The organism is Bacillus sp. N6 (genome assembly GCF_052805735.1).
The window spans coordinates 4,130,479-4,186,990 of sequence record NZ_CM127843.1; the positions used below are offsets into that span (position 1 = coordinate 4,130,479).

The following is a 56,512-nucleotide window of genomic DNA, read 5'->3' on the forward strand; positions in this document are numbered from 1 at the left end:
TGACGTGATGCTTTTATTATCGGTATCATAAATCTTCGTGAGCAATTATTTTTCGTTATACGATTTTTTTATTATTACTGAATTTTTGAGAGGAGAAATTAGATGTCAGTTAAGAAGAAAACGCAAGTACGCACCGGCAAAATGGTACGTGAACTAATGTTAGCAGACGAAGATGTAAATGCTTCGCTAATCATGGTATATAGTGAAAACGGTGTAAACGCAGAAATTAAAATCGAGGGCTTAACGCCGAAATGTAACGAAGAATTATTTTTGAGCGGAAACGTGGATTGGAACAAGAGTGTTATTTATAAAATTGTTGATTTCACTGGGAACGCTGAAGTTGGTAAAGTTACATTAACAGCGATGAACAAAAACAATGTTTCTCTAGAAATCGAACGCGTTATGTGGAGTAAAGAAAATAAAGAAGCTGCGGAGCAAGAAGAAACACAAGTAGAAGCAGCACCAAAAAAAGAAGTAGTTGTAGAAGCTCCAAAAGCAATTATACCTGCTCCTAAGCCTGTTACGCGTGTGGAAACACCTGCTATGGCACCTAAGCCTACTCCGGTACCGACACCGAAGCCAGTAAGCGTAGAAGCAGCTGTAGAACTAGCTACTCCAGCGCCTGTGAAAAAAGCAGTCCCTACTCCAGTTACAAAGCAAGAGTCTGCACCGGTTGCGCCTGCAAAACCGAAGCAATCTGCTTTGACTGAAACAAATACAAAACTACAAGAAAATTATGTGAAACTCGTGAAAAAGACAATTGAAGTTTGTCAAGATTACGAGCTTGGCATCGACATAGATGATTCTATTGAAAGCTTAAAAGAAGAACTACAAAGCCAAGGTATTAGCGTTACATTCGACAAAGAAATTATGGACGTTGTAAACCGCCTTCGTTCTTTACAAGATAAAGGAATCAAAGTAGAAAAAGTACTTAATTTACTATAAAAAAATAAGAGGTGGCAATTGCCATCTCTTATTTTTTATAATTCCACTCATTACTTTCATACTTTTCTTTCGCTAACGTTTGAACTTCATGTAACTGTTCTTCTGTTAATTCATATGGAACAAGTTCTACATCCAATCCTTTTTCAAAGCCAACTTCAAACGCTTTAATTAACTGTTCTATCGTAAATGTACGGTCTGTTAATTCATTAATTGCTACCGCTTTAGAAGAGAACATACTCTTCATACGTTCCTTCACACGTTCATTTGGGAATAAAAATAGATCATATAGTTCATCTAAATCAATTTCTAATGGAATCGATCCATGCTGTAAAATAACACCTTTTTGACGTGTTTGAGCACTACCAGCAATTTTTCTTCCTTCCACTACAATTTCATACCAAGATGGTGCATCAAAACATACACCTGAACGTGGATTTTTCAAATTTTCACGATCTGCTTCTGTTTTTGGAACTGCATAATATGCTTCTAACCCTAATGCCTTAAAACCATCTAATAAGCCTTGCGAAATAACACGATATGCTTCTGTAACTGTTTTCGGCATATTCGGATGATCTTCAGACACAATAACACTATACGTTAACTCTTTGTCATGTAGTACACCCCTGCCGCCTGTTTGACGACGAACGAATCCATATTTTTTTTCGTTAACTACATCCATATTAATATCTTTCTCAACACGTTGAAAATATCCAACTGTTAATGTTGGTACTTCCCATTCATAAAAACGAATTGTTGGTGGCATTTTCTTTTCACTTTGCCAATTTAACAAACATTCATCTAACGCCATATTAAATGCCGGTGAACATTGACCAGAGTTAATATAACACCATTTTTCTTTTCCCATCCTGCACCTCATATAACCAATTATTTTTCACATTCTCTAGTCTACCAAATTCGACAAAATTTGTGAAAGAATACGAAATTTCTTCTTATATGCAAATGAATCTGTTGCATAAATACATATGGGCATTATAATATTGAAAGTAGGATAAGAAAAAAGGGAGCGATAGAATCGTGTCAACAACTTGGATTATTTTATTAGCCGTAATCGTAGCATTTATCGGCTACACTGTATGGATGTACTTCTATCAGAAAAAATTAATTAAAACTCTTACAGAAGAAGAATTTCGCGCTGGCTATCGTAAAGCACAGCTTATCGATATTCGTGAAGCAGACGAATATAACGCAGGGCATATTTTAGGTGCACGTAACATTCCGTTATCACAAATTCGCCTTCGCCATAAAGAACTTCGTCAAGATCAACCTGTTTACTTATATTGCCAAAGCGGATTCCGTACAGGTCGTGCAGCGCAATACTTAAAAAAACAAGGCTACAAAGATTTCTACCAATTACAAGGTGGATTTAAATCTTGGACAGGCAAAATTAAAAAGAAATAATAACATACAAAAAACTAGCTGAATAAATCAGCTAGTTTTTTCATTTCATCTTATTCGCAATGTATAATAAATTCTGCTTGATTACCTTTTCATCGTTCTCTTCTACATTCCGATACAGCAGCTGATATTCAATTCCTTTCTCTTTCCATATAAGCGTAGCAAATTCGTCACCACGTTCATAATCATCTTTATTTTTAAAATAAGCAGACGTTCCATTATTCAGTTTCATTTGTTCTTGAAATCGCTTCTCTTCCATAAGATCCGGAAAACTATAAGGAAAGTTCGCGACATTTAACTCAATATACTCATTTCTACCTGGCTCCTTCTGTTTATATTTAATCGTTAAGACAGCGTTCTTTTTCCCAAGCGTTCTTACTTCACCCTTCACATCACTTGTAATGTCGTACGGTAAAAACGTTGGAACTTTAAACTTCACCGGAAAATATTTTGGAAGTTCCTTTAGCGGAATAGGATCCGTAACACGATCCATAGCTCCTCCTGTTGTTCCCACAAAGTGTTTTTCTTCTTGCATCGTTTGCTGAAACGAACACGAACTAAGTACAAAACTAGAAAACACGAAACAAATGATTCTTTTTTTCAATTTGTTTCCGCCCTTTCATACCGCTCTCTTAACGAACGAAGCGTTGATATGCTCTTCATATTCGCTTTGTCATCAAACTCCACCTTTGAAAACTTTCCACGTTATTCTCACACATTTTGACAACACTTTTTGCAAACAAAAAAGACCCCTATCATTCTTACGCCCAAGTGAAAAGGTTACGCGAATAAAAAGAAGTCTTATTAATACCATAGTTTGTGAAAAGCTTTTCAGGTCAAGATTTTTTCTTTCTTATTATTTTCCCTTTATAATAAGGGAAAGAGGTGATACATATGGCCAATATAAAACAAATTGCTAAAACTGCTGGTGTATCGATATCAACTGTTTCTCGTGTTCTGAATAATCACCCTTACGTAAAAGAAGAAAAGCGTAAGCGTGTTCTAGACGCTGTTGAAGAATTAAACTACGCAAAAAATATAAATGCTGTCCATTTAATAAGAGGGAAAACATATACAATTGGCGTTATGCTTCCTTTCATTAACCTCCCCTACTTCAGTACCATTATTGAAGGAATCGGTAACGAAGCATTATTAGCTGGATATCACATTAATTTATGCCAAACAAATTACGATAGCCTTGAAGAAATTCGTGTTCTTGAAATGATGAAAATGAAACAATTTGATGGGATGATTATTTGCTCCCGAACGAGCTCTTGGGAACAAATCGAACCTTTCGCAAAATTTGCCCCTATTATTTCATGTGAAAAAATGAAGCACCCCCTCATTTCATCCATCTACTTAGATCATTATGAAGGTTTCCGTCTCGGTACTGCCTATTTACTAAGTAAAGGCCATGAAAAAATCGGAATTTGTTTAGCAAGAAAAACAAGTGTAAACTCCATGGAGCGCGAAAAAGCGTTCGCCGATACCCTTCGTAACGAAGGGAAAACGTTGCATCCTGAATGGATTTTCCACCAATGCTATACAATGCAGGACGGAGCACAAATACTCCATCGTATTTTAAATATGAAAAATCGTCCAACTGCTATTTTTACAGCGAACGATCAAGTTGCAGCTGGTTTATTAACAGAGGCTCGAAAACATGGCATTCGAGTACCTGAAGACCTTGCTATCCTTGGATTTGATAATCATGAAATTTCAAAGGCATTAGAAATTTCCACAATTGAACATCCCGGTCTCGCAATGGGCTCACATGCTTTTTCTTTATTCCATAAGCAGATCCAAAGCGAGCAAATTGTCGGCAGTGCAAAAGAACTTTCATTCCATTTAATTGAGCGAGAGACTGTCTAAAAAGAGCGTTACCTATAACGCTCTTTTTCAGCTCTTCACCTATTGACATTATATTTTTTATCTCATATAATGAACCTAACGAACGGTAGGTAGGGGATGAAAATGACAGCAAACCGCATTAAAGCTGTAGCACTTTCTCATTTCGCACGCTACGGCTATGAAGGAACTTCATTGGCAAATATTGCTCAAGAAGTTGGGATTAAAAAACCATCGATTTACGCACACTTTAAAGGAAAAGAAGAGCTATATTTCATATGCTTAGAATCTGCTCTTCAAAAAGATTTGCAGAGCTTCACAGGCGATATTGAAAGCTTTTCCAATTCGTCTACTGAAGAATTGCTTTTAAAATTATTAAAAGGCTATGCAAAACGCTTTGGTGAAAGTGAAGAATCAATGTTTTGGTTACGAACTTCTTATTTTCCGCCTGATGCATTTCGCGAACAAATTATTAATAAAGCAAATGTACACATTGAAAACGTCGGAAAACTTTTATTCCCTGTATTTAAAAGAGCAAGCGAACAAGATGAGCTGCATAACATTGAAGTAAAAGACGCCTTAGAGGCTTTTCTATGCTTACTCGACGGTCTTATGGTTGAACTACTATACGCAGGTTTAAATCGTTTTGAGACACGTTTAGACGCTTCTTGGAAAGTATTTTGGCGCGGACTTTCAAACTGACGGATTGCTCCTTTGCAATGCGTCGTTTTTAAGCCCTTTACCTAACGACTGGTAGGAAGGAGAAATGACATATGGCATGGATTTATGTAATCATCGCTGGTATTATTGAAATCTTTTGGGTGATTGGACTAAAAAAAGCGGAGGCACCACTTGAATGGGCTGGTGTCGCTCTATTAATTACAATTAGTTTCGTCTTATTATTTAGAGCTTATAAAGATTTACCTGTCGGCACTGTATACGCAGTCTTCACAGGAATTGGAGCTGGTGGAATCGTTCTTACAGAGATTTTCATCTTCGGAGAACCTTTCTCTATCGTAAAAGTTTTATTAATCGGTTTAATCTTCTTCGGAGTAATTGGTTTAAAACGAGTAACAGAAGAAAAAGACGCGAAGGAGGCCGCATAAAATGGCTTGGTTATTTTTAATTCTAGCTGGTATTTGTGAAATTATTGGTGTACTCTTTATGAAAGTAGCCACTGAAAAGAAAGGCTGGGCACCAAAAGTTATTTTAATCGCTAACTTCGGCGTAAGCTTCTTCTTCTTATCTCTTGCAATGAACACGTTACCGATGGGGACTGCTTACGCGATTTGGACTGGAATCGGAACTGCTGGAAGTGCACTTCTAGGCATTCTCATTTTCCGAGAATCAGCGGATTGGCGTCGTCTTGCTTTCTTAAGCTGCATTCTATGCGGCGCTGTTGGCTTAAAACTATTAAGCTAACGTGAGGTGAATGTCATGTGGAAAGAAAAAGGAAAGAAAATATTAGCATGGATCACACTTGGTATCGTCATTCTATTACAAATAAGTTTTCATATAATAGAATGGTTGTTTCATAAAGTAGTATCCATTCTTACCTTCCTTCCTAGCATGGCACTTGAAATTGCATCTATTGCTTGGTCAATTATTGCCTCCATTGCAATCATCATTATATGGAGTATCGCCAAGCTATGGAATAAGTTATTTAAAAAGGACAGTACTTCTGAAAAAGAGTAACTGTCCTTTTTCGTATTCATTCAGATTTTCTATAAAAGTTAGATGCAATAAGACAAAGAAGACCAACTATGACAATACTTATACCAATTCCTTTATGCAAATTAGGAAACGGTGACGGTATGTCTAAATAAAAATTTGCTAATATGAGACCGATTGAAATAAAAAGTACCCCTATTCTATATAACCATTTTCTTTTGTTCATCATTCTCCCCTCCTAAAATTTTTCATACACTCCTTTCTTTTGGACATACTACCTAAAAAAGGAGTGGATAATATGCAAAATTCTATACATAAGCAAATTCTATTTTTATTTTTCCTATTTCTTATTCTCATCATCGTTTTCAGCTTTATATTACATACTCCGAAAGATGTACCAAATAGCGTTTCTTTTTATAAACTACTGCTCTCGTATTGTCGTTATTGAAGAAGGTGCCTTTTTTAAGGCACCTTTTAAAATTCTCTTTTTTCATATATTTTTACTGAAACGAAGATAGATGCTATGAACATGCATATTGAACCAATGAATAACAAGCTGTTATATAGCTGAATTTGTTCTAGGTTGATTCCAAAGAAAATAGAAGAAACAGCCATAGGTGCTATTAGTATAAAAATCGCAATAAAAATAGTTTTCTTATACCCTAGCCAAAAGGATAGCGGTAAAACCAAACTTAAATACACTAAAATAAAACTACTACTAGCAACCATTTTCGTTTCAATAAATTCAAATAAGTTAACCCCACTCTTCATTCCCATCGTGAAACAACCAACCGTTACACTTATAAAAAGAATAATAATTGCTACTATATATTTTGCATACACAATTTGTTTTCTCAATATTGGGAAACTATTTACTATGACTTCACTTTCATTTTTACTATCTGCTTCAAATGTTTTTACTGTTGCCCCAATTGTAATAATTACTGACATAATTATGAACAGATTTTCCGTATCCGTTAAGGCCATATAAAAGAAAACAGGATACAGTATGTACCAAATTAAAAATTTCCATTGAATGATGAAATCTTTTAAAATTAGTTGCTTGATCATGTATTACACCTCCTAATATGAAAATGTCACTTCTATAACTCTGCCTCCTGAAACATTTTCATTGAGAGGAACATTGATATGAATATACTTACTAATACTCCGATACCAAGAACACTCATTGCTAGTGTAGCCTCTTGAGAGTGGAGTACTTTTAGCATAATTGTTTTATCACCAAAAATATTACACATAAGGCCAATCATACCTGTTAAAGGCAAAATCATAATAACATTCAAAACAGAAGTCGCTTTATATCCTCCAATGTAATTAGCGGGTATCGTTACAACACAATAGATTAAAGTTGCTACTATTGCTGAAAATACTGCATATCCAGGCATGACTATATCCCTGCCCAATAAAATATTTCCTAATATTAAGACTATAAAAGTTACACTCAAACCAGCCATAATAAATAATGAACTTGCAATATATTTAGCTATAACTATCTCTGTTCTCGTTATAGGCAAGCTCACTAATACTTTTTCCGCTTTACTTTTCTCTTCATAATAAAAAGAAATATATATAATCGTACTACATGTTATAAATAATCCTATTGCAATCCCCATTGGTTCGACGGAATGCTTAAAAATAGATAAAATAGGTATTAAAAAATAGAAAGGAAACATCTTCTTCTGTAAGAAAAACTCCTTCAAAATCAATTGTTGCATATAAATTCTCCTCTCTATAAATCACGCGTTTCATAAATTTTAATTGTAAGAAACATAGAAACGATATAGACACTAGCTAGTGTGATTAATCCAACTATAAATATGCCAAAATGTAATGGATTCATAATCCAATCAATGAATGATGCCGTAGCACTTTCTCCGTCACCAATAAACATTCCAACAATAACACCTATTCCAGCGGCTCCACCTGTAAATATTCCACGTACTACTTTTGATTTTGTCCCATAATAACTCGGGAATAATGCTGTAATATAAACTAAAGAATATACAGCACCTCTGACTACTACATACCAAGGAATTTCAATATACAAATTGGGATGATAAGCTCCAATATCACCAATGACAGCGATACCTCTTATAAGAAAAACAACTAGCGTAGTAGAAATCATGCCACCTACAATAAATATTACACCCGAAATATATCTAGCAATAATGATATCCTTTCGTCCAACAGGTAAACTATTTATAATAACATCACTTTTATTTTTTTCATCCATCGCTATTAGTATCATAGAAGATGATATCGTTATGAGTAAGCAACTCATTGGAAATAACAATTCACCATCTGGATCTAATCCAAAGAAAACAAGAGGCATAATAAAATACACTAACCACATAACCCGAAAAAAGAACAAATCTTTATAGATTAGCTGACGCATAGGCACCTCTCCCTTTCGCAGTGTAAACGATAATGTCATCTAATGTAGGCTTTTCTAGTACAACCTCATTTCCAAACCAATCGATAATTCCTTGTTTATCCTTCGCTAAACCTTCGAAACCGAATTTATTTTTTCGTAATCCAACAAATAGTTCTTTTCCTTCTCGATCTAATAAATCATTGCTTCCCTTAACGATTACGTAGTTCTCCATTAATTCATCTTTTTCACCAGTAAATATAATTTCTCCATCGTTGATAAACGTAATATAATCTGCAATACGTTCTAAATCCGTTGTAATGTGGGTTGAGAATAATACAGATACTTCATCTTCCATTACAATTTCTTGCAACATATCAAGTAATTCACTTCGGACAACTGGATCTAATCCTGCTGTCGGCTCATCCATAATGATAAACTCTGCATGATGTGCAAGTGCGATGGCAATCGCAAACTTCATTTTCATCCCTTTAGATAGCTCTTTAATTTTTTTATACTTTGGAACTTGCAATCTGTGCATATACGATTGGTATTGATTTTCGTCCCACTTTTTATATAACGGTGCAATAATACGTTTCATTTGTTCACACGTTAAATCTTCGTAATAATGATTTTCATCATATACAAAACCAATATTTTGTTTTATGTCCTTTTCAGCTTTCTTATTGTCTTTGCCAAAAATTTTTATATCGCCGCTATCTTTTCTAATTAAATTCATAATCATTTTGATCGTTGTACTTTTCCCAGCACCATTTGGTCCGACAAACCCCATAATATATCCTCGTGGTAATGCAAAACTTATATTTTTCACTGCAAAATCTTCATAACTTTTACAAACGTTTTTTAACTCTAACATCTCTCTCATTCCCCCTTATATAAAAACGCAATCATCTGCTGCAATTCTTCAAGTGAAAGCTGCAACACTTTACTTTCTTTTACGATTTCTTCAGCCTTACTTTCCAATAGACGTAGCCGCTGTTCTTTTAATAGTTCATTATTTTTACGTGAAACATAAGTCCCCTTCCCAGCAACAGTTTCTATATATCCTTCTTTTTCAAGCTCCTCGTACGCACGCTTCGTTGTAATTACACTAATTTGCAATTCCTTCGCTAAGCTACGAATAGACGGTAATTGGTCTCCACCCTTTAAACCACCATTTAAAATAAGCTGGCTTAATTGTTTTCTTATTTGCACATAAATAGGGTCTTGGGAAGAATTCGAAATAATAATATTCATGTTTTCCTCCAGTGTGTATATACTGTATATGCCTTATATATACAGTATATACACAGCATCCTATTTTTGGCAAGAAAAAAAGACCAACATTTTCCTGTTGGTCTTTCGTATATGTATCACTTTTCAAAGCGATCTAACATCTCGTCTCTCATTCCGAAACTTACTACTGCAATTCCTATATACATAAACAGAAGGAATGCCGGATGAACCGTGTTGTACCAGCTGCTGTCAACGATTAAGTAAATCGTTAATGCCACAACAAGAACAAACGCTAAGATAAACATATAAAAGTGTCTTGTACTACCCATGATAAACTCCTCTCTTCTCACTTCACCATTCAACAGTTTATTTTATCGAATAATTCGATATGACTCAAGGTTAACTTTCTGTTATGTAATCAAGTTCCACCTTTACAATGTCCTCACATGCTATTGAAATGATTGTTCCTTGTTTATCAATCGCCGTCACTTCTCTATTATCCATTACACGATTTGCTACTCTTTCTAACACTTTCCCTTGGTCTCGATAGCAAAATTCTTTTACATCTTTAATTGTTTCTCCATTTTCTAAATGGTATACCATTCTATAACATCGATATCCCACACTTTCACCCCCGTCTTGCTCGTTTTTTCACATATACATAAAAATGAGTAATTTTTGCCTCATCACATCTTCTTAATTTCAATAAAATTCTAACAAAAATAAATACTTTTATCAAACCGACTTTTTCAACAAAACTACCTATAAAACTACACCTTTACACCATTAGGAAACAAAAAATATAATTTTTTAACATTTTCTTCACTATTTCTGCATAAAGTGAAACTTTAATCAGTGGGGATTTTTGTTCATCCCCACTGATTATTAGTTGAACCAATCGGGCATTTACGGACAGTTTATCTCCCACCTGGCTTCTTTGCACCAGCTAAGTTTTGAGTTGGGAGTTTACTGTCCGTTAATGCGGGACAAATTCTCCATACAAAAAAAGAACCCGCCGCAGCGAGTTCTCCTTTTGTTATTCTAATCAAACTTGTACAGGAGCTGGCTTTGCATAACGTAAAACTGGTTTACGTGCAGCCATCGTTTCGTCTAAACGTTTAATGACTGTCGTATGCGGTGCTTCTTGTACAACTTCTGGATTTTCTTCTACTTCTTTAGCGATTTGAATCATCTTATCAATGAAACCATCTAATGTTTCTTTTGATTCTGTTTCTGTCGGCTCAATCATAATACATTCTTCCACATTTAATGGGAAGTAAATTGTTGGTGGATGGTAACCGAAATCAAGCAGACGTTTTGCAATATCTAATGTACGTACGCCAAGTTTCTTTTGACGACGACCTGATAATACAAATTCATGCTTACAATGTCTATCGAATGGAAGATCGTAGAATGGCGCTAATCTTCTCATCATATAGTTCGCATTTAATACAGCATACTCAGTTACTGCACGCAAGCCATCTGGACCCATAGAGCGAATATACGTGTATGCACGAACGTTAATTCCGAAGTTACCATAGAATGGCTTCACACGACCAATTGCTTCTGGACGGTCGTAGTTGAAGTGATAACCATTTTCCGTTTTTTCTAAAATCGGTTTTGGTAAGTACGGAATTAAATCAGCTTTCACACCTACTGGACCAGAACCTGGGCCACCACCGCCGTGAGGACCTGTAAATGTTTTATGAAGGTTTAAATGCACAACGTCAAATCCCATATCTCCTGGGCGTGCTTGGCTTAATACCGCATTTAAGTTTGCACCATCATAGTATAACTTACCGCCTGCATTATGGACGATTTCTGCCATTTCTAAAATATTTTCTTCGAATAGACCTAATGTATTAGGATTTGTTAACATAAGTGCTGCTGTTTCTTCGTTTACAACACGTTTTAAGTCTTCTAAGTCAACAAGGCCATTTTCATTTGATTTTACTGTAATTGTTTCAAAACCAGCTACAGTTGCAGATGCCGGGTTCGTTCCGTGAGCAGAGTCAGGTACAATTACTTTCGTACGGTTAAAGTCACCATTCGCTTCATGGTATGCACGAATTAACATTAAACCTGTCCATTCTCCGTGTGCACCAGCTGCTGGTTGTAAAGTAACAGTATCCATACCTGTAATTTCAATTAAATGCTCTTGTAAGTCATACATTAATTCCATTGCACCTTGTACTGTCTTTTCATCTTGCAGTGGATGAATATTTGCAAATCCTGCGAAACGAGCTACACTCTCATTAATTTTCGGATTATATTTCATCGTACAAGATCCAAGTGGATAGAATCCAGAATCAACACCGTGGTTACGGTTTGAAAGTGCTGTATAGTGGCGCATAATATCAAGTTCAGATACTTCTGGTAGCTCTGCATCTTCTACTCGAATATAATCGCTCTCAAACACATCTTCTAGTTTCACTTCTTCTACATCTAATTTGGGTAAGCTATATCCTATGCGTCCTTCTTTACTCACTTCAAAGATAAGTGCTTGGTCTTGGTTCTTCATTGGATAGCCCCCATTTCGTTTACAAGTGTGTCAATTTCCTCTTTTGTACGAAGCTCAGTTACTGCTACAAGCATATGGTTTTCATGCTCTTTATAATCACGGCCTAGATCGTAACCACCGATAATATTCTTTTGTAATAATGCATCGTTTACTTCTTTCACTGGACGTTTGCAATCTACAACAAACTCATTGAAGAATGGTCCAGCAAATGTTACTGTGAAGCCTTTCGCCTCAAATTGACGTTTTGCATACTGTGCTTTAGAAATGTTTTGACGTGCCATTTCTTTCACACCTTGTTTGCCAAGTGCCGTCATTGCAACAGAAGCTGCTAATGCATTTAACGCTTGGTTTGAACAAATATTAGACGTCGCTTTATCACGGCGAATATGCTGTTCACGTGCTTGTAACGTTAATACAAATCCACGTTTACCATCTGAATCTACAGTTTGTCCAACAAGACGTCCTGGAATTTTACGCATAAATGCTTTCGTTGTTGCAAAGTAACCACAGTGCGGTCCACCAAACTGCGTTGGAATACCGAATGGTTGTGCATCACCGATTACAATATCAGCACCAAATTTCCCTGGTGGTGTTAATGCGCCTAATGATAATGGATTTGAAGAAACGATAAATAATGATTTTTGTTGATGAACGATTTTTTCAATATCAGCTAATTTTTCAACTTGTCCGAAGAAGTTTGGATATTGAACGATTACACAAGCAACTGTATCATCTACTTCACTTTGTAATACGTCTAAATCTGTTACACCATCTTTATGATTAATTTCAACAACTTCAAGATTTTGACCTTTTGCATACGTTTCAAGTACTGCTCTTGATTCTGGATGAACCGCGCTAGATACAAGAATTTTCTTTTTGCGAGTATGGCCAGCTGCTAACATTGCCGCTTCAGCTAAAGCTGTACCCCCGTCATACATAGAAGAGTTTGCTACATCCATTCCTGTTAATTCACAAATCATTGTTTGGAATTCAAAGATTGCTTGTAATTCCCCTTGTGAAATTTCCGGTTGGTATGGTGTGTAAGCTGTATAAAATTCTGAGCGAGAAATAACATGATCTACAATTACTGGAGCATAATGATCGTATACGCCTGCTCCTAAGAAAGAAGCGTATTCTTTTAAGTTAGCATTTTTACTAGCCATTTGAGATAGCTCTTTTAAAAGCTCTGGCTCTGATTTTGCTTCTTTAATTTTTAAATCCCCTTTAAAACGAACACTCTCTGGAATATCAGAGAATAATTCATCGATCGTTTGAACGCCGATCGTTTGTAACATTTCTTTTTTGTCTTCTTCTGTCATTGGAAGATAACGATGCAACATGAAATCTACCCCTCTCCCCGTTACTTTGAACGTTTGTAAAATGGTGTTGGAACAACTACTGCTTTGACGCGTTTATTACGAATTTCAATTTCTACTTCTGTATCAACTGCTGCGTATTTTACATCAATTAGTGCTAAACCAATGCTTTTCTTTAACGTTGGAGATTGTGTACCACTCGTTACTTCCCCAATTTTTTCTTCACCAATAAATACAGGGTAATGCGTACGAGGAATTCCACGTTCGATTACTTCGATGCCGACTAATTTACGAGGCGCACCGTTTTCTTTTTGCTCTTTTAACGTTGCTTTTCCAAAGAAGTCTGCTTCTTTATTTGTTTTTACCGCAAAGCCAATTCCAGCCTCAATCGGTGTAATATCTTTTGATAATTCTTGTCCATAAAGTGGTAATGTTGCTTCGAATCGAAGTGTATCACGAGCACCTAAACCACATGCTTTTAAGCCCTCTTCTGCTCCAACTTCAAGAAGTTTCTCCCAAAGTTTTGCAGCATCTTCACTCTTACAGTAAATTTCGAATCCATCTTCACCTGTATAACCTGTACGAGATACAAGTGCTGGAATTCCATCTACAAGAATATCGTTTTTAAATTTAAAGAACTTAATTTCTTTCAAATCTTCTGACACAACTTTTTGTAAAATGCCTTCTGCTTTTGGTCCTTGAATTGCAAGCTGTGCAACTTCACTAGAAATATTGACTACTGTCGCATCGCCAATTACATGACTTGCTAACCATTCGTAATCTTTCTCGATATTTGATGCATTGATTACTAATAAATAGTCTTCTTCACCACGTTTGTAGATTAATAAATCATCTACTGTACCACCATTTTCGTAGCACATAGCTGTATATTGTGCGCCCCCTACCTTTAAGGTAGATACGTCATTTGTAACAACACGTTGTAAAAATGCTAAACTATCTACACCTTTTACTTCAACTTCTCCCATATGAGACACATCGAACAAACCTGCAGCTGTACGTACAGCTTCGTGTTCTTCTTTAATGCTTGAAAATTGAACTGGTAATTCCCAACCACCGAAGTCGATTGTTTTCCCACCATACTTCGCGTATACATCAAATAACGGTGTACGTTGTAATGTAATCATGCTCTCTCCCCCTTATGCTTTGACAAATCAATAAAAGTTGCTTCCCTTTTCTAAACATTTTCATTCTGAAAAGATAGGATATACGGAATCTCATTATATTTTTTTATGAAAGCGTAAATAAAAAATCACTTTCTTGGATAAAATACGAAAGATTCCACACATTTCACACCATTATCCTAACATCATTCGCTATATTTCATCAATATTCTAGCATAAAAAATAATTTAGAATTTTTTATGTTAAAACACAATAAATACAGCTTTTGAGATTTAATACTTTATTATTGTCTATCATATAGCCTTTAATAACGATAATTATGCCTTCTTTTAAGGCAAATCATCATACATTAAAAAATAATTACTTTAGTTTATAAAAGGTGGGAGAGTCGTAATGAATGTCGATATTTCCGTAGATCGGACGTGGCAAAACAATTTTTTAAATAGAATTGATGAAGATGGTCCTTGGACAAACTGGGATTTATATCACTTAGCTTATGAAACAGAAAAATCGTTACTTGTTCCTACTTTTGATGGACTACAAGCACCGAAACATTTATCCCATTTCACACCGCTTCCGCATCAATTAGAAGTCGCTCAAAATGTAATTGAACAAATGAATGGTAAAGCGATTCTAGCAGATGAAGTAGGTCTTGGAAAAACAATCGAAGCTGGACTTATTTTGAAAGAATACATGGTCCGCGGGCTTGTGAAAAAGGTACTTATACTTGTCCCAGCTTCTCTCGTATCACAATGGGCATACGAGCTGAATACAAAGTTTTTCATTCCCGCTGTAGCACAAAAGAAAAGCTACTCGTGGGAACAAGCTGACGTAATCGTATCATCAATTGATACTGCGAAACGTTCACCACATCGCGATATCGTGTTGAACTTAGAATATGACCTTATTATTATCGATGAAGCACATAAACTGAAAAATAATAAAACAAAAAACTATGAATTTGCACAACGATTAAAAAAGAAGTTTTGTTTATTACTAACCGCTACTCCTGTTCAAAATAAGATTGATGAAATTTTTAACCTTGTTTCTTTATTAAAGCCAGGACATCTAGGCAATCAATCCAACTTTGAAGAATATTACGCTTCCAAAAATCGTTCAGCCGAATCAGATGAAGACTTAAAAGCTCTCATTAACAAAGTAATGGTGCGAAATAGACGACATAATACCGGTATCGATTGGCCGAAGAGACATGTACGTACAATTTTTATTGAGTTTAATGAACAAGAACAAGCTCTATATAATGATATCGAAAATTGGCGAGGACAAGACGCCTTCACATCTGCTTTCTCATCGTTAACTTTAAAACGGGAAGCGTGCAGTAGTCGTGAGGCTGTTTACTATTCATTGAAAAAGCATGTAGAAAAAAGACAGAAAGAAAATGAACATTATATAAAAGATCCACATATCGATGTGCTAATGGACAAAATTAATCATATTCCTTTCAACTCGAAAGCAACTAAAGCTCTAGAGCTTATAAAAGAAATTGACGATAAAGTCGTCATTTTCACGGAATACCGAGCATCACAGATGTACTTACAATGGTTTTTACAACAACACGGTATTTCTTCTGTCCCATTCCGCGGCGGATTTAAACGCGGGAAGAAAGATTGGATGAAGGAACTTTTCCAAAATCGTGCCCAAGTGTTAATTGCAACGGAAGCTGGCGGAGAAGGCATTAACTTACAGTTTTGTAGCCATATGATCAATTATGATTTGCCATGGAATCCAATGCGTCTTGAGCAAAGAATCGGACGTATTCACCGTCTCGGTCAAAAGAATGATGTTCATATTTATAACTTAGCTACAAAGCATACTGTTGAAGAACATATTCTGAAACTGTTATATGAAAAAATCAACTTATTCGAGCGTGTTATCGGTGAACTCGATGAAATTTTAACGAGAATTAATATGAAAAACATCGACGCGCACATTCAAGAAATTTTCGCGCAATCAAAAAGCGAAGGTGAAATTAGAATTAAGATGGAAAACTTAACATCTATTATCGACTTTGCGAAACGAAATGAAGCTGAGGTGCAAGGCTATGCAGCAACATGAAATTCATAATTACTTATACAATTTCTTTGAGGCGAATAACTGTGAAATTTTAGAACGTTCTCCTCATTTATTAGATGTACAGTTAACAATTGAGATGGATAAATTATTAATGAATCGCCCTTTTTATTGGCACTATCTTGAGAAAACAGGAGGCGTACCGAATCCGATGCGCCTTACTCTTATTACAAATCCAGAAAATGAAGAAAATGATGGTGAGCTTATTCACTACGGTTCACCACGTCTACATCAAATTTTCCAAACGACAAAAGAATTAGGCTCTTACATACGTTTATATGAGGATGTAAGACATAATGGGGCAACACATACACCGCTCCACCCTTGGCTCGGTATTAATATAAAAGTTTCCTATCAATGTGATCGAAAAAAAGACATCCTTCACTCGATTGGCATTCATCTCATTTCTGGAACAATGATGGCAAACTTTCATGAAACATTAACAAACATTAAACTTACACCAAAAATACCTGATTTTTGTTTTACGCTCTCGCCCATCATTAAACCTCAAAGTGGTTTACAACGCATAGAAGACGCTTTAAAAAATATAATTGCAGAAGATGACCATACGTGGGCAAAAGAAGCAAGAGTGCGTTGGAATCATGATCTAGACCTTTTAAACCGTTTTTATGAAGAAAGTGACGAACTTCCTGAGAGCTATGAAATTGAAAAACAAGCTCTGCAAGAACAGTATGAACCACATATTACAGTGCAAATTATTAACGGTGGCCTTTTTTATGTTACCGCGAATCATTTTCTATCTTGAAGAAGCTCCTTCTGCTTTAGAAGGAGCCTCTTTTGAGCTATTTTCTACCCTACTCGCTATCGCCACTACGCTCTTGCTGTTTTTTCTGTGCCATACGTTTCTGGTGTGCACGATCCTTTGCACTCACATGATTTGCATCAGTTGGAAGATTTTCTTTCGAACGTCCAATTCCATTGCTCATCTTTCCCACTCCTTTTTACGTTTTTCAAAATACATGTTTATTTTCAGCTAGAGTTACAATCCTTATACAAAAAATAAGAGCAGCCATTGGCTACTCTTACTCGCTCACATATTTTTGAAACATATCATGGATGCCTTTATTTACTAGGTTCGAGATCTGCTCGTCAGATTTATTCGGATAACGATCACGCAATCTGATAGATGCCTTCACCATTAAATTTTCTAATACAGAACGGCCACCTTCTCCATAAATAATTTCAGCATATTTAACAAGCCTTCCATCCTCTACTGTTGCTGGATTATGATTGAAGAAAAATTTACTCATTGTCTCCACCTCTCTCTTTTGATAACGTTTACATTTATATAGATTATTTATGTTATTTATTTCACAATATTGTATGCATGTATATTTAATTAGTTTCATTATAAAGCAACATATCGATAGTAAATATGTGATTTTCCGTCCATTTTGTGAACAAACTAAAAATGAAAGCGTTTCCTTTATTATATACTAAAAAAACTTACTACGCTAGGGGCAATTTTTTTCAATCTACTAATCCCTCAAAAATTGATATATTTTTTCTTTTCCCATTAAACCTTATACAATTTTCAGAAATTATATTATAAAATATATGTATGACTTAAGGAGGCTTTGTATGAATCAAAATAAAAAAGCTATATTAGATCTTGTCTTTTATCTTGTAATCCCATTCCTCATTTGGAAATTTGCAAAACCTTATATCGATCCTTATTACGCGATGTTACTTTCCTCTGTTCCGGGGATTATTTATACACTGTATACCTTTAAAAAAGAAAAACAGTTTAACGTGACAGGGTTCTTTATTTTAATTACACTCATTTCTAATACAACGGTAGATCTATTATCTGGGTCAGCTGAACGAATGTTGTGGAATGATGCATATTATCACATCGTACTCGGTATTATCGTCATCTGTACAATTTTCATAAAAAAACCACTCATGTTATATTTCGCTGCGGATATTGCAGCGCTGCAAGGACATGACCGCGATAAAAGTCGTGAACTGTATCGTGATAGTCGTATCTATCCAGCACTACAATACTTAACGTTATTTTTCGGCCTACAATTCATATTAAAAAGCTTCTTAAAAATTTATTTCATCTCTGTTTTTGGTGTAGATGGCTACGGTGAAATGAGAGCGATTATGACCGCTGTCGGCTGGGGCATTTCTATTTGTATCGGAATAGGGTTCGTATGGGTGAACAATAAAATACATGCCGTTACGGAAGAACAAGAATCCGTGCAGTAAATAAAAATCCCCTAGTGTATTACGACACTAGGGGATCTTTATTTTGCTAGACATATGACTAAAATTTAACTTGATTTTTTTCTTTTACTTTTTACATTTCGATAAAACAAAGCAGCACTCAGCGGCATAACACCAAACCACTTATTCATAAATGGCTCTTTTTCAGCACGGCGTTGTTCTTTCTTTTGTTTTCGATCTTCTTTTGGAGCATCCATATACGACACAAACTGCTGCGTCACAAAGCGAACATAATCATTAGTAGACATATTATCATCACCTCTACTTGATTAGTATGTCCACTTTTTTATACATTAATCTTTTCCTTTAATTCATTCATAATTTGCTTTACAGACTTATTTGTCGTATCGATATGAATATGAGCCTCTTCATAATAAGCTCGGCGTAATTCAAATTTCGTTACAAATGCATCTATATCTTTCTTTTGAAATAGTGGACGTGTCTTATCTTCACGAAGCCTCTCTGCAATTACATGCGGATCACAATATAAATACACGACAGTTCCGTTCTCTTTCATCCACTTGCGATTTTCCGCTCGTTCAATAATTCCCCCACCAGTTGTAATAATGACATTATGGACTGGTAGCGAACGTAACATTTCGCTTTCATATTCCCGAAAAGCCGTTTCGCCTTCTTCGGCAAAAATATCACGAATTGCCTTCTCTTGCTTCTCTTCGATTTTTTGATCAGTATCTACAACATCCATTTGAAGTTCTTGACTTAATGCTTTTCCAATTGTTGTTTTCCCTGCTCCCATATAGCCGGTTATGTATATAGATTTCATTTTCTGTCCTCTCAATCGTCATTTATTAATTGTTATTATAACGAAAGATGCTACTTTGTTTAATAAAAAAACGTTTTGTTCTTATACTATGAAGAACAAAACGTAACACTCGCTTTTACTTATAAGTACCTCTTCTCACCCACTGCGTTGCAATCCATTTCTCGCCTTTCGTTACAGGTGCCCCTCCGTGTAACGTAAGCTCATTTAGTGATTGATCTTGATAAAAATACTCAAAGTATACTGCCATTCCCTTTCTAGGGTGTACAGAAAGATTTAATTTCGGGAAGTACGTTTCCCCGCCTTCTTCTACATCATTTAAGTACATTACAAGCGTACTAATACGATTGTTAGCAGCTGATCTACTATGTTCCGCAAAATAATCATAGTGTGCTTTATATTGTTGATCCACTTCATAATTTAAAATGTGCAATCCTTCACCATGCGACGCAGGAACATTCATGATAGATGAAATTCGTTTTTCAATCTTTGAAGTAAGTTCATTGTCTTCCAAAAATGCACCGCTACTTGTTCGAATATCATTTACATCACGTGATGAACCAACTTTAGAACGCTTCATTTTATTTTTAGACATTTCAATCAATTCATCACACTCTTCATCACTTAGTACATTTGCTAATACGACAATAAGAGGTTCTTCGAATTTTGAAATAATGTGTATTTCTCTATCTTCTGTCATAATCGTATTTCCTTTATGATCAAAAATAGTTTGTTCCTTATTTTCACCTATTTGATTGTTGTTTGTCATTTCCCTATTCTCCCTAAAAATAATGATTGGATAGCATGAATATATCACATTCTTTCTACCTTTCTCTTTTTTGAGAAAATTTAAACTTTTAATCATTATATTTATCCATTTCTTCTAAAAAATCAATTCAATTTACAATAGAAATCCCTGGTTTTTCTTCGTATTTTTTACATACTATTCTTCTATCCAATCGACTATTTTTCCATCCTTTTTTCTATACCGAAAGCTCACCGTATAGAAAGCTTCCTGTTTGAGTGTACACTGCAACGCAACGAGAATTAAATCATTTTCAAAGATATAATTTCCACTCACTTCTCCCTTTTCATACTGAAAGAAAAATGCACCTTCTTTTTCTTTTTGCTGTAAGTCTTTTTTTATATCTGTAATAGATCGGTTAAGTAGTTCATCCAGTAAAAACTTTTGTTCTATTTCTATATAAAAATTTTTATCTGTAAACAACATATTTGTTTCGTATATAAAAAAAGAAGTTAATAAAATAAGAAAGATGAGTGTTCCAGGCATTGTAAACCCATTTTGCCCTCTCATACATTCATTTCCATTTCACTATATCGCATAACTACACCTTCATATATTTTTCCGCTAGTATCTTTCACATTTATAATGAGTACATGAGGTGTTAGTTTGTAAGAAACCGTTCCAATATTTTGTAAAACAACTTCCCTCCCGCGCCTATTTACCTTTCTTATAAGACGACTATTCTCTTTTTCATACGATACTTCACTCCCATTACGCGATCGAAATCGTAAAATACTTTCTCCATTTTCAAATGCTAGCTGTTCTCCAGATGATACTTCACGAAACTCCAATTGCATTTGCCCTAAATACACATCCCACTCCCAATCATTTAACCCTTTCGACTGTTTATTTTCCATTTCAATGAAATGTAGGCGGGGAAAGAGCAAAAAAAATATTGATAATAGAAACAGACATACAATCATTTCTATTAATGAAAAACCAAATTCTAATTTATTTTTTCTCCTACATAAAAGCATTGTTCCATCACTCTGTCTTTCACATCTCTCCACATGGTACAAACTTCATTGCCTCCCCAATATGTGTAATACACAATTCCATTCATATTCTTTTCTATTATTCGCTTTTCTTCATTTCCATACATATATATAATTGCTTCCTTTTTTAATAATCCAGATGCCTTATAACGAATTTGTATATTTTTTCTTTCTTGCATAACTAATACTGTTTGCGGTAGTAGTAACGATACAGCCATCATTAAAATACTTAACGATACAATCATTTCAGCCATTATGGATCCTTTTTGACATTTCACGATACGTAAATCTCCCTCTTCCAAGCTGAAATACAATTTCATATTTATAATTTCGATATGAAATTATAATCGTACCACCTCTATTAATATTTCCACTTGGATTATATGTCATCGGATTTGGAAACGTATGCAAATCAATTTGTATATCTTCTTCATACTCCCGCTTGACGATATAATACTTTGTACCTGACTCTTTTATAGCATACATATTTCTATCTTTATGCCAACGTAATGTATAGTGCTTTTGACGATTTATCGCTAATTGCTGCATATACAAAATATCATTTGAAAACTGTCTCAAAAATTGTTCAACTTTTTGTCGCTCGTATAAGGAATGAACACTAAAATACGTAACTACACTTAATACAGAAATAGCAAATAAAACGAGTAACATTTCTAAAAAAGTAAACCCCTGTTGTTTCACAATGCCCTAATTGATACTGAGCCATCATCTGAAATATGAATAGATTCGCCATTCGGGCACTTATCAGTTGTAATATACTTTTCATCTGTCAGTTCTTTTAACGATGGAATTTTATTATGTTGTAATTGATATACTTGTATTTGCGCTTCTATAGATTTCACGTAAGCTGCACACCCTTTTCCTTGGACCGATGAACGCTGTGTAACTACATTCGGAATAATTAATAGTAATAATATAGTTATGACAACCATTACTAATAGCATCTCTAACAGAGTAAATCCTTCCTCATTCTGCATACAAATGCCCCCTAAATAGAATTCATCATTTGAAACATTGGCATAATCATCGCTAAATACATAAGGACAACGATTCCTCCAATACATGTAAATAAAATAGGCTGAATGATAACTAACATATGTTTAATTTTCCGTTCCATCTTTTCCATAATAAGATCGCTATAGTCACCTAATTCAATCGCTAAATTGCCGTTTGCTTGTCCATGCGTAATAACATAAGAAAGTTCTTTCTCGTAATACCCACTTTTAGCAATGATAGATTGTAACTGTTCTCCTCCAATTAATTGTCTTTCAATCCGGCTCGCTTCATATTGAAAGAACGGATGATATCTTTGCTCCATCATTATTGTTAAAGCTTCGCATACTGATAGTCCACCATTTAATAAACCACTCAACTGAGTAGCAAAATAATGTGAATGCTTTAAAATAAGAAATGTTTTGATGAGGGGCATACGAAGCATGATTTTTACCTGGCTAATATGTGGAAGTTTCCTAAAATACAACATATACCAACTACATCCAATAATAACAGTTAAAATAGCGGTTAAAATAATGTAAGGTAGCAGTTTTATTGCACTTAAAATTTGTTCTGTAAGTAGTGGTGTATTAGAACCGAACGAACTATAAACCATTTCAACCTGAGGTAATAAAATGAGGTTGAAAATAAAAAGCATGATTAGTAGAAAAAACATTAAAAACATAGGATACTGCATGATTTTCATCATATCTCTCCTATACTTATCTTTTTTATAAAGAAGTGCACTTCCTTGTTGCAAAGCAAAAGAAATATCACCATGTTGCTCGGCATAAAATAAATAACTTAACATGTCCTGATGAAACTTTAACTGATGAAAAGAATCGTGTAGACTTTTCCCATCTTTTAACCCCTCAATCATGTGCTGCAATTGTACTTTCTTTTCTACAGGTAATTGAAACTGTAAAAATTCTAATGCTTGTAAAAGAGAGTAGCCTTTTTCTAGTAATTCTCCTAAACGTTTCAACAATACTACTTGATCACTTAAACTCCAAGTTTTCTTAAACATAAACATCATCTTCTAAAAAACCTAAAGCATATCCTTTTCTTATTGACGATTCTAAAGTCTCATGTTTGTAAGTAACACATTCTCCATCTGCTTCTTTAAGCGCTTGTTTTAACTCATATCCATATAGCAGCTCATAAATGCTTGCTTGCCTTACTTGCCTCATTGATTTACATAAAGTTGAGCACTTTCCTCTGCAAAACGGACACTTCAATTCGACAAGTCGCTGTGCAGCTACAGCCAATAAAGACTGTTCAATCTCTTGCCTCGTTATACCATAATCCATGAAACGAATGATTGCTCCTTTCGCATCATTCGTATGCAGCGTTGTCATGACTAAATGTCCTGTCAAACTTGCTCTTATAGCTATTTTTGCTGTTTCTTCATCACGGATTTCACCGACTAAAATAATATCTGGATCATGACGTAAAATAGCCTTTAATCCTGTTTCATATGTGAGACCCGCTTTTTCATTTATTTGAATTTGTAATACATCGTCACTTCTTTTTTCAACCGGATCTTCAAGTGTAATGATGCGACGTGTTTTCTTTTTTCTAATTACCTCTAATAATGCATACATTGTCGTTGTCTTCCCAGAACCAGTCGGTCCAGTAAACACGAGTAGCCCCTGTGAATAGCGTAAAAACGAGAGTAGTTTTGCTGCCGTACTTGGAAATAACGAAAGATGTGATAAGGGCTGAACAGATGCTTGTAAATGAAGGCGAATAACGAGACTTTCTTGATATACTGTTGGAAGTGTTGAAAGGCGTAAATACACTTCTTGTCCATCAATTTGCAAATACAACGAACCATTCTGTGGCTTCCGTTTCTCTCCTATGTCCATAGATGCTAAAAATTTAAAATGTGAGACAAGTTTTTCTCCAAACTCCTTTTCAATACAATGTCTCGTCATTAAATCTTTTCCTACACGTAGTTGCACCGCTACATCCTTCTGCCGGGGCACAATATGTAAATCTGACGCTTGTACCCTACACGCTTCTTTTAAAATTGTATTCGCAAAAATTTCAATCCCATTCATCACTTTTCCCTCCTCACTATGTATATAGCATGAAAACATGCACAATAAAAATTTGGAATTTTGTATTTTCACTAGAACAAAAAGGAAAAATATGTTTGTGAAATTATGAACAATTTCTGAATTATTGTCTGAAATTACCTATACTCATGTTTATCTGTATTATAATGTTATTATCTTGGATAAAGTGATAAAGGTGGAGATCCTCATGGAACAAGCTTTAAAAATTACAGGTGTTTTAGCTGACCCAACTCGTTATTACATTTATAAATATATTTCGCAAAAACATAGTTATGTAACTGTACAAGAAATTGCAGATGAATTCGATATTCATCCAAACGTAGCGCGTTTACATTTATCTAAATTAGAAGATGTTCATATGCTTAAATCGGAAACGAAGAAAACTGGAAAAGGCGGAAGACCAAGCAGATTATATGTCTTATCTGAAGATGTTATTCAATTGCAATTTCCATTCCGTGATTATCAATTGTTAGCAAGAATAGCATTTAATTCTTTACTTAACCTTGGCGCTGCTGGTGAAAAAGCGCTATACGAAACAGGAAAACAATTCGGGGCCGAATTAATGCAACAACATATGCAACGTTTAAATGTGAGTGAAGATGCTTTAACAGTAGAGCAAAAAGTTCAAATTGCAAAAGAAGCTTTCTCAACAGCCGGCTTATCACCTGCATTTGAATTAAGTGCAGATGGAACAAAAATTTTCTATGATGTACACAATTGTCCATTTAAAGAAGTTGCTGTTCATCATCCAACTGAAATTTGTAACATGCACGGAGATATGATGAAAGGCATTTTTGAAATCCTATTCCCTAACATGGAATTAACTCGACATGATAGTCTATTAGATGGATGTAAATCTTGTAATTATAAACTAACAATTTAATTTATCATATAAAAAGAAGCCAATAATAATTGGCTTCTTTTTATATGAACGAATATTTACAATAGTAAGAAAAATAAACTATAATGAAAAGAGGTTTTACTTTTTCTAGAAAAGGAGGGAAATAGCATGGATCGCATGTTTCGCGTTCTCGGCTTTTGGACTGGAATTTTCTCGGTTATGTTTTACGTAGGAGATATGCAACAGGCTGCACTACTATTTTTAGGACAAACAGGTTTCTTCGTACTTTTAAGCTATTTAAAATTAACAGAGCGTATGTATATATACGTATTCGGGGCATATTTAACTGTTTTCTTCATAGGATTTACATACTACACGACATTTTTACTTGTCCCTGGGGCTGGACATTAAAAGATGGCATTTTGCCATCTTTTTTTTAATCCCGGAATTTCCTAGTTGACTTATAGGTTTTATTACCTTATATTCTATATAACAGATTGGAATTAGGGGGAATCAACATGAATACACTGCTTGTCGGAATTAACGTTGCAGTCATGCTCATCTTAGTTGGCGTATTATATTATATGCAACGTAAGCATGTATCTTTTAATAAACGTGTATTTACCGCTTTAGGAGTCGGAATTTTATTCGGTCTTATATTACAATTCATTTATGAGCCAACTTCTAAAGTAATTATTGAATCAAATACTTGGTTTGGCTTAATTGGTAACGGTTATGTGAAATTACTTCAAATGATCGTTATGCCACTTATTTTAGTATCTATTATTTCAGCATTTACAAAATTACAGTTAACGAAAAACCTTGGTAAAATTAGTGGTCTTATTATCGGAATTTTAATTCTTACTACAGGAATCGCTGCAGCTGTCGGTATCGCTGCAAGTGCAGGATTTGATGTATCTGCAACAGGCTTGCAACAAGGTGATGCAGAATCTGCTCGTCTGAAACTAGTTGAAGAAAGATTTACTTCTATTGAAAAGACAACAATTCCAGATAAATTATTAGAGCTATTGCCTACAAATCCGTTTCTTGATTTAACAGGCGCTCGTCCAACATCAACAATTTCTGTCGTAATATTTGCAGCCTTTATCGGCATTGCCTTTATAGGTGTAAAACGAAAATATCCAGAACAAGCAGAGCTATTTAAGAAAATGCTTGATGCTGTATATGCAATCGTAATGCGTATGGTAACATTAATTTTACGCCTTACTCCATACGGCGTATTAGCTCTTATGGCAAAAACAGTTGCTGGTAGCGATATAAATGCTATTTTAAAGCTTGGTAACTTCGTATTAGCCTCTTATGTAGCACTTATCGTAATGTTTATCATTCACTTATTATTAATTGCATTGTCTGGTTTAAATCCAATTCAATATTTGAAAAAAGTGTTCCCTGTACTAACTTTTGCATTCACATCTCGCTCTAGTGCTGGTGCGATGCCATTAAATATTGAAGCTCAAAAAGAAAAGCTTGGTATCTCCGAAGGAATTGCAAACTTCGCAGCTTCATTTGGGGTATCTATCGGACAAAACGGTTGCGCAGGCATTTATCCAGCAATGCTTGCAATGATGGTCGCTCCAACTGTAGGAATTGATCCATTACAACCACAATTTATTTTAACTTTAATCGCTGTTGTTGCTATTAGCTCATTCGGTGTTGCCGGAGTTGGTGGCGGTGCAACATTCGCAGCTTTAATCGTACTATCTACAATGAACTTACCAATCGGTATTGTTGCTCTAGTTATCTCGGTTGAGCCATTAATCGATATGGGTCGTACAGCTCTTAACGTAAGTGGTTCTATGACAGCAGGTCTTATTTCAAGTAAATGGCTTGGTGAATTAGATCAAGATACGTACAATCAAGATGATACAAAAACTGGTGAAATTGCTTCATAATGAAAAAAAGACGCTAACATACAATTGTTAGCGTCTTTTTTATTCCGTTCCCTCTTTATAGATCTTATCTTGAGAATTATCACTCCAAGTATTCTTCTAATTGCTCTTTTAACTCTTCCTCAATCTCATAACAAGATTCATCAGCGAGTTCTCCTACTTTCTTACTACCCAAAATGTTTGATTGAATTGGCATTCCTAAAAAGATTCTTTAACATTAATAAATTGGAATATCGTGAAATTTAATCATCTCTTTTTCTTCATCTAATATAGCTATAGCAACTGTTGAATAATAACCCACCTCAAAGGGATTCTCTTTTTCTCTTGCAAATCCCATATCTAATTCCATGTTTTTTTCTATGTATAAATGCGAATACTCTTTATACAATTTAAGTGACATTCGCTCTATTTCCTTCTCCATACATTGAATGTTCTCTTTTAACTCCAACGTAAACTCCTGTTCTTTATATTTCATTTTCGCCTCCTTAAACATAGAAAAAGAGAATACAATAATATATTCTCTTTCCTCAAATATATTTCATTATCTCACAGCCCGTCCTTTTCACAAATAACCATTTTGTTCGCACCATTTATGAAATTGTCCTACGTCTACTCCAACTAACACGATATCCTTTAGCTCTACATCAATAATTTGTTCTCCAATTACAATAGCAAACTGCGATGCTAATTTTGTCTCGTTTTTCTTTACAATTCCAATTCGGTTCCGATGCGGTCCATCTTTTATATATGCTTTTTGTCCTACAATATCAAAGTTCAAGATTCTCACCTCTTTTACTGCGCTCAAATTGGAAATACGATCTCCACCTCGGAAAATTTCCTTTCATTGCACTATTTCTCTATATATATGACGAAACAATAAAAGAGTCCTTCCTTCTTTACAATTATTTTTTCTTTGTTTCATTTTTGTGATTGAAACGTAAAGTTTATAATAAAATACACTTGGAAGCGCTTTCTATGTAATTTTTTATGTTATAATATAAAAGTAGAACTTCGTAAAGAGGGTTAAAAAAATGAATACAAAAATGATTAAAAAAGTAATTGAAGCATTAAAAGTATATGGCTTTCAGGATGTATCATTCTGTGACAAAACGAGGCAATTTTTATTTCATAACGAAACCGATATTATGAGCGGCTATGCAGAAATAACATATAGTAGTCAATTTGAAAAATTCAACGTACAAATTCATCCAATTGAAACACATCACCAAGCAGAGTTACAAGAGGTTGAAAGACATATACAAGCTTGTATAAGAAAAGTGGAATATTTAAACGCACTTCTTACCGGGCAGACAAAACTAGATGATAAAATTATTATTATGTAAAAAAAGAACGTGATTGAATCACGTTCTTTTTTCATTATATGTTCATCTTTTCCTTTAGTTGTAATCCTGTAACAGATTCTAATACATCCATCGATTCTCCAAATGTCATATCAAAAATTGTATTGTTCTCTATGTACGGAAACTGTCTGAAACGCTTTTCTAACACCTTTACAGCATCTGATGTAAAGTTTGCACTATCAATGCCAAATTCTGTTTCAAGAAGAACGATCCAATCTAACACATGAAAACCTAATCCATTGACGAATGCAATAAGTTTTTCTTCTGGGTTTGAAGATAAGAATACTTGGCGTTCCATCTCACTAAAAAGTTCTTCTCCTAAGATTTCAGCTAACTCATCATCATGTTCACGTTCAACAAGTTCTTCGTAGCCGTAATCATCCACAAGCTCTTCTACTTCTTCACTATCCTGACAAAGCAATTGACTAAGAAGTGCCTCTTTCTTAAATTCACTATTTTGTACGACTTCTAAAAAGCTCGTTTCCCATCCATTTTCTAATTTCATATTATGTACTCCTTTATATACGTTTCTTATCATCACTGTACCCAAAAGATCACTTTTATAACCTTTTAGGTAGTTACTATTATTTCACATGATTCATAACATAAGATGCAAACTCAGCTACATCTCCTTCAAAAATATTTATTTCTGGCAAGTGATAGAACGTTGTTTGGAGCGGGTTTCCTGCATCATATACATATATCGTTTTCTCTAGTGCAATCGCCATTCCAAACTCTGTATGGCTCCCGTTTCCGCCATCTAATATAAGTAAAAACACATCCGCTTCTTTTACAGCATTTTTTTCTGCCTGACCAATTTCTCTTAATTGTTCTTGATTCACTGCTCTTTCGTTTTTGGTCCAATCATATGTATGGTGCCATCCTGCATGTTTCAGTTCATTTGCTACGGAACATACAAGATGTTTATTTTGGAAACCTGAGGCGATATAAAAATTCATTTATATACACTCCTTCATTATGTATGGGGAAACTCCTTTTTAGCGTTAATTGTTATAGCTATAATAAAGAACAACTTCAAAAAAAATCCCCATCTTTAAAACTTATTTGCGTTTAAATGATGGGATGCTTCATGGTCTTCTTTTATTTTTTGTTTTTTATAACTTTCATCAGCTAACATTTCTAGTTCAGCTGTTATCTCTGATTTTTCAAGCTCTCTTTCTTGCGAAAATTTCCTTGAAATATAAACAATAACACTACCAACGTACAACACAAAGCATATAATAAGTGCAGTATTTTCATAGAGACTTAGCTCCAACACAGTCACTCCTAATCCATTCGTATTTTCACGCTTCATTAATTGGAATTTCCCTATTAACCCATTTGTTATCCCGCTATTTGAGGGCAGTAAAACCCCCTCCTCAAATTCCAGTGAAAGCAAAGAAGTCAGATGGAGCATGCCCCCAACTGATTAAAGTTTCACTTTATTGTAACATAAAAATATCAATTCTTGGAATCTTTCACCCTACTAAAAGAGGCATGATTGTTTCATCATGCCTCTGAAATATTTTGAATGATTGTTTTAATTGCTTCTTTTCCATTATATTTTTTTAGTGCTGTTTTATACTTCTCATTATTTTGATTCAATTCTTCGACATACTTTATAAGAGATTTTACAGTTACATCTTCTTCATATAATACGGAGGCATACCCTTGCCTTTCAAAGGACTCTGCATTTAATATTTGATCTCCACGGCTTGCAAATTTCGATAATGGAATTAAAACCATCGGCTTTTGTAATGTTAAAAATTCAAAAATTGCGTTGGAGCCCGCGCGTGAAATAACAAAATCTGTTACCGCTAATATATCTGGCAGTTCTCCATGTACATATTCAAATTGTCTATATCCTTCTTTATTTTGTAAACTTTCATCAAGGTTACCTTTTCCGCAAAGGTGAACAATTTGATACTTTTTAAGAAGTTCTGGTAATGCTTCTCGAGCCGTATCATTAATTTTTTTCGCGCCCAAGCTACCTCCCATAATCGTAATAACTGGCTTTTTACGTGAAAAACCTAAAAATGCTAAACCTGTTTCTCGATTTCCCTTCAGCACTTCTTCACGTACAGGAGATCCCGTATATATTACTTTTTCTTTCGGTAAATGTTTCGCCGCTTCTTCAAATGTAACAAATATTTTCGAAGCAAAACGAAGCGCAATTTTATTTGCTAGTCCTGGCGTCATATCAGATTCATGTAATAAAACTGGTACTCTATTTAGCCATCCTCCAATTACGACTGGTACAGATACGAAACCGCCTTTTGAAAAAATCACATCTGGTTTTAGTTTTCGAATTCTTACATACGCATCCATAACCCCCTTCATTACAAGAAAAGGATCTTTTATATTTTTTAAATCAAAATAACGACGTAGCTTTCCACTCGAAATACTATAGTAGGGAATGCCTTCCTTTTCTATAATCGTTTTCTCAATACCTTGATGAGAACCAATATAAGAGATATCCCAGTTGTCTTCCTGTAAATATGGGATAATGGCTAAATTAGGTGTTACATGTCCTGCCGAACCGCCACCTGTAAAGACTATTTTCTTCATACGTCTCCCCCTTCTAGACTATAATACACTAAAATATCTTGCCTCAGGGTGAGAAAATACCATAGCCGTTACGGACGCTTCTGGCTCCATCATGAATCCTTCTGTTAATGAAATACCTATTTCCTCTGGATGAATTAAGCGAAATAGCTTTTCTTGATCTGCAAGTTCTGGACACGCCGGATAACCAAATGACACGCGTATTCCTCTATATTTCGTACGGAAACGTTCTTCCATCGTCAGTTCAGGTGAGTCTGGAATGCCCCAGCGGTCACGAATGAGCATATGTGTTTTTTCAGCAAGTCCTTCTGCTAATTCAAGCGCTAACGATTGAATAGCATGACTACGTAAGTAATCACCTTTCGCCTTCCACTCTTCAGCAATGTCCCGAACTCCTTCCCCAACCGTAACAGATAAGAAAGCAACATAGTCCATCTCATCTCCAATTGGGCGCAAATAATCGCCTAAAGTACGATAGGGAGCCTTTCCTTGTCTAGGGAATGTGAAACGCTCTATAACACGCGTATGATCTTCTGGATCATATATTACAATGTTTTGTCCGTCGCTTTGCGCTGGGAAAAATTGATACACTGCTTTCGGCTTTAACCAAGATTGTCCTTCCTGCAATAATTCATCTATTAAATCATTTAATTCATGTGCTCTCTTATCTCCCTCTTTCAAAAGCTTCTTCACATTTCCTTTTAATCCAAGGTGATGCCCAAGTAGCATTTGTCTATTTAAAAATGGAGCGAGATGAAGAGCCGGAATATCACGTAATACAATTCGTTTTGTTGAATCAGGCACCATAACCTCAGCCTTCGGTAATGGCTCAATTACTGCTGGAATTTCTACTTTCTTCTCCTCTATTTTTACGATATGAAGATGACGTTCTTTTTTATCCTGTTTCATCTTCTCACGCTCTTCTTCTTTTTGAAGCTTATTAATAATATCGAGCCCCGTCATCGCATCACTCGCATAACAAACGAGCCCTTTATATGATGGTGAAATTCGATTATCTGTAAACTTTCTCGTTAACGCTGCACCACCTACAACAATGGGCACATCAATATTTGCTGCTTTTAAATCTTCAGCAGTCGTTACCATTTGTTGCGCTGATTTTACTAATAAACCTGAAAGGCCTATAATGTCCGGCTTCTTTTCTTGTACTTCTTGAACAATTCGATCCGAACGTACATTAATTCCTAAATTAATAATCTCATATCCGTTATTCGCTAAAATAATTTCAACGAGATTTTTCCCAATATCATGCACATCACCTTTTACAGTTGCTAATAATACTTTCCCTTTTTTTGCACTATCGCTAGATTCCATATGTGGCTCTAAATAACTTACAGCAGCTTTCATACTTTCGGCACTTTGCAATACTTCAGCAACAATAAGTTCATTATTATTAAATAGTCGTCCTACCTCATCCATCCCTGTCATAAGCGGACCGTTAATAATATCAAGAGGTTTTCTTCCTTCTTCAAGTGCAAGACTTAAATCCTCGTGTAATCCTTGTTTCGTACCTTCTACAATATAATTTGCTAGTCGTTCATCTAGCGTTAACGTTTCTTGCACAACGACATCTTTCTTTTTAGCGACTCGGTAAAAGTTTGTAAATTCTTCTAACGTCTCTTTCGTCGTTTCAAACAGTAATGCATCTGCAAGGTGTTTTTCTTCCTCTGGAATCGACGCATAGCGTTCTAATTTTTCCGTATTAACAATCGCGTAATCTAATCCAGCCTTCGTAGCATGATATAAAAAGACGGAATTCAATACTTCACGTCCAGCCGGTGGTAAACCAAATGATATGTTACTTACACCTAAAATCGTTAAACACTCTGGTAACGCTTCTTTAATAAGGCGAATGCCCTCTATAGTCGCTGCCGCTGAACCAATATATTCTTCATCACCTGTCCCTACTGGAAACACAAGTGCATCAAAAATAATATCTGACGGGCGTATCCCATATTTCGTCGTTAATAATTCGTAACTTCTTTTTGCAATTTCTAATTTTCTTTCAGCACTTACTGCCATACCATCTTCATCGATTGTACCAACTACAATTGCAGCACCATACTTACGAAGAAGCGGTGTTACCTTTTCAAAACGCTCTTCTCCATCTTCTAAATTAATAGAGTTGATAACAGCTTTTCCTTGAATATAAGTAAGTGCTCTTGCCATAACATTTTCATCCGTTGAATCAATCATAATCGGTACTTTTAACACTTTCGTAACTTCTGTCAAAAATTTCTCCATATCTTCTATTTCATCACGATCAGGATCTGCCATACAAATATCAATAATATGAGCATTTTTCTTCACTTGCGCTCTTGCCACTTCAGCAGCCTCTTCAAATTTCCCTTCTGCTACTAATCGTTTAAATTTACGTGATCCAATAACATTCGTTCTTTCACCTACAAATAACGGTCTCATAGACTCATCATATTGCAGTGCCTCTAATCCACTAATTCCATGTCCTTCTCTCTCATGATGGTCACGAGGCTTAAGAGATGCTAGTGCTTCTTTCATTGCTTTTATATGTTCTGGTGTCGTGCCACAACAACCACCGATAATATTAACCCATCCTTCTTCAGCAAATCGCTTCACCTTTTCAGCGAGAGAAGATGGAGACTCATGGTAATGTCCATCTTCATCAGGAAGACCTGCATTTGGATAACAAGAAATGTAACACTCCGATAAATCAGATAGTGAACGAATATGGTCCCTCATAAACTCCGGACCAGTCGCACAATTTAACCCAACAGATAATGGTTTCATATGTTCTACTGATAAATAAAAAGCTTCAATTGTTTGCCCAGCCAGAGTCGTTCCCATTGGCTCAATCGTTCCTGAAATCATAATAGGAACCGTTTTTTTCAGTTCTTCAAAAGCAACTTGAATTCCAATATAAGCTGCTTTCACGTTACGCATATCTTGACTCGTCTCAACGAGTAATACATCAACTTCTCCTTTTAATAATCCTCGTGCCTGCCTTGTATAAGCCTCAATCAATTCTTCAAAAGTCACACCACCAGTAACACTAATTGCTTTCGTTGTTGGTCCCATCGCTCCCGCAACATATACTTCCTTACCGCTTTCTTTAACAGCTTGCTTCGCCAAAAGTGCTGCCTTTTCATTTAGTTCTTCATCTAAATGAGACAGCTCATAATCACTTAGTACAATATTCGTTGCCCCAAATGTATTTGTTTCAATAATATCCGCTCCAGCTTCAATATAAGCTTTATGAATCTTTAAAATAACGTCTGGTCTTGTTTCTACTAAATATTCATTACAGCCCTCGTACTCTTCTCCTCCGAAATCTTCAGCAGTTAAATCCTCTTGCTGAATCATTGTTCCCATTGCACCATCTAATATTAAAATGCTATTTTGTAATTTTTCTTCTATACACTTCATCAATTAATACCTTCTTTCACTTCTTGCTTTTCTCTTACATATTTAACAAGATGTTCTGTAATTTCATATTTTAAAAATGGTGTAATAAGATAAATACCATTAAAATATTTCATCGCTGCGTCGATCAATTCTTGCGAAATGCGAATCCCTTCCTCAATTGCCGCCTCTTTCGTTTCGTGTCCATCCATTCTCTCTCTTATTTCTTCTGGAAGAGTAATACCCGGTACCTCAAAATGAAGAAAATCTGCATTCCGCTTACTTACTAACGGCATAATTCCAATAAAAATAGGTTGTTCCAAATGCTTTGTCGCTTCATACACTTCTTCAATTAACGCGATATCGTAAATTGGCTGAGTTAAAAAATATTCCGCTCCAGCATCTATTTTTCGTTCCATTCGCTTAACCGCTGCTTTTAAGTGCCTCACGTGAGGATTAAATGCGCCGCCTACAGAAAACCTTGTCGCCGGTCCAATTGATTTCCCTAAAATTGAACGTCCATCGTTCATTTCTTTAATCATTTTAATGAGCTCAATAGAGGACAAATCGTATACAGAAGTTGCACCAGGAAAATCACCAACGCGCGCTGGATCACCAGTTAAAGCTAACACTTCTTCCATCCCTAACGCCGATAAACCTAACAAATGAGATTGTAGTCCAATGACGTTATGATCCCTACACGTTAAATGTGTCAATACCGGGATATCATGCTTCGTTAATAACGCACCCATTGCCATATTAGAAATACGAGGCGATGCTAATGAATTATCTGCTAGAGTAATAGCATCTGCTCCCGCTCTTTTTAAAGCTCTTGCTCCTTCAAAAAACCGCTGTGTATCTAACGTTTTCGGTGGATCTAATTCCACTACAACTGTCGTTTGTTTTTTCGCTTTCTCTGCTAGAGTGACGTGAGCCTTCGAACGTTTCTCATGCGTATGAACAACTTTCGGCCTTTGAATGGTGTCTTTTTCTATTACAGGTGTAACATTCGCAACAGCGTGCTTCATACTTTGAATATGTTCTGGAGTCGTACCACAACAACCACCTAATAACCGAATACCTTGCTCAATAAATCTCGGCGTCATCGCCTCAAAATAAGCTGGGCTTCCCTCATATACGTAACGTCCCTCCACATAATTCGGGAGACCTGCATTTGGGTATGCTGATAAATAGCCATTTTGCGGAATCGATATCATTTTGAAAGCCTCCGTCATATGAAGCGGCCCTAGTTGACAATTTAATCCAACAACATTTGCACCGTAATCTATAAGTTGCTTTAATATTTCATTGACATCATTTCCATTTTGAGTCGTACCTGCTTCATGTAACGCTAATTGAGCAACAATTGGAATGTTCGTTTGCTTACGCAATACTTTAACAGCATGAAGTAATTCAAATTCATCGTAAAAAGTTTCTAATAGTAATCCATCAACCTGTTCTTCTAGTAAAGCCCCTGCCTGTTCAAGTAGCATAAACTCCCTTTCCATATCAGTCGTTGTAACGGCTCCGATATGTTTCATACCACCAATTGTTCCTAAAATTGCATTTTTATCTGTCACAGATGCTTTCGCCAGTTTTACTGCCGCTCTATTAATTTCTGTAACTTGATTTTCTAAGCCGTACATACGTAATTTCGCCTCATTTGCTCCATACGTATTCGTTTGAATTACATCTGCTCCAGCAGCTACATATTGTTTATGAATCGATATAATTAAGTCTGGATCAGATACATTCAATTCTTCAAAGCTACTTTGCAAGCCATGTGAATGCAATAACGTCCCAACCGCACCATCACCTATTACAATTCCTTTTGATAATAAATCTAGTAATTTCACGAATCTCCCTCATTTCTATCAATATAAAAACCCCCTCTTCACTTTGAAGAGGGGGACATAATCGTTCCTCCTCTTATTATGCAAAACATTCGTTTTGCAGGTATTAGCACCGTTTCAAACATTTCGTTTGAAGGTTGCCGGGTTTCACAGGGCCTTTCCCTCCACCGCTCTCAATAAGAGTTGTCTTTATTATTTTATTTATGTAGCTAAAAGGAAATGCGTTCCCCTTTTAACAATGTTTGTTAATTTTTTAATAAATTTAGCATGCACAAAAGTAAAAGTCAATGACACTTGCGGAAAAATAAAAATTTTTCAAAATAAAGTTGCAATTCAATTATCTTTTGTTGTAAAGTTAAAAACATAATAAAAATTTCATACGAACATTCTTATCTAGAGAGGTAGAGGGACTGGCCCTGTGACGCCTCAGCAACCATTAACATTTTGTTAATAAGGTGCTAATTCCAGCAAATTGTGAAAGATTTGACAGATGAGAAGAAGACTCTATTCAAACCGAAAGCCTTCTTCTTAGAAGGCTTTTTTTATTTTATATTCACTTAATGTTTCAATTTAAAAAGGAGGAATTTTCACATGTCAACAATCGAAACAAAACTAGCACAAATCGGCAATCGCAGTGAAACTACAACTGGAACGGTTAATCCACCAGTTTATTTCTCAACCGCTTATCGTCATGAAGGAATTGGTAAATCTACTGGCTTTGACTATTCACGAACTGGCAATCCAACTCGAGGTCTTTTAGAACAGGCAATCGCAGACTTAGAATATGGCGAACAAGGTTATGCCTGTAGTTCAGGGATGGCGGCTGTTCTCCTCGTCCTTTCTCTATTCCGCTCTGGAGACGAACTTATTGTATCTGAAGATTTATACGGTGGAACGTATCGATTATTTTCTGAACATGAAAAAAAGTGGAATGTTCGATGTAGATACGTAAATACACAGTCTATTAAACAAATTGAGCAAGCTATCACAACTGAAACGAAGGCTATTTTCATAGAAACTCCAACTAATCCATTAATGCAAGTTACTGATATTGCTGCAGTCGCAACTGTAGCGAAAAGGCACGGACTACTTCTTATTGTAGACAACACATTCTACACACCTTATATACAGCAACCATTAACAGAAGGTGCTGACATTGTACTTCACAGCGCAACGAAATATTTAGGGGGACATAACGATGTACTAAGCGGACTTGTCGTTGCAAAAGGAAAGGAACTTTGTGAAGAAATCGCTCATTATCATAATGCATCAGGTGCAGTTTTAAGCCCATTTGACTCATGGTTATTAATTCGCGGTATGAAAACGTTAGCGCTTCGCATGAGACAGCATGAAGAAAATGCGAAAGCAGTTGTTGCATATTTAAATGATGAAGACGGGGTGACAGATGTATTTTATCCTGGAAGAGGCGGCATGATTTCATTTCGCCTTAAAGATGAAGCTTGGATTAATCCATTCTTACAATCTTTATCCTTAATTACATTTGCCGAAAGTCTTGGTGGTGTAGAAAGTTTAATGACTTATCCAGCAACGCAAACACATGCTGATATTCCTGAAGAAATTAGAACAGCAAACGGTGTATGTAATCGTCTTCTTCGATTCTCCGTTGGCATTGAAAATAGTAACGATTTAATTCAAGACTTAAAGCAAGCCATTACACTTGTAAAAGAAGGTGTAAGAATATGAGTTATTCTATAGATACACTCTTACTACACAACCAATATAAACATGACTCGCAAACAGGAGCTGTGAACGTTCCTATCTATAACACATCAACTTTTCACCAGTTTGATGTAGATACGTTCGGAAAATATGACTATAGCAGGTCAGGAAATCCAACTCGTGAAGCTCTTGAAGATATCATTGCTTTATTAGAAGGTGGAACAAAGGGATTCGCCTTTGCATCAGGCATTGCAGCGATTTCCACTGCATTCCTCCTTCTTTCACAAGGTGATCACGTACTCATTTCAGAAGATGTATACGGAGGAACTTACCGAGGGATAACTGAGGTACTCTCCCGTTACGGTGTTTCACATACATTTGTTGATATGACCAATTTAGAAGAAATAAAACAAAGCATTAAACCAAATACAAAGCTCTTTTATGTAGAAACACCTTCTAATCCACTTTTAAAGGTGACAGATATTCGCGAGGTTTCTAAACTTGCAAAATCTATTGGGGCTCTTACTTTTGTTGATAATACATTTTTGACACCACTATTCCAAAAACCACTTGAACTTGGAGCTGATGTTGTTCTTCATAGTGCCACAAAATTTATTGCTGGGCATAGTGATGTTACTGCCGGATTAGCAGTAGTAAAAGATGCAGAACTCGCTCAAAAACTTGGATTTTTACAAAATGCATTCGGTGCTATTTTAGGACCTCAAGATTGTTCTCTCGTACTTCGCGGTCTAAAAACATTACATGTACGCCTCGAGCATTCAGCTAAAAATGCCAATAAAATTGCACATTATTTACAAGAGCACGCTAAAGTACAAAATGTCTATTATCCGGGATTACAAACACATCTCGGATTTGATATTCAACAATCTCAAGCAACATCAGCTGGAGCAGTCTTATCATTTACTTTGCAGTCAGAAGATGCACTCCGCCAATTTTTATCAAAAGTAAAATTACCTGTTTTTGCAGTTAGTTTAGGAGCTGTAGAGTCAATTCTTTCTTATCCAGCAAAAATGTCACATGCAGCACTGTCGCAAGAAGCTCGTGATGAAAGAGGAATCTCTAATTCATTACTTCGGTTATCAGTCGGTCTTGAAAATGTTAACGATTTAATATCCGATTTTGAAGATGCCCTTTCTTATGTAGAAGAACCTGTAAATGCATAGAGAAAAAAGAAGATATGAGAATAGGTTTTCATATCTTCTTTTTATGCGATTTAGTTATATTCATTTGAATTTTTTTCTTTTCTTATAGTCCAAAAAATAAAAGTATATCATCTATTTCTAAATAATGGATTAATTGATATATTAAGAAATACAAAGGGGTGAAGATAATGGATACTTGTGCAGATATTTTAATCGTTATCGATTTACAAAATGGCGTATGTTATGGCGGAGAGCATTTATTTGATTTACAGAACTTACTAACAAAAGTAAATAAAAGAATTTCTTCATACAGAAAATTAAATAAACCAATCCTTTTTGTTCAACATTGTGATGATGATTTAGTACCCGAGAAAGAAATTTGGGCTATTCATACCGATCTTGATGTTCAAGAACAAGATTTTTTTGTAAGAAAAACACATGCAAATTCATTTTATAAAACAAACTTAAAAGAAATTTTAGATCAATTATCTGTAAATCCCATTGAATTTTGCGGTGCCCAAACAGAGTACTGTATGGATGCTACGATTAAGTTTGCCCACGGACTGGGATACGAAAACTTTATGGTACAGAAAACAACCTCTACGTTGAATAATCCTTTTATGTCCGCAAAAGAGACAATTGATTTTTACGAGAACATATGGAATCACAGATTTTTAACGTTGCTAAAAGATGCATTTTAGAATAAATGACTAATGACTTGATTATCCTAAGATTTATCAGCCGTAATCAAATATTTCATTATCACCATAAAGAAGCGAATTACATTCAGCTTCTTTTCTTTTAACCTGTTTTATATTCTATATATATCATTATAATTCCTTTGTCATATTATTTTAAAAATTTAGTATATTCATTTGAAAGAATAAGAAAATCATGATAAAATTGTGTTACAAATATATCTATATCTTTCAATTTTTAAAACGCATCGAAATTTTCACCCAAAAATGTCATTTTACAAAAACGTGCTAATTTACCTATTTTATTTACATCATGGTCTCTTTTCTTACAATTTCTTTACTTTAGGACTTTTTTTCTGCAACAACTATTTTCTTTTCTTTAAATTTTTGGTATGTATAGTATGGTATAATAGCTCACACGGAGGTGGAAAAGAACATGTTAGAAACCTTTCAAAAAGAATTAGAACTATATGAAAGTAATGCAGAATTATTAAAAGTGCTGGCTCATCCTGTTCGTTTATGTATCGTAAAAGGATTAATTGAGCGCGGTCCAAGCAACGTTTCTACAATGTACACTGGCTTAAACATGCCACAATCTACAATTTCACAGCATTTAGCAAAATTAAAAAGCGCTAAAATCGTTTCTAGTGAAAGAAAAGGATTGGAAATTTATTACAAAGTAGAGAACGAAACAATAATTCAACTCGTTCGCGTATTATTAGGTTAGGGACTAATAATCGAAGAAAAAGAACGTATTCTATATTTTTTATCTCATATCTTTAATATAAATATATATCATGAGAGGAAATATATAATACTACATAAGTCGTATTAAAAAACAAGACACAGTATATACTGTGTCTTGTTTTTTATATTGTTACATACCGCTCCAAATGTAAATGTTGCATATCTTTTGTATGTATAACAACATCAAACGCACTCCCTACTCCTCCATTCAAAATCATAGAACGAACTGCTCGATTTTGTTTTTGCGTTTCAGAAAAAGGATTCATATCTTGATGGCTCGTAAGCTGTTCTAATATCCCTGCAGCTAACAAGAACTCAGATTGTTTCTTATGCCATACTGCACTCATTCCTTGCATACTAAACATCTCCTTTAGCTCGTCCCAATGAATATGAGTAGTAAGATCCATTTCACCTGGATGCGCTAGTGGGTTACGTATTAGCTTATGCTGATAATAACCTCGCAAACTTCCTTCACGGTGTGCTGGATGCATCCATTCTTCTTTTGTGTATCCGTAATCAACTGTAATACATATACCTTTTTGAAACCATTTCGCGATTTCTTTTATATACTCCTCCATCACAATTGGTACTTCAAAACGTTGCCCTTCAGCAATATGAATATTATATTTCAATAAATATCGACCAATTCTTTTATCTAACGGCCTACATACTTCTGAAAGGTTTCCTTCCTCTGTATATGTAATACGCACTTCATACAACATACCATTTCTTTTCTCAATTATTTCAACAGGAAATGCATCAAACAACTCATTCGAAAAGAGAATTCCCTCGAAAGAATCTCCCATTTCACTATAGGAGGTATAGTACGATACATTAGAAAATGAGCCAAGTTGCTCCTGCTGTAATTTCCTATGAAAAGGGCTCACTTCAATCATTGAATAGTTTAAATCAATAAAGGTTTTTGGAGATAATTGCTTCCATTCTTGTAAAACATCATAGGCAAACTTTCCAGTTCCCCCACCAACCTCACAAATATTCGAAGCAACTTCACCATTTTCAACAAGACGAATAAAAAGTTTAGCAAAAGTTTTTGCAAAAACAGAGGATACATTGCTACTTGTAAAAAAATCCCCTTGTCTTCCAATCTTTTCACGTTCTTTCATATAATATCCATGACCTTCTGTATACAATACAAGGTTCATATACGTACTATATGAAATTGAATAATCCTTTTCTTTCCCCATCCATTCTCTTAAAATGAGCTCCATTCCCATAATGACTCCTTATTGTAAAAACGGATTATTTTCTTTTTCAAAACCAATGCTTGTTTCTGGACCATGTCCACATAACACCGCTGTCTCATCTGGTAATACAAATAATTTCTCTTCAATACTTCCAATTAATTCAGCAAAACTTCCATCAGGCAAATCTGTTCTTCCAATGCTCATTTGGAACAATACATCTCCTGAGAATACAGCATTTGCCTCTTTACTATAATAAGAAATACTTCCTGGAGAATGTCCTGGCGTCTCAAAAATTTCAAAATTAAATGATCCAATTGTTAATGTACCTTCTGCATCAATAATATGATCCGCTGGTTTTGCTGTAATACTGCGGTTCATCATAAAAATTTGAGAGCCGTTTACAGTTGCATCTCCTAACCAATCTGCTTCTTCTTTATGTACGTATACAGGAATATGAAAAGCGTCTCTTACCGCATCAACAGCACCGATATGATCAAAGTGAGCATGCGTTAATAAAACAGCCAATGGTTTTAATTGTTCTTCTTGTAAATATGTAACGAGCTTTTCACCTTCGTGCCCAGGGTCAAAGATAATGCACTCTTTTTGATCGTTCATTAAAATATAAGCATTTGTTTGTAATGGGCCTAACGGCATTTGTATCCATTCCATATGAAAATCTCCTCCAGTTATTAAACTTACTTTTAATGATACAACATTTCTTTCTCTTAGGAAAAGAAAGGATGCTATCTCGACAATCATTTTTAAAACATGTACAATATAAAAGAGTAAATATTCCAAAAACTCATAATAAGAAATGGGTAGACAGAGGAGGATATTGTATGGGCCTTGTTATTATTTTTACACTTGTCACTCTGTTAGCTGTATTTGCTACGCTTAGAACACTTCGTGAAAAAAACTTTTTCGCGAGCGGCTTTGCAATTGCAACTGTACTCGTTTTCGGATGGTTTACGATCATGACTGTTCTATATAACGGGTATCCACCAGCAGCTTAATTCGTTTACACTTTATTCTTCATCGAGATTTCACACAAAAAGAGGAAGGGTTCCCCCTTCCTCTTTTCATATTTCAAAACTTATATCATCTTCGCTTCGTATTTGTGCTTTTTTACAAGCCAAGCTCCTCCGATAACACCTGCATCATTACCAAGTGTTGCAATAGCTAACTTCGTGCTCTTTACAGCACGTGAGAAAGCGTATTGCTCGAAATAGCGTTGAATTGGTTCTAATAGCGCATCTCCAGCTTTAGACACGCCTCCACCAATAACAATTTTCTCTGGGTTCAACGTACTAGATAGGTTCGCTGCAGCTAACCCTAAATAAGAAGCTACCTTTTCTACTACTTCGCCTGCTAATTCATCACCTTGTCCAAGTGCTTCAAAGACATCTTTTGATGTAATACGTCCTTCTTCAGCTAACATAGAACGCAACATGCTTTCTTTATTAGTCTCTTGTATTTTTTGCATAGCAACACGTACAATACCTGTCGCAGATGCTACTGTTTCTAAGCAACCAGACTTCCCGCAATTACATGGGAAAGCATTTTCTGTAACTACTGTAATATGTCCAATCTCACCAGCAGCACCACTCACGCCGTGTACAATCTCACCATTGGCGATTACACCACCACCAACGCCCGTACCAAGTGTCATGCAGATTAAATCTTTTGCACCTTCACCAGCACCTTTCCACATTTCACCAAGCGCTGCTAAGTTTGCATCATTATCAATAACAACAGGTAATCCTGTTTCTACTTCTAATAAATCTTTTAGCGGATAGTTTTTCCACCCTAAATTAACCGCTTCATAAATCATTCCAGATGCCACATGTACAGGGCCAGGAGCTCCCATACCAATACCAATTAACTTGCTCTTCAATTCGCCTAATTCTTCTAGCTTTTTATCAATTGCTTTCGCAACATCAAGTGTAATATGTTTTCCTTGCTCACCTGTATTTGTAGGGATTTCCCACTTATGTAAAATTTCGCCGTATACATTAATAAATGCTAATTTAATCGTTGTACCACCAAGGTCAACACCAACTAACCATTTCTCTTCCATGTTGCTTACCTACCTTTATCTAATTCTTATTTAGCTCTTTTTGAATTTCTTGCTTCAATAAAAATAAAGCTGTTTGATAGTCTTGTGGATCGATTAGCTGTGATTGATTTAATTCACGCAATTCATCTTGCATTAATTGTAAATCTGCAATTCGATCTCCCGTATAAATAATCGTACCAAATTTCTTTAGCAATTGCTGAATATCATAAATAGATACCATTTCATCACCCTCTATGCTCACTTACTATAAAAATTATAATAAGAAAACGTTCACATATTTTATTATAATCAAGAAGAAAAAGTCTCGTCAATTTTTATTTGTCTATACAAGCTCATTTATAAGCATTGTTCCTTTTTCTGTAATAATTTTTTCTATATTTTTATCAAATGGCTCTACCGGAATGTGTTTTACCATTTGAAAATCATATGCTAATGATAGCGTTTTCCCTTTATAATGCACGAGATAACGATCATAATAGCCCCCGCCGTATCCAATCCGTTCTCCTCGCTCTGTATAAGCTACGCCTGGCACAATTTGAAGATCAATGTCATCCGCACTCACTTCTTCCGTAAGTCCCGGAATCGGTTCACGTAAATTCATATACACCGTTTCTAATTGATCAAAATCACTAATTTTCCGGAAGGACATCGTTCTTGTTCCTTTATTACACTTAGGAACCACAACTTTCTTTCCTTCTTCCCAAGCTTTTTCGATAATAGGATATGTATTCACTTCATTTTCCATTGAAAGAGTAATTCCAATTGTTTTAGCTTCAACCCACTCTTTTTGCGCATACAACGAAAATGCAATCTGTTCTGATAAAGTTGTATATTGTTCTTCTGATAAAGAATTCATGTGTTCTATTATTTGTTTACGCAAACGCACTTTCTCTTCTTTCACACATTCTCCTCCTTACAGTGACACTTTACTCTATGATGATAGTGTATCACTTTTAACATAGGAATCGAATAAAAAAAGAAACAGTAGGAAAATATTCCTACTGCTTACTTTGTTTCACGGTGTAACGTAGACTTCTTGTCACGCTTGCAATACTTTTTAAGCTCGATACGCTCAGCGTTGTTACGTTTATTTTTCTTTGAGATATAGTTACGATCTCCGCATTCTGTACATGCTAGAGTAATATTCACACGCATTCTTATTTCCCTCCAGTACTAATAACTTAAATCAGACTATACTATAATACCACTTTTAAAATAAAAATTCTACACCTTTTGATATTGTCTAATTTTTTCTATAAGATTTTTCATATTTTCCCTTGCTATTACTGGGTTTCTAGCATGTGAATACACTAAAAATTTTGGTTGTTTTGTGTCAGAAACGATATAAGACCACTCTTTTTCAGTATATTTGAACTGTACTCCTTCAAATATGCCTTCTCCCTTCCTTTCAATATCATCCAATAATTTCCTCATAATTTCCCCTTTTTCATTCCATGAACATACCACTTCATCATAAAGTAAATAGAGCGGAGGTGATTGCTCTACTATGCTGAGAAACGTTTTTCCTTGCAATGCTATTAGCTCAAATAATTTTCCAATTCGATATAAAATATCTCGCTTCCACCTTACTTGAAACGACTTCCTTTCATCCTGCGTATAAAAAAGAAGATAACATTCTCCTAATTTCAAAGACATTGGGTAAATATTTCCTGTAGATTCGAGTAAGAAATCTGGAATATCTACCTCTTCCAAATCTGTACCTTGGTAAATATTACTATGTTTATCGTATAACTCGAAATGATTTCCTTGCTCAGAAAACATAAGAGCCATATTTGCTTTACTTGATTTCATCAAAGCTTTCACATGATCTTTTTGTTCGCTTGCATAAATCCATGTAACTGTACAACCAAGTCTTTGTAGAAAGAGCATAAGTAAATGTTGCAACGTATCATTTCTCTTATTAATAAGAAGATGAAACTTCTGCATCTGTATTTTCTCGATATCAATATGCCCCAATATAACTTCTATATACTCATTCATAGAAACATGAACCAGCTTATTTCGCCCCATCTCTTTCTCATGCACGTAATAAAACAATTCGGACATATATACTTGTTCTATCTCTTTTTGCTGCTTATGCGTTAACGGCATGCCAGCTTGACCATACAACTTTATAACAATCTCATTCTCATTCTCCACTTGAATGAAAACCCCACCTGCACATTGCAAATGATGAACACTATATTGAAAAAGTGACTCGTTCATTTCTTTGCATTCCATCGTATGAATCCCTATACCATGAATAGCATGTAAAAATAAATTTTTATAAGAGGTTGTTTCTATATTTTCTTGACTTCCAATTAATATACTTTCTCCTTTTGTAAAAAGAGAGCCATACGCCATCGCAATCTTCACGATAAACTGGGGAGTAATTTCAACATTCCCTCTTCCTACAATGCGGCTTTTTTGTAACCACCCTGCACTCATTTCACTCTCTTGAATACCAGCCGCTCCTACTATCGAATGACTATCAATCGCCTTATAAGGCCATAGTTTTCCTTTTTGCTTAATTATCGTACTTCTCCCGATATGACAGTGATCCGCTACAATGCTTTTTTGAAACAGTGTAACGTCATCTTCAACTATTGTACGCTCTCCTATTGTCGTTTCTAATAGTTCACAATACTTTCCAATATGGGCATTTGCAAAAACAATACTTTTTTGAAGATGAGAATAATTTGAAACAATACTATTTTTTCCAATAATAGAATATGGCTCAATTACAGCTCCCGTACCAATCTTTGCTCCTTCTCCAATGAAAGAGGGGCCATGAATTTTTGTCCCTTTCCCAATCGTCACCCCTTCTCCCATCCATACCATCGGTAATACTTCCGTATAAGGAATAGGTACTTGTAACTTTTTCGTTAACAAATCAAATTGTGCTTGTCGATATTGATTAAATGTGCCGATATCTAACCAATAACCTTCTGACAAATATGCGAATAACACATTTTTGTTTGCCAATAACGGAAACACATCATGACTGAAATCAAAAAATTGTCTAGGCGGTATGTAAGAAAAGATTTCTGGCTCCATAATATATATGCCTGTATTCACAACATTAGATACTACCTCATTCCAGCCCGGCTTTTCTATATATCGTGTAACCTCCTGGTCTTTATTCATTACAACCAATCCAAATGAGAGTGGATTTTCTACTTCTTTCACAAACATTGTTACCATTCTTTTCTTTTGTTCATGAAACCTAATTCCTTCTGATAATTGAAAGTCAGTTAATGCATCCCCGCTTATTACAACAAATGTTTCATCTAAAAATTGTTCTGCTTGTTTAATACTCCCTGCTGTACCAAGCGGAGGAGAGTCTTCAAAATAATACAAGTTAACTCCCCATTTACTACCATCACCAAAATATCGCTTAATCGTCGTACTCATATATTGAACAGTAATTGCAATTTCACGAATACCATGCTGGCGTAATAACTCAATATTGTATTCTAAAACTGGTTTTTCTAATAATGGTAACATCGGCTTTGGAGTATTACATGTTAATGGTCTAAGGCGTCTTCCTTTTCCTCCAGCTAAAATAACCCCCTTCATATACTTCAGCCTCCACTTATATAATGTTCAGTAGCTCCATATACCATATGTATATTCTCTATCCCACATGAACTAGCAGCATAAACTTGATTAGTTAAACGAATCATCATTTAAAAGACCCTATAATTAAATTTCCCACCTATAAAAACGTACGTTTCAAACGACAAGAAAGCGCTTACTATTAATTGATAAATAATACTTATTAACGAACAACATATATACTAATTTTCCCATTACATTATGATACATCTTATCATCATAAACTAAAGGAAACAACGAGCTTTTTTTGTCATGTTTTGACTAAAAAAAGCAGGTGATTTCTCATCACCTACTTTCATTCCTACTCATTCAATAAATAATGCTTTCCTTTTACTAAATAAAATACATTTTCAGCAATGTTTGTAATATGGTCTGCTACACGCTCAATATATCTCGCCACAAATGATAATTGTGTAATTTGCGTAATTGCTTCTGGTTGTTCCGGAACTGAAGATATAAACTCACGAATTGCTTTTCCATATATTTCATCAACGGAATCATCCATTTCAGCAATTTGTTTCGCGAAAGTTAAATTTTCTTGCTCATATGCTTCTAACGCTAAATGCAACATCTTATTTGCAACCGCAAACATTTCATCCAGGTTGTGCAAACTAACAGCCACTTCTTTTTCCCCAAGACGAATTGTAGCCTTTGCAATATTAACAGCATGATCTGCAATACGCTCTAAATCTGTCGCTGTTTTAATTGAAATAAAGATCCTTCTTAAGTCACTTGCTACAGGTTGCTGCTTCGTAATGAGCATAAGCGCAAGATCGTTTATTTCCTCTTCTAAATTATCCATACGGTAATCACCATCAATGACCTCTAACGCTTTCTCTACATCCCTTGTATGCAGACCTTCCATAGCAATCAATAAAGCCGCATTTGCTAATTCGCCAAGCTCAATCACCTTTTGCTGTAACACTTTTAAATCACCTTGAAACTGTTCTCTTACCATTTTTTCTTCCCCCTCAATATTATGTGCCATTATATACAAAGTGAAACTTTAATCACTCCTCATCAATCGGGCTTTTACAGGCCGCCCGCCCACCTAACTTCTTTACTTTTGCTGAATTTTGAGGTGAGGTCTTACTGCCCGCAAATAGCGGGATAAATCTCCTACATAACCTCTTACGCTTGTAATAAACCTTAAGATAAAGAGAAGGTATTACTTCCCTATTAAAGTGAGATAAAAATAAGAAATGCCCTCTGTTAAGAGGGCATTTTCTCTTAGCTTTGCAATGATATCAACCAAAGCGACCTGTAATATAATCTTCTGTACGCTTATCTGAAGGCGTCGTAAATAATTTGTTTGTATCTGTATACTCCACAACTTCCCCGCTTAAGAAGAAAGCGGTTTTGTCTGAAATACGCGCTGCTTGTTGCATATTATGCGTTACGATAACAATACTAAAGTCTTTCTTTAACTCTTGAATTAATTCTTCTACTTTTAATGTTGAAATTGGATCTAGTGCCGATGTTGGCTCATCCATTAAAATAACATCTGGCTCAATAGCTAAGCAACGTGCGATGCATAGACGCTGTTGCTGTCCACCAGATAAACCGTATGCATTATCGTGCAAACGATCTTTTAACTCATCCCAAATCGCTGCTCCGCGTAAACTTTTCTCAACAATTTCATCTAATGTCTTTTTGTCACGGATACCATGGATTTTTGGACCGTATGCTACATTCTCATAAATAGATTTTGGAAATGGATTTGGCTTTTGGAACACCATTCCTACGTGCGTTCTTAATTCTTCAACTGGATATGATTTATCAAATATATTGCGTTCTCTATATTCAATTATACCTGTAGTTCGAACGATCGGTACTAACTCTACCATGCGATTTAACGTTTTTAAGTACGTTGATTTACCACAGCCACTTGGACCGATAATTGCTGTAACTTCATTCTCATGAATACTTAAATTAATATCTTTTAAAGCATGGTCTTCCCCATACCATAAATTTAAGTTTTTCGTATCAAATACTACTTTCTTTGGCGCAGTCTCGATTTTCTCTTCGTTTTTCACCTGTACATTTACTACTGTTGCTACCATTTGAATTCCCCTTTCATCCACTTCCAACTTATTTTCGATTTCGTAACCATAAAACAAATATATTGATAAATAGCAACAAACCTAACAAAACAATCATCCCAGCTGCTGCTACATACTGAAATTCTTCTTGTGGCCTACTCATCCAATTAAAAATTTGAATTGGTAAAACTGTAAATCTATCAAACATACTAAATGGAACATAATTTGCAAACGCAAGTGCCCCAATAACTAATAGTGGTGCTGCTTCTCCAATTGCTCTTGATATCGCTAACGTACAGCCCGTTATAATACCCGGGAAAGCATATGGCAATACAATTTGATACATCGTTTGCCACTTCGTAGCACCTAATCCGTAAGAACCCTCTAATAATGCACTTGGTACTGATCGGATTGCTTCTTGACTCGCCACAACAACTGTTGGTAAGACGAGTAAACTCATCGTCAGTGCTGCTGCAACTATACTCTCTCCTAAATGAAGAGCATATACAAAAATAGTTAAACCAAGCAATCCAAATACAACGGATGGTACTCCTGCTAACGTTTGATTATTAATCTCTACTATTTTTTTAAATAGAGATTCCTTCGCATATTGCTCTAAATAAAGGGCTGTTCCAACTCCAAATATAAAAGAAACAGGTATAACAATACTCATAAATAATATTGTCCCTGACAAAGCTGCAGCAATACCAGCTTCTTTCGGATTACGTGAAGCGAAATTTGTAAAGAAATCTATTGAAAGATAACTTATACCTTTTTCAACAATTTGAAACAGTAACACAAACAAAATTACGATTGAAAATAAAATCGCTATATAAAATAACAATTTGTAAATTCGATCTTTTAAAAAGCGTGATACCATGTTTTTTTGTATTTTTTTATGATTCAACATCCGCATATTATGTCATCCTCCTAAAACGGCGCATAATTGACTGCGAAATGATGTTCATAATAAAAGTAAACAAAAATAATGTTGCACCTACAGCATACATGCTGTAATACGTAATCGTTCCATGCGGAGCATCACCTAAACTTACTTGCACAATATAGGCTGTTAACGTTTGAATAGAATGTGTCGGATCAAGCGATACATTTGGTGTGGATCCTGCCGCAATTACAACAATCATCGTTTCACCAATTGCACGCGAAGCCGCTAATATAATTGCTGCCATAATCCCTGTAAAAGCGGACGGAAACACCACTTGTTTTACCATTTCAAACCGCGTCGCTCCGAGTGCTAATGAAGCTTCTTTCGTCCCTTTCGCCACAGCTCTCATCGCGTCTTCAGATAGAGATGCAACTGTAGGCATCATCATAAATCCGATAACGATTCCTGGGCTAATCGCATTAAAAAACTGTAAATCTGGTATAATCCTTTGTAAAAGCGGCGTAACAATTGTTAATGCAAAAAAACCATATACAATTGTCGGGATACCTGCTAATAGCTCTAACATCGGCTTTAATATTTTCCGTGCACTATTTGAAGCATATTCGCTTAAAAATACGGCACACGCTAAACCAATAGGAATTGCTACAAACATAGCGATTGCTGTTACAAGGAAGGTTCCACATATAAGTGGTAATATACCGAATTTAGGATTTTCAAAAAACGGTAACCATTCTTTTTCCGTCAAAAAGGAGTACAATGATATTTTTTGAAAAAACATGATTGTTTCATTAGAGAGCGTAAAAACAATTCCAAGTGTCGTAGCAATAGAAACGCTAGCAATTATTTTTAGTAACAAAGGCATTATTCGATTGATTCGCTGCGTTTTTTTTCTTTGTTTTGTATTTCTTTCAATCAAATGTTGTACAGAAAATGTAATTTGACTTTTGTCATTATGAGCCAAAGATGAAAACCCCTTTCCACCCTGACATTACCTTTTTATTTCTGTTAACATACGCAGCTGTTCATTGTATTTTTCTTTTCGTAATTTTACATACCCGACCTCTTCAGCGAGGTTACCAACATGCTGAATCATAAACTCAACATAGTTTGCTACATTCATTTTATTTCGGATAGATGCATTATTCACATAAGTAAGTAGCGGCCTAGATAACGGCTTATACTTACCTGACTGAATGGTCTCTTTCGTCGGAAATACACCATTCACTTTTATTGCTTTCACCTTATCTCGATTAGCCATATAATAAGCATATCCTACAAAAGCAATGGCATGTTTATCATTCATTACCCCTTGCATAATAACTTGATCATCTTCAGACAAAGAGACCTTTTTTACAATGCGATGATTTTGTAAGATGACATTTTGAAAATAATCATAAGTACCAGAGTCTACGCCTGGTGCATAAAACTTCACTTGTTCACGTGGCCATGTTGAATGAATTTGTGACCATCGCTTCTCTCTTCCATCTTCACTCCACAGTAAACGTAACTCGTCTACTGACATATCGTCTACCCATGTATTGTGCCGATTCACAACGATTGTAAGACCATCGTTAGCGACCTCAAAAGGTGTGAACTGAATAGAGTTTTTCTTCATCTCACTTTTCTCGACTTGTTTCATTACTCTCGAAGCATTATTTATATCTACTTCTCCTTTACTGAAACGATTAAATCCTCCTCCAGTTCCAGAAACACTGATGGAAATTTTCACGTCTGGATGCACCTTTGTATATTCCTCCGCTACTGCTTCTATAATAGGAAAAACCGTTGAGGATCCATCAACTCTCACTTCTCCCATATCATTTAAAGCAAATGCAGTAGACATTTCAAAACAGAGGAACCATATCGATAGTACGAAAATTATAATCGGTGTACGCATCCATTTCACGTGTTCTTCCTCCTAGAAGTAACCGGAAATAACAGGATTACAGATATAAGAATACTGCTAAACTATTAATTCGGTTTTAATTGTTTGTAAAAGTTTTGTAAAGTTCCACATAAATCAACATACGGTACAATTTTAATTCAGTAGTAGCTATTCATTTCCTCTGATGATTTCCCTATAAAATATTTATCCCCTATCCCACCATATACAAGTATCATTTATACGGCCGCGTTTTTTTTCAATGTTGTATACTTGTCCACATTTATTACACGATATGCATAAACCATAAAAAAAAGCACACTATCTTTTCAGATAGTGTGCTTTTTTAAAATTTTTTTATTCATCATCTTGATCTTTATTTTTATTGTTTTTATCATCTTTTGGAGCTTCACCATTTACTTCTTGGTTTTTTAAATCAAAGTAGGCGTCCATAATTTCACGACCAATATATCCATTAATACCAGTCTTATCATCATGTACCCATGGAACAACAACAGAGAATGCTACTTCTGGATCTTCAAGTGGCGCATAACCTACTAATGTTAAGTTATATGTTTCCACACGTTCACCATTTGCCTTTCTACCAATCTCTTTATCTCCGCCATACACAGTTTGCGCGGTACCTGTCTTCCCTGCCGCTTTATATTTTGCACCTGTAAAGTATTTGGTAGCTGTACCACCTGAATCATTATACACTTGTCTAAATCCTTCTTGAACACGTTTAATTTGCGATTCTGGCATATCAACACGATTTAATACTTTCGGTTCCATAGATTGAACAACTTTCCCAACTTCATCTGGTTTCACTGCCGGTTGACGAATTTCTTTTACAACTTGTGGTTGCATACGATATCCACCATTGGCAATCGTCGAAATATATTGCGCTAATTGAAGCGGTGTATACGTATCATACTGTCCAATTGATAAATCTAGTAAGAAACCTGGTTGACTACCTCTCCCCATCTGACCAGCAGATTCATTCGGTAAATCAATTCCTGTTTTTACACCAAGTCCAAACTGTCCGAAATAATAACGCATCGTATCAAATGCTTTTTGAGGTATATCTAACGTACCACCTCTCACATACTGAACACCGGCGATATTCATCGCTGTTTTAAACATATAAACGTTAGAAGACATTTTTAAAGCTGTAAGGTCATTAATATATCCCATCGTTTTCCAAGATGACTTCGTAGGTGTACCTTTTAATTTAATTGGTTCATCCAATTGTACTGAACCTGGTTGAATCGCACCAGTTTGATATCCAGTAAGTACTGTTGCACCTTTTACAGTTGACCCCATCGGATAAGAACTTGTCATGGTACCTAATGCAAAGTCATTTACTTTCGTTTGACCATCTTCGTTAACTAATTGTTTCCCAGCCATAGATAAAACTTCACCATTTTTTGGGTTCATCATTACAACGAATGCGCGATCTAAAAGAGGTTCGCTTCCTTTAAATCTCATTAAATTCTTCGTAAGAATATCCTCCACGCGCTTTTGTAATTCCATATCAATCGTTAAATTCAGGTCATTACCACTTTGTCCTTTTGATACATTAATCGTTTCTAAAATATTACCGTTTTTATCTGTAACATTTCTAACTTCTGCTTTCGTACCGTGCAGACTATCTTCATACTGTTGTTCAAGATAACTTTTTCCTACTCGGTCATTTCGATTATAATCACGAACAAGATAGTAATCTAGTCTTTCTCTTGGTAAACCTTCGTCAGAAGTTGTTACACCACCAAGTACACTTCGGAACAAATCACCATCATATGCATATTTTCGTTCCCAATCAACACTTGTATCTACTCCCGGCAATTGCGCTAAATTTTCACTAATAATCGCATATTCTTCATCTGTTGCATTTTTCTTAAGAACTTGAGGTGTCATTGCATATCCGCCATCCATCTTACTCTTAATCGCTAGTATTTCTAGATCTTTTGCGGATAATTGATTAATCTCTTCTTCTGTTACACGACTGCGCTGACGCTCGTCTAATTCTTTATCATCAATTTTTTTATCTTTAAACTCTTGACGATCTTTATTCGTAATTTTTTCTTTAGCTTCCTCTTTATGCATAGCAAGCCAATAATCTTTTTTATCGCGATCTGTTAATTTATCTGTCGGTACTTCAATCAAATCTGCTAGCTTTTTCGCTGTTTCTAAGCGATCCTCTGCAGTTGATCCTTTCATTTTTGTAAATGTAATAGTACGAATGGCTGCATTATCTACTACAGATCGCCCATAACGGTCAAATATTTTCCCACGCGGTACAGGATTACTTATCGTTGAGTTTTCTTTCTTCTCCACTTCATTCTTATATTCTTCACCGCGAACAATTTGTACATATCCGAGCCTTACAATAACCGCGGAGAACATTAAAAACACGCAGAAAAACAGCACGTTTAACCGAAAAGGAACGTGGGTCTTTTTCTTATTTTGCTTCTGCTTCTTGCTCATACAAACCCCCTCTACCAACAGCTATGTAATGTGAAAGGGACACCTTCATACAGGTGTCCTCACTGCTGTCTTACATCTTTTTCTATTCTAGCATAAAACAAACGAGAAGTTAACCTTCTGGTTCAGTTTGGTTTTGCGCGTTTCCTTGCGTTACAACACTTGTTTTACTCGCATTTCCCTCATCATATTTGACATTTTTAACTGCAAAATAAATAAGAAAATGTCCAGCACCTAAAATACATAATAAGTAAGGTAAACTTTTTTCAGGTGGAAAGAATAGTACAGCACATAAAAAACTTAAAATGGAACAGATTCTTCCGGCGTTTAACCACAGCTCCCGAACAACGACATATTCCACACGCCATTCTCTCGCATTTTTCGCTCTACCAATTACGTCATATGTCATTGATCCATACGGAACAAGTAAAATAGGATATGCAATCGCAATACATGCCGCATAAATAAGTAATTTCGTGTATGTAACATTGAAAATAACTAAAAAGACGACAGCATATAAAATAATGCCTCCAAGTAAAATTGCTTTTTTTCGCCACTCCTTCTTTAACATACGAGCAACTAAGTAATAACATACAAAGGATACAGCAGAGTTCACTAAACTATATTTCCCTAATGCGAACTCACTATTAGTTGCTAAATAAACATATACTGAAATGACAAAAATAAACGTTCCTTCTCTCAATCCTTGGAAAAAATGAGCTCGTGTAATCTTTCCCCAGTTTTTATCAATCCGTCGTTCTTTCAATACTTGCACGATTTCATAACGCCCTTCACATTCTCTTTTAGATAAAAAGAAGCTTAAGACGACAGCAATTGCAAATAGAACTAATGAAAGAAAGAATATAACAGTATAACCACTCCATTTCTCCATACGTGAAATTGTGTATCCTGCTGCTATTGGTCCGATCATCCCAGAGAAGGATGTAAGAAGTCCAAGAAACCCATTAAAGAAATCTCTTGTTTCTGGTTCTGTAATTTCAAATGTCAATAAGTTAAAAGCCAACCAGTAAAAACCGTATCCTACTCCTAAAAGAGCCCCCATTAATAAAATATACTGAGAAGCACTTTTCCCCGCTACTAAGACAACAATAAAAAAAATTGCGAGCGTTCCTACTCCTATTCGTAATAAAATCGAGCGATCGATACGTTTCGCTAATTTTCCCCCTACAAGAAATGTGAGAGGCTGTAATATAACGCTGGCCAAATTATACAAGCCAAGATTCACATAATTTTGTGTTTGTTTCCATAAATAAATATTTACAAACGTATTCGATAAAGAAATTGCGAGCGTGTATAAACCTCCTATAAGGAGCAATAACACTAAATCCCGATTCACTTCAACGTCACCAATTATATGTTTCCACTTCATACACAACTCTCCTTTACTTCATGTTCTAGTCTTCCAAAGACAAGCCCAATTATGTAAAAGGAAAGCATAGAAAAAAGCTAGGGGTTCTCCCCTAGCTTTTTTCTATATTTATTACAATTATTTTGCTTCTTGGTAACGTTTTTCAGCAGCGTTCCAATCTACAACGTTCCAGAATGCACCGATGTA

At 35.4% G+C, this 56,512-nt stretch carries 67 protein-coding genes, 1 pseudogene and 2 riboswitches (1 of these 70 cut by a window edge); of the genes and pseudogenes, 20 read left to right on the forward strand and 48 right to left on the reverse strand.

The features are described 5' to 3' along the window. The first annotated feature begins 102 nt into the window (after positions 1–102). Entirely contained in the window at positions 103–945 is an 843-nt protein-coding gene (locus ACUXVC_RS21200; RefSeq protein WP_095690224.1) for a hypothetical protein, read from the forward strand. A 28-nt stretch (positions 946–973) separates the two neighbouring features. Here ACUXVC_RS21200 and ACUXVC_RS21205 read toward each other — a convergent pair whose 3' ends face one another. Next, the gene (locus ACUXVC_RS21205) at positions 974–1,810 is read right to left on the reverse strand and encodes a lipoate--protein ligase family protein (RefSeq protein ID WP_000514081.1); all 837 of its coding nucleotides are present in this window, start codon (positions 1,808–1,810) and stop codon (positions 974–976) included. A gap of 170 nt (positions 1,811–1,980) precedes the next feature. Here ACUXVC_RS21205 and ACUXVC_RS21210 point away from each other — a divergent pair, with 170 nt between their 5' ends. Then, the gene (locus ACUXVC_RS21210; protein ID WP_000108653.1) at positions 1,981–2,364 is read left to right on the forward strand and encodes a rhodanese-like domain-containing protein; all 384 of its coding nucleotides are present in this window, start codon (positions 1,981–1,983) and stop codon (positions 2,362–2,364) included. Positions 2,365–2,404: 40 nt separating this feature from the next. Here ACUXVC_RS21210 and ACUXVC_RS21215 read toward each other — a convergent pair whose 3' ends face one another. Next, the gene (locus tag ACUXVC_RS21215; protein ID WP_033695179.1) at positions 2,405–2,941 is read right to left on the reverse strand and encodes a hypothetical protein; all 537 of its coding nucleotides are present in this window, start codon (positions 2,939–2,941) and stop codon (positions 2,405–2,407) included. Positions 2,942–3,255: 314 nt separating this feature from the next. Between ACUXVC_RS21215 and ACUXVC_RS21220 the strand changes: the two genes are divergently transcribed. From ACUXVC_RS21220 to ACUXVC_RS21240, 5 genes are all read left to right on the forward strand, one after another. Further along, positions 3,256–4,233, forward strand: coding sequence for a LacI family DNA-binding transcriptional regulator (locus ACUXVC_RS21220; RefSeq protein ID WP_144465067.1), 978 nt, complete (start codon positions 3,256–3,258; stop codon positions 4,231–4,233). Positions 4,234–4,329: 96 nt separating this feature from the next. After that, positions 4,330–4,911, forward strand: a complete 582-nt coding sequence (locus ACUXVC_RS21225) for a TetR/AcrR family transcriptional regulator (protein WP_002005730.1) — start codon at positions 4,330–4,332, stop codon at positions 4,909–4,911. A 71-nt stretch (positions 4,912–4,982) separates the two neighbouring features. After that, complete coding sequence (locus tag ACUXVC_RS21230; RefSeq protein ID WP_071713565.1) at positions 4,983–5,315, forward strand: DMT family transporter; 333 nt, start codon at positions 4,983–4,985, stop codon at positions 5,313–5,315. A 1-nt stretch (position 5,316) separates the two neighbouring features. After that, positions 5,317–5,631: a DMT family transporter gene (locus ACUXVC_RS21235; protein ID WP_046956356.1), complete on the forward strand. Its 315-nt coding sequence runs from the start codon at positions 5,317–5,319 to the stop codon at positions 5,629–5,631. 15 nt (positions 5,632–5,646) lie between these two features. After that, positions 5,647–5,904: a DUF3975 family protein gene (locus ACUXVC_RS21240; protein ID WP_098125888.1), complete on the forward strand. Its 258-nt coding sequence runs from the start codon at positions 5,647–5,649 to the stop codon at positions 5,902–5,904. Between the two features lie 16 nt (positions 5,905–5,920). On the opposite strand, the gene ACUXVC_RS21245 is transcribed toward ACUXVC_RS21240, so the two are convergent. From ACUXVC_RS21245 to gcvT, 11 genes are all read right to left on the reverse strand, one after another. Further along, a complete protein-coding gene (locus tag ACUXVC_RS21245; protein ID WP_095690222.1) occupies positions 5,921–6,109 on the reverse strand; it encodes a hypothetical protein in 189 nt (62 codons plus the stop codon). A gap of 245 nt (positions 6,110–6,354) precedes the next feature. Beyond that, the gene (locus ACUXVC_RS21250; protein WP_142947059.1) at positions 6,355–6,951 is read right to left on the reverse strand and encodes an ABC-2 transporter permease; all 597 of its coding nucleotides are present in this window, start codon (positions 6,949–6,951) and stop codon (positions 6,355–6,357) included. A gap of 32 nt (positions 6,952–6,983) precedes the next feature. Continuing rightward, positions 6,984–7,616 carry an ABC-2 transporter permease gene (locus ACUXVC_RS21255; RefSeq protein ID WP_095690221.1) on the reverse strand — a complete coding sequence of 211 codons (633 nt, stop codon included), beginning with the start codon at positions 7,614–7,616 and terminating at the stop codon, positions 6,984–6,986. 14 nt (positions 7,617–7,630) lie between these two features. Next, positions 7,631–8,296 (reverse strand): ABC-2 transporter permease, encoded by a 666-nt coding sequence (locus ACUXVC_RS21260; protein ID WP_144465069.1) that lies wholly within the window; start codon positions 8,294–8,296, stop codon positions 7,631–7,633. Then, positions 8,277–9,149: an ABC transporter ATP-binding protein gene (locus ACUXVC_RS21265; protein ID WP_375853407.1), complete on the reverse strand. Its 873-nt coding sequence runs from the start codon at positions 9,147–9,149 to the stop codon at positions 8,277–8,279. The genes ACUXVC_RS21260 and ACUXVC_RS21265 overlap by 20 nt, the downstream gene beginning before the upstream one ends. Positions 9,150–9,154: 5 nt before the next feature. After that, a complete protein-coding gene (locus tag ACUXVC_RS21270; protein WP_001021350.1) occupies positions 9,155–9,529 on the reverse strand; it encodes a GntR family transcriptional regulator in 375 nt (124 codons plus the stop codon). Between the two features lie 116 nt (positions 9,530–9,645). After that, positions 9,646–9,837, reverse strand: a complete 192-nt coding sequence (locus ACUXVC_RS21275; protein ID WP_000535933.1) for a hypothetical protein — start codon at positions 9,835–9,837, stop codon at positions 9,646–9,648. Between the two features lie 70 nt (positions 9,838–9,907). Then, on the reverse strand, positions 9,908–10,111 hold the full coding sequence (locus ACUXVC_RS21280; RefSeq protein ID WP_000262496.1) for a DUF3929 family protein: 204 nt from the start codon (positions 10,109–10,111) through the stop codon (positions 9,908–9,910). Positions 10,112–10,553: 442 nt separating this feature from the next. Continuing rightward, positions 10,554–12,029 (reverse strand): aminomethyl-transferring glycine dehydrogenase subunit 2, encoded by a 1,476-nt coding sequence (gene gcvPB / locus ACUXVC_RS21285; protein WP_000795702.1) that lies wholly within the window; start codon positions 12,027–12,029, stop codon positions 10,554–10,556. Next, positions 12,026–13,369, reverse strand: a complete 1,344-nt coding sequence (gene gcvPA, locus ACUXVC_RS21290) for an aminomethyl-transferring glycine dehydrogenase subunit 1 (protein ID WP_000903240.1) — start codon at positions 13,367–13,369, stop codon at positions 12,026–12,028. The genes gcvPB and gcvPA overlap by 4 nt, the downstream gene beginning before the upstream one ends. A gap of 20 nt (positions 13,370–13,389) precedes the next feature. Further along, on the reverse strand, positions 13,390–14,490 hold the full coding sequence (gene gcvT, locus ACUXVC_RS21295) for a glycine cleavage system aminomethyltransferase GcvT (RefSeq protein ID WP_375853412.1): 1,101 nt from the start codon (positions 14,488–14,490) through the stop codon (positions 13,390–13,392). Between the two features lie 390 nt (positions 14,491–14,880). Here gcvT and ACUXVC_RS21300 point away from each other — a divergent pair, with 390 nt between their 5' ends. Both ACUXVC_RS21300 and ACUXVC_RS21305 read left to right on the forward strand, forming a co-directional pair. Continuing rightward, a complete protein-coding gene (locus ACUXVC_RS21300; RefSeq protein ID WP_071729662.1) occupies positions 14,881–16,563 on the forward strand; it encodes a DEAD/DEAH box helicase in 1,683 nt (560 codons plus the stop codon). Continuing rightward, complete coding sequence (locus ACUXVC_RS21305) at positions 16,550–17,344, forward strand: YqhG family protein (protein WP_044784477.1); 795 nt, start codon at positions 16,550–16,552, stop codon at positions 17,342–17,344. Before ACUXVC_RS21300 ends, ACUXVC_RS21305 begins: the two co-directional genes overlap by 14 nt. A gap of 49 nt (positions 17,345–17,393) precedes the next feature. On the opposite strand, the gene ACUXVC_RS21310 is transcribed toward ACUXVC_RS21305, so the two are convergent. Together ACUXVC_RS21310 and ACUXVC_RS21315 are read right to left on the reverse strand one after the other, a co-directional pair. Continuing rightward, positions 17,394–17,525: a hypothetical protein gene (locus ACUXVC_RS21310; RefSeq protein ID WP_050844516.1), complete on the reverse strand. Its 132-nt coding sequence runs from the start codon at positions 17,523–17,525 to the stop codon at positions 17,394–17,396. A 96-nt stretch (positions 17,526–17,621) separates the two neighbouring features. Then, on the reverse strand, positions 17,622–17,849 hold the full coding sequence (locus tag ACUXVC_RS21315; RefSeq protein ID WP_000032702.1) for a hypothetical protein: 228 nt from the start codon (positions 17,847–17,849) through the stop codon (positions 17,622–17,624). 73 nt (positions 17,850–17,922) lie between these two features. Here ACUXVC_RS21315 and ACUXVC_RS21320 point away from each other — a divergent pair, with 73 nt between their 5' ends. Next, on the forward strand, positions 17,923–18,039 hold the full coding sequence (locus tag ACUXVC_RS21320; RefSeq protein ID WP_003279814.1) for a hypothetical protein: 117 nt from the start codon (positions 17,923–17,925) through the stop codon (positions 18,037–18,039). A gap of 141 nt (positions 18,040–18,180) precedes the next feature. Next, a complete protein-coding gene (locus ACUXVC_RS21325; RefSeq protein ID WP_001073111.1) occupies positions 18,181–18,813 on the forward strand; it encodes a VC0807 family protein in 633 nt (210 codons plus the stop codon). Positions 18,814–18,878: 65 nt separating this feature from the next. On the opposite strand, the gene ACUXVC_RS21330 is transcribed toward ACUXVC_RS21325, so the two are convergent. The 10 genes from ACUXVC_RS21330 to comGA all read right to left on the reverse strand — a co-directional run bounded on the left by ACUXVC_RS21330 (position 18,879) and on the right by comGA (position 24,489). Then, a complete protein-coding gene (locus ACUXVC_RS21330) occupies positions 18,879–19,079 on the reverse strand; it encodes a YqzE family protein (protein WP_000106083.1) in 201 nt (66 codons plus the stop codon). A 38-nt stretch (positions 19,080–19,117) separates the two neighbouring features. Continuing rightward, positions 19,118–19,615 carry a shikimate kinase gene (locus ACUXVC_RS21335; protein ID WP_089171758.1) on the reverse strand — a complete coding sequence of 166 codons (498 nt, stop codon included), beginning with the start codon at positions 19,613–19,615 and terminating at the stop codon, positions 19,118–19,120. 115 nt (positions 19,616–19,730) lie between these two features. Further along, positions 19,731–20,381 (reverse strand): 2OG-Fe(II) oxygenase, encoded by a 651-nt coding sequence (locus ACUXVC_RS21340; protein WP_000183863.1) that lies wholly within the window; start codon positions 20,379–20,381, stop codon positions 19,731–19,733. A gap of 174 nt (positions 20,382–20,555) precedes the next feature. Next, on the reverse strand, positions 20,556–20,927 hold the full coding sequence (gene comGG / locus ACUXVC_RS21345) for a competence type IV pilus minor pilin ComGG (RefSeq protein WP_069356197.1): 372 nt from the start codon (positions 20,925–20,927) through the stop codon (positions 20,556–20,558). Next, a complete protein-coding gene (gene comGF / locus ACUXVC_RS21350) occupies positions 20,924–21,394 on the reverse strand; it encodes a competence type IV pilus minor pilin ComGF (RefSeq protein ID WP_000923102.1) in 471 nt (156 codons plus the stop codon). The genes comGG and comGF overlap by 4 nt, the downstream gene beginning before the upstream one ends. Then, the gene (locus tag ACUXVC_RS21355; RefSeq protein WP_144465161.1) at positions 21,364–21,666 is read right to left on the reverse strand and encodes a type II secretion system protein; all 303 of its coding nucleotides are present in this window, start codon (positions 21,664–21,666) and stop codon (positions 21,364–21,366) included. The genes comGF and ACUXVC_RS21355 overlap by 31 nt, the downstream gene beginning before the upstream one ends. Then, entirely contained in the window at positions 21,659–22,114 is a 456-nt protein-coding gene (gene comGD / locus ACUXVC_RS21360; RefSeq protein ID WP_002094140.1) for a competence type IV pilus minor pilin ComGD, read from the reverse strand. Before comGD ends, ACUXVC_RS21355 begins: the two co-directional genes overlap by 8 nt. After that, positions 22,111–22,410 (reverse strand): competence type IV pilus major pilin ComGC, encoded by a 300-nt coding sequence (gene comGC / locus ACUXVC_RS21365; RefSeq protein ID WP_053563652.1) that lies wholly within the window; start codon positions 22,408–22,410, stop codon positions 22,111–22,113. The genes comGD and comGC overlap by 4 nt, the downstream gene beginning before the upstream one ends. A gap of 11 nt (positions 22,411–22,421) precedes the next feature. Then, on the reverse strand, positions 22,422–23,453 hold the full coding sequence (gene comGB / locus ACUXVC_RS21370; RefSeq protein WP_375853416.1) for a competence type IV pilus assembly protein ComGB: 1,032 nt from the start codon (positions 23,451–23,453) through the stop codon (positions 22,422–22,424). Continuing rightward, positions 23,446–24,489: a competence type IV pilus ATPase ComGA gene (gene comGA, locus ACUXVC_RS21375; protein ID WP_001013187.1), complete on the reverse strand. Its 1,044-nt coding sequence runs from the start codon at positions 24,487–24,489 to the stop codon at positions 23,446–23,448. The genes comGB and comGA overlap by 8 nt, the downstream gene beginning before the upstream one ends. Positions 24,490–24,694: 205 nt before the next feature. Here comGA and ACUXVC_RS21380 point away from each other — a divergent pair, with 205 nt between their 5' ends. The 3 genes from ACUXVC_RS21380 to ACUXVC_RS21390 all read left to right on the forward strand — a co-directional run bounded on the left by ACUXVC_RS21380 (position 24,695) and on the right by ACUXVC_RS21390 (position 27,261). Next, positions 24,695–25,390 (forward strand): helix-turn-helix transcriptional regulator, encoded by a 696-nt coding sequence (locus tag ACUXVC_RS21380; RefSeq protein WP_375853418.1) that lies wholly within the window; start codon positions 24,695–24,697, stop codon positions 25,388–25,390. 126 nt (positions 25,391–25,516) lie between these two features. Further along, positions 25,517–25,759: a DUF2626 domain-containing protein gene (locus tag ACUXVC_RS21385; RefSeq protein WP_000375619.1), complete on the forward strand. Its 243-nt coding sequence runs from the start codon at positions 25,517–25,519 to the stop codon at positions 25,757–25,759. 107 nt (positions 25,760–25,866) lie between these two features. Then, complete coding sequence (locus tag ACUXVC_RS21390) at positions 25,867–27,261, forward strand: L-cystine transporter (RefSeq protein ID WP_001094344.1); 1,395 nt, start codon at positions 25,867–25,869, stop codon at positions 27,259–27,261. 79 nt (positions 27,262–27,340) lie between these two features. On the opposite strand, the pseudogene ACUXVC_RS21395 reads toward ACUXVC_RS21390, so the two are convergent. Then, positions 27,341–27,733, reverse strand: a pseudogene (locus ACUXVC_RS21395) (hypothetical protein). An 87-nt stretch (positions 27,734–27,820) separates the two neighbouring features. Then, the gene (locus tag ACUXVC_RS21400) at positions 27,821–28,036 is read right to left on the reverse strand and encodes a DUF3912 family protein (RefSeq protein ID WP_001008326.1); all 216 of its coding nucleotides are present in this window, start codon (positions 28,034–28,036) and stop codon (positions 27,821–27,823) included. Positions 28,037–28,289: 253 nt separating this feature from the next. Between ACUXVC_RS21400 and ACUXVC_RS21405 the strand changes: the two genes are divergently transcribed. Next, complete coding sequence (locus tag ACUXVC_RS21405; protein ID WP_001093240.1) at positions 28,290–28,601, forward strand: hypothetical protein; 312 nt, start codon at positions 28,290–28,292, stop codon at positions 28,599–28,601. 34 nt (positions 28,602–28,635) lie between these two features. On the opposite strand, the gene ACUXVC_RS21410 is transcribed toward ACUXVC_RS21405, so the two are convergent. From ACUXVC_RS21410 to ACUXVC_RS21435, 6 genes are all read right to left on the reverse strand, one after another. Beyond that, positions 28,636–29,124, reverse strand: coding sequence for a hypothetical protein (locus ACUXVC_RS21410; protein WP_139213257.1), 489 nt, complete (start codon positions 29,122–29,124; stop codon positions 28,636–28,638). A 79-nt stretch (positions 29,125–29,203) separates the two neighbouring features. Beyond that, on the reverse strand, positions 29,204–29,578 hold the full coding sequence (locus ACUXVC_RS21415; RefSeq protein WP_088020495.1) for a nucleoside 2-deoxyribosyltransferase: 375 nt from the start codon (positions 29,576–29,578) through the stop codon (positions 29,204–29,206). A 95-nt stretch (positions 29,579–29,673) separates the two neighbouring features. Beyond that, positions 29,674–29,934, reverse strand: a complete 261-nt coding sequence (locus ACUXVC_RS21420; protein ID WP_000817964.1) for a DUF3966 domain-containing protein — start codon at positions 29,932–29,934, stop codon at positions 29,674–29,676. Between the two features lie 194 nt (positions 29,935–30,128). After that, entirely contained in the window at positions 30,129–31,187 is a 1,059-nt protein-coding gene (murG, locus tag ACUXVC_RS21425; RefSeq protein WP_000724780.1) for an undecaprenyldiphospho-muramoylpentapeptide beta-N-acetylglucosaminyltransferase, read from the reverse strand. Positions 31,188–31,205: 18 nt separating this feature from the next. After that, positions 31,206–34,604 (reverse strand): methionine synthase, encoded by a 3,399-nt coding sequence (metH, locus tag ACUXVC_RS21430; protein WP_095690213.1) that lies wholly within the window; start codon positions 34,602–34,604, stop codon positions 31,206–31,208. Continuing rightward, positions 34,604–36,436, reverse strand: a complete 1,833-nt coding sequence (locus tag ACUXVC_RS21435; protein ID WP_000770353.1) for a bifunctional homocysteine S-methyltransferase/methylenetetrahydrofolate reductase — start codon at positions 36,434–36,436, stop codon at positions 34,604–34,606. Before ACUXVC_RS21435 ends, metH begins: the two co-directional genes overlap by 1 nt. Before the next feature lie 70 nt (positions 36,437–36,506). Next, positions 36,507–36,616, reverse strand: a riboswitch (SAM riboswitch). 203 nt (positions 36,617–36,819) lie between these two features. Beyond that, positions 36,820–36,930: riboswitch (SAM riboswitch) on the forward strand. Between the two features lie 94 nt (positions 36,931–37,024). On the opposite strand from ACUXVC_RS21435, the gene metI reads away from it, so the two are divergent. The 4 genes from metI (at position 37,025) to ACUXVC_RS21455 (ending at position 40,701) form a co-directional block, all read left to right on the forward strand. After that, the gene (gene metI / locus ACUXVC_RS21440) at positions 37,025–38,137 is read left to right on the forward strand and encodes a cystathionine gamma-synthase/O-acetylhomoserine thiolyase (protein ID WP_095690212.1); all 1,113 of its coding nucleotides are present in this window, start codon (positions 37,025–37,027) and stop codon (positions 38,135–38,137) included. Continuing rightward, complete coding sequence (metC, locus tag ACUXVC_RS21445; RefSeq protein WP_446025835.1) at positions 38,134–39,297, forward strand: cystathionine beta-lyase; 1,164 nt, start codon at positions 38,134–38,136, stop codon at positions 39,295–39,297. Before metI ends, metC begins: the two co-directional genes overlap by 4 nt. 167 nt (positions 39,298–39,464) lie before the next feature. After that, entirely contained in the window at positions 39,465–39,977 is a 513-nt protein-coding gene (locus ACUXVC_RS21450; protein ID WP_446025836.1) for a cysteine hydrolase family protein, read from the forward strand. Positions 39,978–40,410: 433 nt separating this feature from the next. Next, complete coding sequence (locus ACUXVC_RS21455) at positions 40,411–40,701, forward strand: ArsR/SmtB family transcription factor (RefSeq protein ID WP_000894377.1); 291 nt, start codon at positions 40,411–40,413, stop codon at positions 40,699–40,701. Positions 40,702–40,843: 142 nt separating this feature from the next. On the opposite strand, the gene ACUXVC_RS21460 is transcribed toward ACUXVC_RS21455, so the two are convergent. Together ACUXVC_RS21460 and ACUXVC_RS21465 are read right to left on the reverse strand one after the other, a co-directional pair. Continuing rightward, the gene (locus ACUXVC_RS21460; protein ID WP_065229363.1) at positions 40,844–41,956 is read right to left on the reverse strand and encodes a class I SAM-dependent methyltransferase; all 1,113 of its coding nucleotides are present in this window, start codon (positions 41,954–41,956) and stop codon (positions 40,844–40,846) included. A gap of 9 nt (positions 41,957–41,965) precedes the next feature. Then, complete coding sequence (locus ACUXVC_RS21465; RefSeq protein ID WP_144465073.1) at positions 41,966–42,595, reverse strand: MBL fold metallo-hydrolase; 630 nt, start codon at positions 42,593–42,595, stop codon at positions 41,966–41,968. Between the two features lie 170 nt (positions 42,596–42,765). Between ACUXVC_RS21465 and ACUXVC_RS21470 the strand changes: the two genes are divergently transcribed. Then, positions 42,766–42,939, forward strand: coding sequence for a DUF2759 domain-containing protein (locus ACUXVC_RS21470; RefSeq protein ID WP_000524852.1), 174 nt, complete (start codon positions 42,766–42,768; stop codon positions 42,937–42,939). 80 nt (positions 42,940–43,019) lie between these two features. Here the strand turns inward: ACUXVC_RS21470 and glcK are convergent, their stop codons facing one another. The 13 genes from glcK to sodA all read right to left on the reverse strand — a co-directional run. Continuing rightward, on the reverse strand, positions 43,020–44,003 hold the full coding sequence (gene glcK, locus ACUXVC_RS21475) for a glucokinase (protein WP_098127709.1): 984 nt from the start codon (positions 44,001–44,003) through the stop codon (positions 43,020–43,022). A gap of 19 nt (positions 44,004–44,022) precedes the next feature. Continuing rightward, positions 44,023–44,223, reverse strand: a complete 201-nt coding sequence (locus ACUXVC_RS21480) for a YqgQ family protein (RefSeq protein WP_000253699.1) — start codon at positions 44,221–44,223, stop codon at positions 44,023–44,025. 102 nt (positions 44,224–44,325) lie between these two features. Beyond that, positions 44,326–44,904 carry a 5-formyltetrahydrofolate cyclo-ligase gene (locus tag ACUXVC_RS21485; protein WP_000656861.1) on the reverse strand — a complete coding sequence of 193 codons (579 nt, stop codon included), beginning with the start codon at positions 44,902–44,904 and terminating at the stop codon, positions 44,326–44,328. 104 nt (positions 44,905–45,008) lie between these two features. Beyond that, on the reverse strand, positions 45,009–45,158 hold the full coding sequence (rpmG, locus tag ACUXVC_RS21490; protein WP_001265616.1) for a 50S ribosomal protein L33: 150 nt from the start codon (positions 45,156–45,158) through the stop codon (positions 45,009–45,011). Positions 45,159–45,227: 69 nt separating this feature from the next. Next, positions 45,228–47,582 (reverse strand): sugar phosphate nucleotidyltransferase, encoded by a 2,355-nt coding sequence (locus ACUXVC_RS21495; RefSeq protein WP_095690209.1) that lies wholly within the window; start codon positions 47,580–47,582, stop codon positions 45,228–45,230. A 340-nt stretch (positions 47,583–47,922) separates the two neighbouring features. After that, the gene (gene phoU / locus ACUXVC_RS21500) at positions 47,923–48,579 is read right to left on the reverse strand and encodes a phosphate signaling complex protein PhoU (protein WP_000251246.1); all 657 of its coding nucleotides are present in this window, start codon (positions 48,577–48,579) and stop codon (positions 47,923–47,925) included. A gap of 289 nt (positions 48,580–48,868) precedes the next feature. After that, entirely contained in the window at positions 48,869–49,684 is an 816-nt protein-coding gene (gene pstB, locus ACUXVC_RS21505) for a phosphate ABC transporter ATP-binding protein (RefSeq protein WP_095690208.1), read from the reverse strand. A gap of 28 nt (positions 49,685–49,712) precedes the next feature. Continuing rightward, on the reverse strand, positions 49,713–50,579 hold the full coding sequence (gene pstA / locus ACUXVC_RS21510) for a phosphate ABC transporter permease PstA (RefSeq protein ID WP_095690207.1): 867 nt from the start codon (positions 50,577–50,579) through the stop codon (positions 49,713–49,715). 1 nt (position 50,580) lies between these two features. After that, positions 50,581–51,531: a phosphate ABC transporter permease subunit PstC gene (gene pstC, locus ACUXVC_RS21515; RefSeq protein ID WP_016080273.1), complete on the reverse strand. Its 951-nt coding sequence runs from the start codon at positions 51,529–51,531 to the stop codon at positions 50,581–50,583. Between the two features lie 27 nt (positions 51,532–51,558). Beyond that, positions 51,559–52,467: a PstS family phosphate ABC transporter substrate-binding protein gene (locus ACUXVC_RS21520; RefSeq protein ID WP_375853030.1), complete on the reverse strand. Its 909-nt coding sequence runs from the start codon at positions 52,465–52,467 to the stop codon at positions 51,559–51,561. Positions 52,468–52,809: 342 nt separating this feature from the next. Further along, positions 52,810–54,939, reverse strand: coding sequence for a peptidoglycan D,D-transpeptidase FtsI family protein (locus ACUXVC_RS21525; protein WP_095690205.1), 2,130 nt, complete (start codon positions 54,937–54,939; stop codon positions 52,810–52,812). A 109-nt stretch (positions 54,940–55,048) separates the two neighbouring features. Further along, the gene (locus ACUXVC_RS21530) at positions 55,049–56,326 is read right to left on the reverse strand and encodes an MFS transporter (protein WP_023523062.1); all 1,278 of its coding nucleotides are present in this window, start codon (positions 56,324–56,326) and stop codon (positions 55,049–55,051) included. 117 nt (positions 56,327–56,443) lie between these two features. After that, on the reverse strand, positions 56,444–56,512 hold the end of the coding sequence (gene sodA, locus ACUXVC_RS21535) for a superoxide dismutase [Mn] (RefSeq protein ID WP_001052031.1). 543 nt of this gene lie beyond the right edge of the window; 69 of the gene's 612 nt are visible here — the last part of the coding sequence; its start codon lies off the right edge, out of view; the stop codon is at positions 56,444–56,446.

Excerpts from the sequence above, each read along its gene's own strand:
- ACUXVC_RS21200 (WP_095690224.1), top strand. The coding sequence starts at position 103 with ATGTCAGTTAAGAAGAAAACGCAAGTACGCACCGGCAAAATGGTACGT.
- ACUXVC_RS21205 (WP_000514081.1), bottom strand. The coding sequence starts at position 1,810 with ATGGGAAAAGAAAAATGGTGTTATATTAACTCTGGTCAATGTTCACCG.
- ACUXVC_RS21220 (WP_144465067.1), top strand. The coding sequence starts at position 3,256 with ATGGCCAATATAAAACAAATTGCTAAAACTGCTGGTGTATCGATATCA.
- ACUXVC_RS21225 (WP_002005730.1), top strand. The coding sequence starts at position 4,330 with ATGAAAATGACAGCAAACCGCATTAAAGCTGTAGCACTTTCTCATTTC.
- ACUXVC_RS21230 (WP_071713565.1), top strand. The coding sequence starts at position 4,983 with ATGGCATGGATTTATGTAATCATCGCTGGTATTATTGAAATCTTTTGG.
- ACUXVC_RS21235 (WP_046956356.1), top strand. The coding sequence starts at position 5,317 with ATGGCTTGGTTATTTTTAATTCTAGCTGGTATTTGTGAAATTATTGGT.
- ACUXVC_RS21240 (WP_098125888.1), top strand. The coding sequence starts at position 5,647 with ATGTGGAAAGAAAAAGGAAAGAAAATATTAGCATGGATCACACTTGGT.
- ACUXVC_RS21245 (WP_095690222.1), bottom strand. The coding sequence starts at position 6,109 with ATGATGAACAAAAGAAAATGGTTATATAGAATAGGGGTACTTTTTATT.
- ACUXVC_RS21250 (WP_142947059.1), bottom strand. The coding sequence starts at position 6,951 with ATGATCAAGCAACTAATTTTAAAAGATTTCATCATTCAATGGAAATTT.
- ACUXVC_RS21255 (WP_095690221.1), bottom strand. The coding sequence starts at position 7,616 with ATGCAACAATTGATTTTGAAGGAGTTTTTCTTACAGAAGAAGATGTTT.
- ACUXVC_RS21260 (WP_144465069.1), bottom strand. The coding sequence starts at position 8,296 with ATGCGTCAGCTAATCTATAAAGATTTGTTCTTTTTTCGGGTTATGTGG.
- ACUXVC_RS21265 (WP_375853407.1), bottom strand. The coding sequence starts at position 9,149 with ATGTTAGAGTTAAAAAACGTTTGTAAAAGTTATGAAGATTTTGCAGTG.
- ACUXVC_RS21270 (WP_001021350.1), bottom strand. The coding sequence starts at position 9,529 with ATGAATATTATTATTTCGAATTCTTCCCAAGACCCTATTTATGTGCAA.
- ACUXVC_RS21275 (WP_000535933.1), bottom strand. The coding sequence starts at position 9,837 with ATGGGTAGTACAAGACACTTTTATATGTTTATCTTAGCGTTTGTTCTT.
- ACUXVC_RS21280 (WP_000262496.1), bottom strand. The coding sequence starts at position 10,111 with ATGGTATACCATTTAGAAAATGGAGAAACAATTAAAGATGTAAAAGAA.
- gcvPB (WP_000795702.1), bottom strand. The coding sequence starts at position 12,029 with ATGAAGAACCAAGACCAAGCACTTATCTTTGAAGTGAGTAAAGAAGGA.
- gcvPA (WP_000903240.1), bottom strand. The coding sequence starts at position 13,369 with ATGTTGCATCGTTATCTTCCAATGACAGAAGAAGACAAAAAAGAAATG.
- gcvT (WP_375853412.1), bottom strand. The coding sequence starts at position 14,490 with ATGATTACATTACAACGTACACCGTTATTTGATGTATACGCGAAGTAT.
- ACUXVC_RS21300 (WP_071729662.1), top strand. The coding sequence starts at position 14,881 with ATGAATGTCGATATTTCCGTAGATCGGACGTGGCAAAACAATTTTTTA.
- ACUXVC_RS21305 (WP_044784477.1), top strand. The coding sequence starts at position 16,550 with ATGCAGCAACATGAAATTCATAATTACTTATACAATTTCTTTGAGGCG.
- ACUXVC_RS21310 (WP_050844516.1), bottom strand. The coding sequence starts at position 17,525 with ATGAGCAATGGAATTGGACGTTCGAAAGAAAATCTTCCAACTGATGCA.
- ACUXVC_RS21315 (WP_000032702.1), bottom strand. The coding sequence starts at position 17,849 with ATGAGTAAATTTTTCTTCAATCATAATCCAGCAACAGTAGAGGATGGA.
- ACUXVC_RS21320 (WP_003279814.1), top strand. The coding sequence starts at position 17,923 with ATGCATGTATATTTAATTAGTTTCATTATAAAGCAACATATCGATAGT.
- ACUXVC_RS21325 (WP_001073111.1), top strand. The coding sequence starts at position 18,181 with ATGAATCAAAATAAAAAAGCTATATTAGATCTTGTCTTTTATCTTGTA.
- ACUXVC_RS21330 (WP_000106083.1), bottom strand. The coding sequence starts at position 19,079 with ATGTCTACTAATGATTATGTTCGCTTTGTGACGCAGCAGTTTGTGTCG.
- ACUXVC_RS21335 (WP_089171758.1), bottom strand. The coding sequence starts at position 19,615 with ATGAAATCTATATACATAACCGGCTATATGGGAGCAGGGAAAACAACA.
- ACUXVC_RS21340 (WP_000183863.1), bottom strand. The coding sequence starts at position 20,381 with ATGACAAACAACAATCAAATAGGTGAAAATAAGGAACAAACTATTTTT.
- comGG (WP_069356197.1), bottom strand. The coding sequence starts at position 20,927 with ATGAGAGGGCAAAATGGGTTTACAATGCCTGGAACACTCATCTTTCTT.
- comGF (WP_000923102.1), bottom strand. The coding sequence starts at position 21,394 with ATGCTTTTATGTAGGAGAAAAAATAAATTAGAATTTGGTTTTTCATTA.
- ACUXVC_RS21355 (WP_144465161.1), bottom strand. The coding sequence starts at position 21,666 with ATGGCTGAAATGATTGTATCGTTAAGTATTTTAATGATGGCTGTATCG.
- comGC (WP_053563652.1), bottom strand. The coding sequence starts at position 22,410 with ATGCAGAATGAGGAAGGATTTACTCTGTTAGAGATGCTATTAGTAATG.
- comGB (WP_375853416.1), bottom strand. The coding sequence starts at position 23,453 with ATGTTTAAGAAAACTTGGAGTTTAAGTGATCAAGTAGTATTGTTGAAA.
- comGA (WP_001013187.1), bottom strand. The coding sequence starts at position 24,489 with ATGAATGGGATTGAAATTTTTGCGAATACAATTTTAAAAGAAGCGTGT.
- ACUXVC_RS21380 (WP_375853418.1), top strand. The coding sequence starts at position 24,695 with ATGGAACAAGCTTTAAAAATTACAGGTGTTTTAGCTGACCCAACTCGT.
- ACUXVC_RS21385 (WP_000375619.1), top strand. The coding sequence starts at position 25,517 with ATGGATCGCATGTTTCGCGTTCTCGGCTTTTGGACTGGAATTTTCTCG.
- ACUXVC_RS21390 (WP_001094344.1), top strand. The coding sequence starts at position 25,867 with ATGAATACACTGCTTGTCGGAATTAACGTTGCAGTCATGCTCATCTTA.
- ACUXVC_RS21405 (WP_001093240.1), top strand. The coding sequence starts at position 28,290 with ATGAATACAAAAATGATTAAAAAAGTAATTGAAGCATTAAAAGTATAT.
- ACUXVC_RS21410 (WP_139213257.1), bottom strand. The coding sequence starts at position 29,124 with ATGAAATTAGAAAATGGATGGGAAACGAGCTTTTTAGAAGTCGTACAA.
- ACUXVC_RS21415 (WP_088020495.1), bottom strand. The coding sequence starts at position 29,578 with ATGAATTTTTATATCGCCTCAGGTTTCCAAAATAAACATCTTGTATGT.
- ACUXVC_RS21420 (WP_000817964.1), bottom strand. The coding sequence starts at position 29,934 with ATGAAGCGTGAAAATACGAATGGATTAGGAGTGACTGTGTTGGAGCTA.
- murG (WP_000724780.1), bottom strand. The coding sequence starts at position 31,187 with ATGAAGAAAATAGTCTTTACAGGTGGCGGTTCGGCAGGACATGTAACA.
- metH (WP_095690213.1), bottom strand. The coding sequence starts at position 34,604 with ATGAAGTGTATAGAAGAAAAATTACAAAATAGCATTTTAATATTAGAT.
- metI (WP_095690212.1), top strand. The coding sequence starts at position 37,025 with ATGTCAACAATCGAAACAAAACTAGCACAAATCGGCAATCGCAGTGAA.
- metC (WP_446025835.1), top strand. The coding sequence starts at position 38,134 with ATGAGTTATTCTATAGATACACTCTTACTACACAACCAATATAAACAT.
- ACUXVC_RS21450 (WP_446025836.1), top strand. The coding sequence starts at position 39,465 with ATGGATACTTGTGCAGATATTTTAATCGTTATCGATTTACAAAATGGC.
- ACUXVC_RS21455 (WP_000894377.1), top strand. The coding sequence starts at position 40,411 with ATGTTAGAAACCTTTCAAAAAGAATTAGAACTATATGAAAGTAATGCA.
- ACUXVC_RS21460 (WP_065229363.1), bottom strand. The coding sequence starts at position 41,956 with ATGGGAATGGAGCTCATTTTAAGAGAATGGATGGGGAAAGAAAAGGAT.
- ACUXVC_RS21465 (WP_144465073.1), bottom strand. The coding sequence starts at position 42,595 with ATGGAATGGATACAAATGCCGTTAGGCCCATTACAAACAAATGCTTAT.
- ACUXVC_RS21470 (WP_000524852.1), top strand. The coding sequence starts at position 42,766 with ATGGGCCTTGTTATTATTTTTACACTTGTCACTCTGTTAGCTGTATTT.
- glcK (WP_098127709.1), bottom strand. The coding sequence starts at position 44,003 with ATGGAAGAGAAATGGTTAGTTGGTGTTGACCTTGGTGGTACAACGATT.
- ACUXVC_RS21480 (WP_000253699.1), bottom strand. The coding sequence starts at position 44,223 with ATGGTATCTATTTATGATATTCAGCAATTGCTAAAGAAATTTGGTACG.
- rpmG (WP_001265616.1), bottom strand. The coding sequence starts at position 45,158 with ATGCGTGTGAATATTACTCTAGCATGTACAGAATGCGGAGATCGTAAC.
- ACUXVC_RS21495 (WP_095690209.1), bottom strand. The coding sequence starts at position 47,582 with ATGAAGGGGGTTATTTTAGCTGGAGGAAAAGGAAGACGCCTTAGACCA.
- phoU (WP_000251246.1), bottom strand. The coding sequence starts at position 48,579 with ATGGTAAGAGAACAGTTTCAAGGTGATTTAAAAGTGTTACAGCAAAAG.
- pstB (WP_095690208.1), bottom strand. The coding sequence starts at position 49,684 with ATGGTAGCAACAGTAGTAAATGTACAGGTGAAAAACGAAGAGAAAATC.
- pstA (WP_095690207.1), bottom strand. The coding sequence starts at position 50,579 with ATGCGGATGTTGAATCATAAAAAAATACAAAAAAACATGGTATCACGC.
- ACUXVC_RS21520 (WP_375853030.1), bottom strand. The coding sequence starts at position 52,467 with ATGCGTACACCGATTATAATTTTCGTACTATCGATATGGTTCCTCTGT.
- ACUXVC_RS21525 (WP_095690205.1), bottom strand. The coding sequence starts at position 54,939 with ATGAGCAAGAAGCAGAAGCAAAATAAGAAAAAGACCCACGTTCCTTTT.
- ACUXVC_RS21530 (WP_023523062.1), bottom strand. The coding sequence starts at position 56,326 with ATGAAGTGGAAACATATAATTGGTGACGTTGAAGTGAATCGGGATTTA.